The organism is Enterobacter sp. CP102 (assembly GCF_025152625.1).
Classification (GTDB): Bacteria; Pseudomonadota; Gammaproteobacteria; order Enterobacterales; family Enterobacteriaceae; genus Enterobacter; species Enterobacter soli.
Genome location: NZ_CP104014.1, coordinates 343,915 through 400,930 on the forward strand (window position 1 = coordinate 343,915; position 57,016 = coordinate 400,930).

The following is a 57,016-nucleotide window of genomic DNA, read 5'->3' on the forward strand; positions in this document are numbered from 1 at the left end:
CATCACCCGGTCCACGGCCAGATTCAGCTGTTGTTCTATCTGGGCAACGCTCAGCTCAGGAAGCTGCTCATCACCCCGTCGTCTGTGCTCCTGCAACGCATGGGCGGCGGCTATCGCCTTTTCGCCCCCTTTAACGGCGACGTACATCAGCACACCTCCACATGGGTGGTTCGCGGTATCGCCAGCAGGCGTTCACCGCAGGTCAGGATCAGGTCGATACCCAGCGGGAACGGGTGTGGGCGTTCCGTCAGCTCATGGATGATGCACTCCGGCAGCTGAGGCGCGACCATGCGCTCGTCGGCGATCCCCGCCCCGGTCAGGCGTAACATGCGCCCGCCGCTCAGGCTGGATACCTGCAAAATCAGTGTGGCGCTGGTTTCCGGTGCTACGGCGCTGCCTTCGCTCAGGGCGTTGAGCTGCTCGTGGCTTATCTGCTCATCCGCCACCGCAAATACCGCCTGATGCGGCTGCTCTACCAGCGTGGCATTGGTGTGAAAACGCAGGTTCTGGCAGGCGATGTCGTTCGACATCCGGCCAGAAAGCCACACCGGGGTGTCGTTATCGGCAAGGGTCAGTAGCACGCTGGTGGTGGCCAGGTTTAGCGGCAGCCAGCCCTGTGAAAGCTGATGCAGCGACACGATAACGCCCGGCTCGCTCATGGCTTTCAGCAGGCGACGAAAACTGTGTTGGGCATCCTGGACGGCCAGGGTAAAAGCGGGTTGAAGCGTCATGCGTTGTCTCCGCGAACGAGCGTAAAGAAGTCGACCCGGCTGGTATTCACTTCGGCCTGACGCGCGGCAAGGCGTGCGGCGCGGTCAGCTTCCAGCGGGGCAATGAGGGTTTCCATTAATGACTGGAAATGAGGTTGTTCCTGTAACAGGGCGTCGATAATCGCGCAGCGTTCGGCGTGCGCTTTATCGCGCCCGAGCACGTAGCTGTAACCCAGCGTGCCGCTGCTCAGGCGAATGACGGCGCGGGTGAGCGTGGCGTCTCCGGCAAAAAAGCGCTCGCCGGTGCCACCCATACGCGCCTGGATCTGCACCAGGCCAATCTCCGGCGCGCGGATGGCTTCGTAATCTGGCGTCAGGCTGAGCGCTTTCATGCGGCCGCACAGCGCGGCAGGCTGGCTATGAGCGAGCACGCGCATCCAGCGCTGGCGGGTGGAGGTATCAAAGTGCATTCAATGCTCCATTGTGAATTCAATCATGTCGGCGCGGGTCAGGCTGACGGAGTATTCCGTTGCGTTGATCTCACCGTCACGGTGGTTAAGGGTGCGCACGCAGAGCAGCGGGGCCATGTTGGGGATCTCCAGCACGTTGCTCTCTTTGGCCTGTGCGCGGCGGGCGCTGATACGCGTCTGGGTGCGCTTAAGCGCAATACCGGTGGCATCGCGCAGGAAGTCATGCAGCGAGCCACTGGAAAAGTGTTGCAGTACCGGCCAGAGGCTCAGGTCGGCGAAGTAGTGGTCTATCTGGCAGACCGCCACGCCGTTGACCCGACGCAGCGTGCGCAGGTGCACTACGTTGTCGCCTTCCTGAATGCCCAGCGCGTCCGCCACGTGGCTGGAGGCCGGGCGCAGCACCGACAGCAGTTTTTCGCTGGTGGGGTGACTGCCCTGATCGAGCAGATTCTGGCTAAAGCGGGCCTGGGCGTTGAGCGGGTAGTCGAACGGGCGCATCAGCACCAGCACGCCCACCCCCTGACGGCGCTGTACCCAGCCGCGCTCGACCAGCTGATCGATGGCGCGGCGCAAGGTATGACGATTCACTTCATAACGGTCGGCAAGCTGTTGTTCGGCAGGCAGGTAATCCCCGCAGCGGTAGTGCGCGCGCAGTTCCACTTCGAGCTTTGCCGCAATCTCTTGCCAGCGGGTAGGGTAACTGGTCGGATGTCTGGATAAGTGCATAGAAATCAAAGCCTCGCTTCTCAGATGAAGTGCTTACGCAAACGTTGAGAGAGGAAATCCAGCAGGCTGACGGTGATGATAATGAGCACCATCAGGGCGCAGGTTTGCTGGAACTGGAAACCGCGAATGGCTTCCCATAGCGTCACGCCAATCCCGCCTGCGCCCACCATACCCACCACGGTGGCGGAGCGGACGTTGGATTCGAATCGGTACAGGGAGTAGGAGATCAGCAGCGGCATCACCTGCGGCAGCACGCCGTACAGAATCTCTTCGATTTTGTTGGCGCCGGTCGCGCGGATGCCTTCAACCGGACCGGGCTCGATGGCTTCAACCGCTTCTGAAAGTAGCTTGGAGAGCACGCCGGTGGTGTGAATGAACAGCGCCATTACCCCGGCAAACGGGCCAAGTCCCACGGCGACCACGAACAGCATCGCGAAGACCATTTCGTTGATGGCGCGGCAGGCATCCATCAGGCGACGCATCGGCTGGTACACCCACCACGGCACGATGTTTTCGGCACTCATCAGGCCAAAGGGAATGGAGAGAATGACGGCAAGGGCGGTACCCCAGACGGCGATTTGCAGGGTAATGGCCATCTCGCCGAGGTAGTCCTGCCACTGGCTGAAGTCCGGCGGGAAGAAGTCGGCGGCGAAGGTTGCCATGTTGCCGGAATCTTTGAAGAGCAGCAGCGGATCCATTTCCGCGCCCTTCCAGGAGATAACGAGCACCGCCAGCAGAATGGCCCAGCTAAAGAGCGAGAACCAGCTGCGCTTTGGTGGCGGGACGGTGATGGTTTGCATGTGTTACTCCTTTATCTGTTCTCCCTCTCCCTGTGGGAGAGGGCCGGGGTGAGGGCATCAGCGTGCGCATTTCCCCCTCACCCTAACCCTCTCCCTCAAGGGAGAGGGGACTTGAGTTACTGAACTGCTTTATTCACGCTGGTCATCGCGCTCAGCGCCGCAGTCAGGCGGTCCAGGTCTTCCAGCCTGGCCTGAATTTCAGACACTTTGCTGCTCTTCTCTTCGTCCTTCAGACCTTTGTTGTCCTTCACGCCCTGCATCTCTTTAAACAGTGCCAGCTGGCGAATCGGTACCAGTTGCAGGTCGCTTGAGGCACGGAACGGCGCCCAACCCAGACGTTCCAGTACGGTTTTCTCTTCCGGCGTTTTGCCGTAGTTCATGAAGAAGTCGTACACCTTGTCCTTGGTACTTTCGGAGAGGTTTTTACGCCACACGATAGGGTCGCCCGGGATCAGCGGGGATTTCCAGATAACCTTCAGCTCTTTCAGCTTGTCCGGCGCGGAGGTCTTCAGCTTGTCGAGGTTTTCGGTGTTGTTGGTGGCAACATCCACCTGCTTGTTTGCCACAGCCAGCGCGTTGGTTTCGTGGCTGGCGTTGACAGTGCGCTTAAAGTCGCTGGCAGACGCATTGTTCTTGGCGAAGACGTAATAGCCAGGGACCAGGAAGCCAGAGGTAGAGTTCGGGTCGCCGTTACCAAAGGTCAGATCTTTGCGTTTGGCGAGCATGTCGTTGAGGTTATTGATTGGGCTGTCTTTATTGACGATCAGCACGCTCCAGTAACCCGGGGAGCCATCTGCCGCAACGGTCTGGGCAAAGACCTGACCGTTCGCGCGATCGACGGCTTCCATCGCAGAGAGGTTGCCATACCAGGCGATGTCCACTTTGTTAAAGCGCATCCCCTGGATGATGCCCGCGTAGTCCGGGGCGAAGAAGGCGTTCACTTTGATCCCCAGTTTGGTTTCCATATCTTTCAGGAACGGTTCCCACTGAGGTTTGAGATTCTGCTGTGATTCCGTCGAAATAATGCCGAAGTTCAGTGCTTTTTCCTGTTCTTCCGCGTACGCAGGGCTTAACAGGGTGCTGATGCTGAACATGCTGGTGAAGGCCAGCGCGGCAACGGCTTTGTAGCTCATGTACTTTCCTCGGATCGGGTTGGGTTATGCAGCCTGCGCGTTCTCATCGACGCGATTAATGCTGCGGTAGAGATGGTCGAAACGGTCGTTATCAAACTGCTGGCTTGCGCCATCAAAGAACACATGCCCCTGACGCAGCGCGACGATGCGTTCGCAGTAGCGCAGGGCGTAATCCACCTGATGCAGCGTCACCACAACGGTGATGCCGTCGTTCTGGTTAATGTCGCGCAGGGTTTCCATCACGATGCGGGCGGATTCCGGGTCGAGCGAGGCAATCGGCTCATCGGCCAGGATCACTTTGGCTTTTTGCATCAGCGCACGGGCAATCGCCACGCGCTGCTGCTGACCACCGGACAGGGTGGACACGCGCTGGTGGGCGAAGTGGGCCATACCGACGCGGGTCAGCGCCTGCAACGCCTGTTGTTTCTGTGAAGGGGAGAACCAGCGCAGACAGGTACGCCAGTACGGGGTGCTGCCGAGTGCGCCAATCAGGACGTTTTCCAGCACCGTCAGGCGATTCACCAGGTTGAACTGCTGGAAGATGTAGCCTGTTTGCGCCCGGCTTTTGCGAATATCACGCGCCAGACGGCCTGCGCGCTGCACGGTGTTACCCAGCAGTTCGACATGGCTTTCAGGGGTTTTATCGCCGGTAATAAGACCGCTCAGGTGACGCAGAAGGGTGGATTTACCTGAACCGGATGGGCCCAGCAGTGCCACCATTTCGCCCTGCTGGACGGTCAGATCAACGGCATGAAGAGCCTTATTGTGATGAAAGGTCTTGCTCAGTTTCTCGACGCGGATGACAGTTTGCATGTGCACAGGCCTCAGAATAAATGTGGCCTCATGCTGGCGTATCAATGTGACATTTGGGTTAAGTGCAGGTTGCGGGAAGTTGAATAGTTGACGTGAAAGCGATGACAGTCAGTCCAGGCCCGGTCAGCGCAGCGCCTCCGGGTGCTGTGCCGGATGCGCTGCGCTTATACGGCTTACGACGGCTGTTGCTGCTTAACGACGTTAATCATCCACGGCACGCCGTATTTGTCGGTGACTTTACCAAAACCGTGCGCCCAGAAGGTCTCCTGCCAGGCCATTTCAACATTACCGCCGGCGGCCAGATTATCGAACCAGCGTTTGCCTTCCGCCACGTCCTGGGTGTCGAGCACCAGGGTAAACCCGGCGTACTGCGCTTTACTGCCTGGCGGTAACCCGTCGCTCATCATGATATCGCTGCCTGCGATGCGGACATTCGAGTGAGCAATCGCGGAATCCGGGAATTTCATCCCTGAAGGACAGCCTTCTTCACTGTTGTCGTCTTTTGGCATTTCGCCGAAGGTGATTTTATAGAGAACGTCTGCGCCGACGGCCTGCTGGTAGAAGGCGCTTGCCTCTGCACAGTTGCCGGCGAAAGAGATGTAGGGACTTAATGGCATAATCTTTACCTCAGGTAAAAGAAGCCAGTTAAGTTTAGTTGTTGTAGGCCCGGTAAGCGAAGCGCCACCGGGCGCTTTTGCCGGATGCGCTGCGCTTATCCGGCCTACAAAAAAACAGAAATCAGTTCTTTTTCACGAATTCAGATTTCAGCTTCATTGGGCCAAAACCATCAATTTTGCAGTCAATATTATGGTCGCCTTCAACCAGACGGATATTCTTCACTTTGGTGCCAATCTTCAGCATTGAAGAGCTGCCTTTCACTTTCAGATCTTTAACGACGGTAACACTGTCGCCATCGGCCAGCAGATTACCGTTAGCATCTTTAACGATCAGCGTATCGCTATCCTGTGAAGGTTCTGCATTGTTCCATTCATGGGCGCATTCCGGGCAGATGAACATGCCATTATCTTCGTAAGTGTATTCAGAATTGCATTTCGGGCAGTGTGGGAGTTGCATGTCGGGATCCTCAAAAAAGTGCTTAACGGGCTGGAAAGTGCCAGCTAAATGACGGCATGGTGCCGAAAAAGGCGGCAAGTATAGCGCAAATCCACAATCTTGTCGGTGATATTCCATAATAAAAAAAATACAAAATTTCTGTCGGGAATGACACTTTCTGTCAGTCAGATAAGCGATTCTTACGGCATTAAGACCGTGGAAAACGTTGATGTTAAATATATCGATTATTTGATTACATCAAATTGCTACGCTCCTTCATTTCGGATAAGGTTGAGCAGTAACTTGTTATTTATCCACAGTCTCTAGCGCCATGCAGCAAATGGCGGCGGTGAATTACCTCTCTTTTTAGGTGGGTAAATAATGATGATATATCCTGAAATTTCCTAAAAATGCGCTACGCTTTTTATCTTTTGGTTATCCGACCAGGAGGGGAGTTTTACACGTAATACAATGATAAGAATATAATTCTGATTATCATCAATCAGTTATATTTAAGTGAACATGTTTTCCACACGTGATCATATAAGCCGAAACAGCATAATTAAAACGAAGTGGCTTAATAAAAGTAATAAATTTGCGTTAAGGAAAGGCTTTTATCATGCACACACAGACCATTTTTGAATTAAGCCAGGAAGCGGAACGCTTGCTCCAGCTTGCTTTGCAGAATCTTGATACGTTGAAATCAATGCCAGTAGCGATGCTGGATAGTACGACTGCTGCTATATCTGGTGAAAATAACAACGTTTTACCTTTGCATTTCAGCGCGCGTGGCGTAGAAGCTCAGCAGGCGATGCTGAATAATGAATTACGGAAAATAACCCGTCTTGAAATGGTATTGGCAATTGTTGGAACCATGAAAGCGGGTAAATCGACAACCATTAATGCGATTGTGGGCACGGAGGTCTTACCGAACCGCAATCGCCCCATGACGGCACTGCCCACGCTGATTCGCCATACCCCTGGCCAGAAAGAGCCTGTGCTGCATTTCTTACATGTTGCGCCTATTGATGCCTTGATCCAGCAGCTTCAGCAAAAGCTGTGTAACTCCGATCGCGGCAAACTGACGCGTCGTCTTGAAATTGATAAAGATATGAATGCGCTCCTGGAGCGTATCGAAAAAGGCGAAGCATTTGAAAAACACCACCTTGGTGCGCAACCTATATTTCATTGTCTGAAAAACCTTAACGATCTGGTGAGGTTATCTCAGGCGTTGGGTGTTGATTTCCCGTTTACAGAATATGCCTCCATTGAACATATCCCGGTAATTGAAGTGGAGTTTGTGCATCTTGCCGGTATGGATCCCCACCTGGGGCAATTGACCCTGCTGGATACCCCGGGGCCGAATGAGGCCGGGCAGCCTCATCTGCAAAAAATGCTCAGTGAGCAACTGGCGCGCGCGTCAGCGGTGCTGGCGGTGATGGATTACACCCAGCTTAAATCGATTTCCGATCACGAGGTGCGTCAGGCAATTTCCGCGGTTGGAAAATCGGTGCCACTGTACGCCCTGGTCAATAAGTTCGATCAGAAAGACCGCAACAGCGACGATGAAGAACAAGTCAGGGCGATGATTTCCGGCACGCTGATGAAAGGGAATATCTCACCGGGGCAGATTTACCCGGTTTCTTCGATGTGGGCCTACCTTGCAAACCGTGCCCGTTTTGAGATGGCAGCAAATGGCTGCCTGCCGAATCATCAGGAGCAGCGCTGGGTGCAGGATTTTGCCGAAGCGGCGCTGGGGCGGCGCTGGCGTACGGCTGATTTGGACAATGCCGAGCATATTCGCCATGCGGCGGACCTGCTGTGGGAAGACTCGCTGTTTGAGCAGCCTATCCGTAAGCTGATTTATGCCGCCTATGCTAATGCGTCACTCTTTGCCCTGCGTTCGGCCTCCCACAAGCTGCTGAACTATGCGCAAAACGCCAGGGAGTACCTCGAGTTTCGCTATCAGGGTTTGACGGTTGCTTTTGAGGCGCTCGAGCTGAACATTGCGCGCCTGGAAGAGGATATGGCACTGCTACAGACCCGGCAGAATGTGGTCAGCGATGAAGTACAACATGAGGTCGGCCAGGCGCTGTGCGCTACTGATTACGCTATCGCTCAGCAAAAACTCTGGCTGCAAACGTCGATTGAGCATGTCTTCAGCAACGGCAATATTCTTGATTTGGCGGGGATTGATTCGCGCGATTTACGCCACAAGGCCGAGGAAGGGCTGCAACAGCTGGTGCTGGAAGATGAAGGCCAGGCCCAGATTGTCCTGAGTAAGATCCGCTCGTCCTGCGAACTGATTATGCTGGATGCGCAGAGTAAAATTAGCCGGGAACTGGCGCTGCGCTTTGATCAGCTCGAGTCCACGCTGGCGCGTTCGCTCAATGAGGCGATGCGTCCCATCGAAACGCGTATTAAAGAACAGCTGAGCCACGCCGGGTTCCGCGCGCGGATCAGCTTCCCGGCGTTTCAGGCTAACCAGCTGAATTTCAATACCCGCGCGCTGTTTAATGACGCGATCGCGATGGATGACCGCCCTGCCGGGCCGCCGTCAGGGGCGGGGAGCGTGCGTGAAACGGTTTCCCGCTGGCTGAACAATCCGGGTTGGGGCTGGGAAGATTACGTCGAGACGCGCACCCGATATGTTATCGATGTTGGACTGCTTCATGACAAATTTAAGCAACATATTGATCAGTTTTGTGAACAAATCCGTAAAGCTTTGGCCGCGCAGGTCGATGTCTCTGTTACGGCGGGTATGGCAACGTTCTTTGCAGAATTTTCGTTATGCCTGACCGGGTTACAGGAAAGCTTGCGTGATAGCCTCGCAGTACGGCAGCAAAATGAGCATTCGACCCGAGCGCTCAGTCAGCTGTTGAAGCAAAGTATCACTACTGCGACGTGGATTCAGGAAGATACCCGACTGTTACGCGATGATATTCAAACTCTATTCGCGGCAGAGCAACCATGACAACACAACTACTGGACGGTCCCGGGCGGACGCTGGAGTGTATTCATCCTAAATTTATGGTCGATCTGGTTCAGGGGGTGGACGCGGTGCGTCATGCCCCTTTGGGGCCGCAACAGCTGCAATTTCGTGAGCGTTTGACTCAGGAGATCATGACGCACACCCGGCTGCGGCCCTGGGCGATGGCGGGAATGCTCAACGAAAATGCGGCATTGCGTCTGGGCCTGGCCGAGAAGCTGGCGGGGATGCTCGACCCGGGACACCTGGCGTTGACGCGAATGACGGATAAACTGACCGCGCTACGCCAACAGACTAACCCACGCGCGCCGCAGTCGCCGGCGCTGATGCAGCAATACGACGAACTCTCATCTCATTTTCAGCAGCGCGCAAACTATAAAGAAAAAGCGTTAACACAGCGTGGCCTGACGGTGCAGGCCGGCGAGCACAGCGAACAGATTTTTACCCGCTGGCGCGCCGGGCATTATGACGGCTGGTCACTTGCCGGGCGGTGCTACATCGTGCTGGAGGAGCTACGCTGGGGGCCGTTTGGCGATGCATGTCGCCTGGCAAATGAAGATGTGGCGGAGATGCTCAAAGATAACCTGCGCAGCATGGCGGCAAACTATCTTGCGCAGGGCATTAATGCTTCCCCCGCGACCCGGCATTTTTATCATCAATGGCTGACGACGCCTGCTTCTCCGGGGCTGGTTGATCACAAAGATATGCTGGGATGGCTTGGTGACTGGTGTCAGGCAGATAAACACCCTGTGAGCTGGTCGGTGACGCAGAACTGGCAAACTGTCGCCTTAGGGATGCCGAGACTCTGTTCAGCGAAACGGCTGGTGGATGCCATGGTAGAAGAGATTTTTGGCTGAGGTTCTTGTTACGTACCCTCTCCACACAAGGAGAGGGTATCGTTCGCCACGGCGTATTAGTGATGCAACTCTACCGCTTTTTGTTCCACTTTCTGAGCCTCTACACTCCCGAAGCGTTTAGCGTACAGCGCGGTAATGATCGGCACCAGAATGGCCGTCACAATCACGCTGGCTGCAACCAGCGCCGTCGCTGAGGCGGCAACAGGTTCGAAGGCCGGGTTAATCTGGGCAATAATGACCGGGTTTGCCACGGCAGCCCCCGCGGCTGAAGAGGCGGCAACACCTGCGGTTCCGTTTCCTCCGCCAATCACTCGGTCGGCAATAATCAGTGGGATCCCGGTGATGACGATAACCGCCACGCCCAGCACAATACCCAGCAGGCCAGTATCAAGGATAACGTTCAGGTTGATGGTATTGCCGAGCGCAAAACCAAAGAACGGGATCAGCACTGGCGTCGCTTTGCTGAAGAAATCACGCAGATCGTGGTCAAGGTTACCCAGCGCAAAACCGATCAGGAATGGCAGGATGGCGCCGACAAAGTGATGCGGTTCAAACGTTGCCAGACCCGCAGAGCCGAGGATCAGCATGGTCATGAGTGGGCCGGATTCCAGAGACATCAGGACGAAAGCGCCGGATTCTTCTTTTGTGCCGTACTGGTTCATCAGGCTGGCATATAACCCGCCGTTGGTCATATCCATCGCCGAGACAATAGCCAGAACGGATAATCCGGCAAAGAAACCGGTCTGCACGCCATTCTCAGGAATAAACAGGGCGCAGACCATTGCGACTATCCAGGCTACCGCAATTTTGGTGAGAACCAGCGTCCCTGATTTACGCAAAACGGTCCCTGTTGCGCGTAAATTAATAGAGGCCCCAATACAAAAGAACCATACCGCCAGAATTGGGACCGTACCGGTGATCATCCCTTTCGTGAAACCACCAAAATAAGCCCCGGTATTCGGTGCCAGAGTATTCAGGATCGCACCAAGCACAAGCGGGACCAGCATCATACCGCCAGGAATGCGTTCAATCGTGGCTTTAATTTTCATGTTTAACCCTCACATCTCACCCCGCGTGATTGGCGAAAAAGGCGAAAAAATAATTCAATTAATTCAACGAATTGATGGTTTATGACAGCCGTTAATTCGTTATCCATGCAATAAATTTAAATAAGTGACTTCCGCTTAACGTTCGAAGGAAGCACTCAAAGTGTGGTGTTCGGATTTATGATGCGATCATCGGAATGATGATTCAATGAAAATAAAACAGTGTTTTAGTTATCTAAATCACATATTTTGTGTAAACATTCGCATTGCCGGTTGATAATTAAAAATTCTGTAAATTTGGTGTGAAGAAATGTGGATTGTTTTTTGTTAGGGGAAAAATAATAACCCCCGTAAGGATATTTTTCGGGCGTCATCTGAAAGGGTACAAAGGAGGGATAATTGACAATTCCTGAAGGCAGTTGACGAACAGGGGAAATATGTGTGAAGTTGATCACAAATATAAACGCTGGTAGGGTAAAGGAAGTCATTAACTGCCCAGACAGGCGTCAACAGGTTCGGTTGTATAGGCGTAAAACGTCAATGTAAGTAAACCTGCTACGCTTGAAGAGGACATGCGCAAGAGGCGCTCACCTGGTCCACAGACTGCAGGAGTTTCTGTGGGGTGGACAGGGCCAACTCTATGAGGATAGCAATGCTTAAAAGGAAAAAAGTAAAACCCATCACCCTTCGCGATGTCACCATTATTGATGATGCGAAACTGCGTAAAGCGATCACTGCCGCCTCGCTCGGTAATGCGATGGAATGGTTCGATTTCGGTGTCTACGGCTTTGTCGCCTATGCGTTAGGTAAGGTGTTCTTCCCGGGCGCCGACCCCAGCTTGCAGATGATTGCCGCGCTGGGTACGTTCTCCGTACCCTTCCTGATCCGCCCGCTTGGCGGTTTGTTCTTCGGGATGCTCGGCGATAAATACGGTCGCCAGAAAATACTCGCCATTACCATTGTGATTATGTCGATCAGTACGTTCTGTATCGGCCTGATACCGTCTTATGCCTCCATCGGCATCTGGGCACCCATTCTGCTGCTGCTCTGTAAGATGGCGCAGGGCTTCTCTGTGGGCGGTGAATACACCGGTGCGTCGATCTTCGTCGCGGAGTACTCCCCGGACAGAAAACGCGGCTTTATGGGAAGCTGGCTGGATTTCGGCTCGATTGCCGGGTTTGTGATGGGGGCGGGGGTCGTCGTTCTGATTTCGACCGTCGTGGGCGAAGATAACTTCCTGGACTGGGGCTGGCGTATTCCGTTCTTCCTGGCGCTGCCGCTGGGGATTATCGGTCTGTATCTGCGTCATGCTCTTGAAGAGACCCCAGCGTTCCAGCAGCACGTTGAAAAACTGGAGCAGGGCGATCGTGAAAGCCTTCAGGAAGGTCCGAAAGTCTCGTTCAAAGAGATTGCGACCAAACACTGGCGCAGCCTGCTGGTCTGTATCGGGATGGTGATTTCCACCAACGTGACTTACTACATGCTGCTGACCTACATGCCGAGCTACCTGTCGCATAACCTGCACTACTCGGAAGATCACGGTGTGTTGATCATCATCGCCATCATGGTGGGGATGCTGTTTGTTCAGCCGATTATGGGTCTGATGAGCGACCGTTTTGGCCGTCGACCATTTATCATTCTGGGTAGTGTTGCGCTGTTCCTGCTGGCTATCCCAGCCTTTATCCTGATTAACAGTGATGTGCTGGGGCTGATTTTTGCCGGGCTGCTGATGCTGGCAGTGATCCTCAACTGCTTCATCGGGGTGATGGCGTCTACGTTGCCTGCCATGTTCCCGACGCATATTCGCTACAGTGCGCTGGCCGCCGCGTTTAACATTTCGGTGCTGATTGCCGGTCTGACGCCAACGCTTGCCGCGTCGCTGGTGGAAAGCACGCAGAACCTGATGATGCCGGCCTATTACCTGATGGTTATCGCGGTGATTGGTCTGATTACCGGTTTAACGATGAAGGAAACGGCGAACCTGCCGCTGAAAGGGGCTACGCCTGCGGCATCTGACCTCCAGGAAGCGAAGGAGATCCTGCGCGAGCATCACGATAATATCGAGCAGAAGATTGAAGATATCGATGCCGAGATTGAGGCATTGCAGTTGAAGCGTTCGCGCCTGGTGGATCAGCATCCACGCATCAACGAGTAAGACAGAAAACCCGCCGATGGCGGGTTTTTCTTTATGGGGTTAGCATCCCGCAGCGATGTAATCGCCGTTGGCGCTGATGGGGATAACCGTCAGGAACAGAACCGTTGCAAACAGGATCAACACAATCCCGCCGGCAATTTTGACCACCGGCACCAGCCAGCTCAGGGACGAATTCCCGCCAAAGTACGCGACCGTGCGCTCACGGGCATAACGCACCGCCAGTGACAGACCCATGATCGACAGCGCAGTACCCAGCGCCATGGTCATTACCGCTGCAATTCCCCAGGTCACAATCCCCAGCGCATTAGAGAACATCAAAATCATGATCGCCCCGCTGCACGGACGTGCGCCAATCGCCAGAATCACCCCCAGGCGCGTTTTCCAGTCGCCCTGAGTCAGGTCTGCGCCTACGCCGTGGTGGCCGCAGCCACAATGTTCATCGTGCTGGTGCATAGGCCTGATGGCATTGATGGTCAGTTTTCGCGGGCGCAGGCTTTTCAGCGCCTGGTAAATGACAAAGGCACCGAATGCGCCAATCAGCACCGCACTGATTTTCTCCACATACCAGCGGCTGGTACTGAGATCCCCGGACGCGAGGTTAAACCCGACGGCCAGAATAAAGACAAACAGGATCGCGCTAACGCCCTGCATCAGGCTGCCGAGGAAGGGCACTATCCGGGCAGCCAGTTGACTCTCTTTGTTGGTGCTGAGATAGGTGGTAACAATAAATTTGCCGTGCCCCGGGCCAATCGCGTGCAGCACGCCGTAAAAAAACGCGCCCGTCAGTAGCCATAACCCACCGCTGTACTGATGGTTATTGAGTTGCAGCAGATACATGACAAGGTAGCGATGCAGTGTGATTTGTGTGGCGAGACACCACTGAATAAAGGCATTCCAGTGGGAATGCAGGGTAAAACCTGCTACCAGGAGAGCCAGCAACATCAACCCTGCGGTCGGGATGCGCCAGTCGTAGCTAAGGCGTTGAGTGGTCATGAGTTGGCCTGCAACGGGAGTGGACTCTGCGGGAAGTATAGCAAGTCAGGCGTGGGCGATCTCTGATGGAAGTTACCTGGGGAGTAACGGATTTCCAAAAGCAAAAACCCGCCTTTTGGGCGGGTTCTTTAAATAGTGGTGCCCGGACTCGGAATCGAACCAAGGACACGGGGATTTTCAATCCCCTGCTCTACCGACTGAGCTATCCGGGCAACGGGGCGCATTAAACCGCAATCACGCACGGTCGTCAACATTATTTCGGGAAAAGCTGTTCAACTGCTTAACTTTGCGGCAATCTGTCGGTTTGCGCGGCGAAATTGCACAAATCTTCCAGACAGGTTTGCCGCAGTGTGACAATGCTGATGAGAAGAGGAGGGCAGTATGGCGAACGACTGGCTTGAGCTGCGTCAGCATTCAGACACGGGCATTGAAACGATTAAAGCGCACTTTGAAGGCCATGCGTTTGATCCACACTGGCACGATAGCTACCTGGTCGGCATTACCCTTGCCGGTACTCAGCAGTTTCACTGTCGGCGCGAGCGCCATCGTAGCCATCCCGGGGATGCATTTTTACTGGAGCCAGGTGAGATCCACGACGGGGATGCGCCGGTAGAAGGCGGTTTTACCTATCTGACGTTTTATCTGGATGAACAGTGGCTGACGAAAACGCTTCATGGGCTGTATGACACCGTACCTGGCAGCTATTCGCTGCACTTTGCTCAAACGCTGACGCGAGAGCCGCAGCTGGTGCGTTCGATTGGCGAGACGTTTACCGCGCTTCACAGCGATGAGATGAAAATCGTCCAGCAGAGCACGATGGACGGCCTGCTGGCGCAAATTACCTCCCACTGCCACTGGCGTAAAAGATTACCCTCGCAACTACAGAGCGCGGCGGTGGCCCATCGCGCACGCGATTATCTGTATGCCCATATTGGCGATAACATCGGGTTGTCCGATCTTGCGCGGGAAACCGGGACGGACAGGTTTACCCTGACGCGCTGTTTTAAACGCGAGTTTCACCTTGCTCCGCACGCCTGGCTTATCCAGCTGCGGCTGGCAAAAGCACGCCAGTGCCTGGCGCGCGGAGAACAGCCAGTCGACGTTGCCGCGGCTCTGGGCTTTGCCGACCAAAGCCACCTGGGGCGCTGGTTCCAGCGGGCATACCGTATTTCGCCAGCCCATTACCGTCGGTTGTGCACAAACCTTCCAGACGTTTCCAGAAAATAGCGTCACATTCATGGCTCTTATAAAAAGGAGCCACCTGTGAGTCTGATCCCCTTCCTGCTGTTTGCATTTGTTGCCTCGATAACGCCGGGGCCAACCAATATTCTGGTGCTGACCAACAGCCAACATTTTGGTGTGAAAAATACCGTGCCTGCCATTCTGGGCGGCTGTATTGCCGCGAGTGCCATCGTGTTGATTTCAGGTGCGGGAGCAGGTGAAGTGTTGCGTCAGTATCCGTTGATCCGTCAGGTAATGAGCTGGGCAGGCGTGCTGTGGCTAAGCTGGATGAGTTGGCAGCTGTTTAGCGCGCCCGCGGCGAATCTGTCGTCGAAAAGCCCTAACCGCTTTACCGCCCAGGCAGCGGCGCTATTGCAGGTTGTTAACCCGAAAACCTGGATGATGGCGCTGGCGGTTGTCAGCCTGTTTGCCCCGACAAGCGATAACGCACTGCGCGATATTGCCCTGATGGCGCTGTGGTTTTTGATGATCTCGATTGCGTGTCTGTTGTGCTGGGCGTGGCTTGGCAAAGCGGTGAACAGAATTTTTCGCACCACCGTGGCGATGGTGCGTTTTCAGCGGCTGATGGCGGTGTGCCTGTTGGTTTCAGCCTGGGCCGGGATGCTGGCTTAGGTTAACGCGCCACCTGAACGGCACTGTGCAAAACGCAGAATATCTTCTGCCAGACGGTGCGCCGTATCCACGTCGGCCTGGCTACGGTTCACCAGCATCCGGCTCAGACAGCCTTCCAGCACCAGCTCCATTTGCCTGGCGACCATGGCAGGGTCGTCCACTTCAAGCGTGGTGAGCAGCTCGTGGGTGAAGTCATGCGCCGCCCGTTTCTGCTGATTGGCCAGCTGGTGGATCGGATGCTCAGGGTCGGGGTAGAAGGTACAGGCGGCGATAAACAGGCAGCCAGGGTAACGGTTGTTACTCACGCATTCAGTCAGTGCGGTATAGCGCGCCAGCAATTTTTGCTCAGCTGTCAGCTCTTCATTTAACATGAGCTGCCTGCGCCAGATGTCGACCTGCTGGCTCAGATAGCGCAGGGCGTCATAATGCAGCGCCTCTTTATCGGGCCAGAAACGCTTCAGTTCATCCAGAGGGTAATCGATACGGTCGGCTACCATCTCAAGCGTGGTGCTGGCTATCCCTTGAATCTCAAGCAATTGCAGGGCTTGTCCCAGTACGTCTTCGCGTTGCACGGTGTTCTCCTCCGTTTTTCCCAACGGTTTGTTCCGTCTAAAGTGTCGTTTACGGTTGGCGATCATGCAAATGCGCGCTAAATGCCGCGGCATCCATAAACCCGGTCACGCGTGCCGCGGGCTGCTCCTCGCCCTGTTTATTGAAAAACAGGATGGTGGGCAGGCCGAGCACGTTGAGCTGTTTCAGTAACGCCTTATCCTGCGCGTTGTTCGCCGTGACATTTGCCTGAAGCAACACGGTCTCTTTCAGTGCGCTTTGCACCTGCGGATCGCTAAAGGTGTATTTCTCGAACTCTTTGCAGGCTACACACCAGTCGGCATAGAGATCAAGCATAACGGGCCGGCCATTCGCCTGAGCCAGGGCCGTGTTCAGTTCATCAACGTTCTTAATCTGCGTGAAGTTCAGGTGCGCCTGCGTTTGCGCGGTGGGCGCGCCAAACGCCCAGTCCTGCAATGGACGTACGCTTATCAGTGCGGCGGCCAGCAACAGGATTTGCACCAGGCGCATCCAGGGGTTTTTCGCGCCCAGGCTGGTAATAAATGCCCAGCCAAAGAACGCCACGCCCAGTATTGCCCACAGGCGCAGGCCCCAGATATCGCCGATGATGCGTTCCAGCAGGAACACCGGCAGCGCAAGGATCACAAACCCAAACGCTGTTTTCACGGTTTCCATCCACGGGCCGCTCTTCGGCAGCAGACGGTTGCCGAACACCGTCACCAGGATCAACGGTAAGCCCATGCCGAGTGCGTACAGGTAGAGCGTGCCACCGCCCAGCCACATATTGCCACTCTGTGCGATGTACAGCAGGATGGCGCTCAGCGGTGCCGTGGTGCAAGGCGAACAAATCAGCCCGGCAATGGCACCCATCGCAAACACGCCGCCAGCGGAGCCGCCCTGCTGACGGTTGCTCATCAGCGTTAAGCGGGTTTGCAGCGATGACGGCAGCTGCAGCGTAAACAGGCCAAACATCGACAGCGCCAGCAGGGTAAAGACACCCGCCAGGCCGATAAGCACATACGGATGTTGCAGCGCTGCCTGGAACTGAAGCCCGGCGGCGGCGACCACAAGGCCGAGCGCGGTATAGGTGAGCGCCATTCCCTGCACGTAGATAAAGGCCAGCAGCAGCGCCCGGGCGGTGGACAGCCGTTGTTTACCGCCAAGCACAATGCCGGAAATCAGCGGATACATCGGCAGAACGCAAGGCGTAAAGGCAATGCCGATACCAATCAGTAAAGCCCAGAGTGCGGAGAAGGGAAGCGTAGACCCCGGTTCACTCCCGACGCTCTTCCCGGAAGATTGAGGGGATATGTCGGCGGCCATTTTGACTTCGCTCAGCGGCACGACTTTTGTTTCCGGCGGATAGCAGAAACCGGCGTCCGCACAGCCCTGATAAGTGACCGTCAGCGTGGCGCCTTTATCGGCCTGATTCACCGTCACCGGCACGCTCAGGCGCTGGCGATAGATTTCACTTTTGCCGTAAAACTCGTCTTCGTGCCACTCGCCTTTGGGTAACTGAAGCTGGCCAACGTTCGCCTGGGCAGGGGTAATGCTGACCTGCTTGCGATAGAGGTAATAACCGTCTTTAACCTGCCATGTCAGATTCAGGTCATGCTGGTTTTGCTGGAAATCAAAGACGAACGCCTGGTCGGCGGGAATAAAGTTAGAGCGGCCGGGTGCATCGAATAACCCGGCAAAAGCTGATGTGCTGCACAGCAGCAGGATCAGCGTAAGGACGCGTTGAGCCATGAGAGATAATCGTTATCGCCGTGGACCACCGGGAGTACCAGCAGTTCCGGGGTTTGGTAAGGATGATGAGACTTGAGACAATCGAGGAGCGCCTGCTGATTCACCGTGTTAGTTTTCAGCAGCATTTGTACTTCGTACTCCTGTTCCAGTTTGCCTTCCCAGTAATACAGGGAGGTGGCGCCGGGAAGGAGGGTGACGCAGGCAGCCAGTTTTTCTGCCAGCACTTTAGCGGCAAGATCCTGGGCAGAAGCTTCATCGGGAGCGGTACAAAGCACAACAACAGCGTCTGGTGTATTCACAGGTCGACCTCGTTATCGCGAAAAAAAACACTATACCATGCGAGGGCGCTGCTCATTAATGAATCGGGCCGCAGAGCGACCCGATTTTAACTATTTTTACAACCGTAAAGGATTTACAGCACGACGCCGCCGATGATAAAGCCGAGGATGACGCAAAGCGAAATCGCGACCACACCCGGGATCAGGAACGCGTGGTTAAACACATACTTACCGATACGGGTAGAGCCGGTGTCGTCCATTTCAACCGCCGCCAGCAGGGTTGGGTAAGTCGGCAGTACGAACAGCGCAGACACCGCCGCAAAAGAGGCAATTGCCGTCAGCGGGGTTACGCCCAGCATCAGTGCCGCAGGCATCAGCGCTTTGGTGGTTGCCGCCTGGGAGTACAGCAGCGTGGCAGCGAAGAACAGCACCACAGCCAGCAGCCACGGGTAGTTGTGCAGCAGGTCACCGGCAACGGTCTGGATATCCGCGATATGCGCTTTCACGAAAGTATCACCAAGCCAGGCCACACCCAGTACGCACACGCAGGCGCTCATACCAGACTTAAAGGTGCTCGCATTCAGTACTTCGCCGGTGTCGATTTTACAGGTGATGCTAATCAGCGTGGCGATGGTCAGCATGAACACCACAATCGCTTCGTTACGCGGCAGAACCGGGTTCTGAATCAGCCCCACGGTATCGCTGATGGCGGTGGCGTAGAACATTACAGCCACAATGCCGATCAGGAACAGCAGTACGGAGCGTTTTGCGTGCGGTTTCAGCTCGAAGACCTGGCTGCCGCGCAGTTTCACTTCACCTTTTGCCAGACGCTCCTGATAAACCGGATCGTCTTTCAGTTCGGCACCGAGGAAGTTACACAACACGGCGGTGATCATCACCGCAATCAGCGTGACCGGAATACAGATCCCCAGCAGCGTCAGGTAGCTCACGCCCATTGGCTCCAGGATGCCCGCAAAGAAAACCACGGCAGCGGAAATCGGTGAAGCGGTGATGGCAATCTGGGATGCCACCACGGCGATGGAAAGCGGACGAGACGGGCGAATGCCTTGCTCTTTCGCCACTTCGGTGATCACCGGCAGCGTGGAGAACGCCGTGTGGCCCGTCCCGGCGAGAATGGTCATAAACCACGTCACCAGCGGGGCAAGGAAGGTAATGTATTTTGGATGGCGGCGCAGCATACGTTCCGCCAGGCTCACCAGGTAATCCATACCGCCCGCCACCTGCATGGCAGCGATAGCGGCAATAACGGCCATGATGATTTCGATAACGTCAAAAGGGATTGCGCCGGGTTTGATCTGAAAGATAAGGGTAAGAACGAGCACCCCAAGACCACCGGCAAAACCGATGCCGATACCCCCGAGTCGTGCGCCCAAATAAATCGCCAACAAGACGATAACGAGTTCTGCTCCAAACATAAGTGCCTTCCTTGTTTATTAACAAGTTGATATTAAATTGTTGTGTAATTGGTAACGCTTAAAAAGAAAAAAGGCACGTCACAAGTGACGTGCCTTTCGCAAGCTTAGCCTGAACTGCTACTGTTCGCTTTCATCGGTATAACGTTTCGCTTTATAGGCCGGGTGCATCAGGTTTTGCGCCGAGAAAATGTCGTCCAGCTCCGCTTCGGTCAACAGACCGCGCTCCAGCACCACTTCACGCACGCTCTTACCGGTTTCAGCACAAATCTTACCGACGATGTCGCCGTTATGGTGGCCGATGAACGGGTTGAGGTAGGTGACGATACCGATGGAGTTATACACGTAGCCTTCACACACTTCTTTATTCGCGGTGATACCGTTAATGCATTTTTCCAGCAGGTTGTAGCACGCGTTGGTCAGGATGTGGATGGATTCAAACATCGCCTGGCCAATCACTGGCTCCATCACGTTCAGCTGCAACTGACCGGCTTCAGAGGCCATGGTCACGGTGGTGTCGTTACCAATGATTTTGAAGCAGACCTGGTTCACCACTTCTGGCACCACCGGGTTGACTTTGGCTGGCATGATAGAGGAGCCCGCCTGGAGTTCTGGCAGGTTGATTTCATTCAGGCCAGCGCGCGGGCCGGAAGAGAGCAGGCGCAGGTCGTTACAGATTTTAGACAGTTTCACCGCCAGACGTTTCAGCGCGCTGTGTACCATCACGTATGCGCCGCAGTCGGAGGTGGCTTCAATCAGGTCTTCAGCCGGGACAACCGGCAGGTTAGAGACTTCCGCCAGTTTCTGCACCGCCAACTGCTGATAGCCGTCCGGGGTGTTCAGACGTGTACCGATGGCGGTTGCGCCCAGGTTCACTTCCAGCAGCAGTTCAGAGGTGCGCAGCAGGTTTTTGGTTTCTTCATTCAGCAGAACGTTAAACGCGTGGAACTCCTGACCGAGGGTCATCGGAACCGCGTCCTGCAGCTGGGTGCGCCCCATTTTCAGGATGTCCTGGAACTCAACAGCTTTACGCTGGAAGCCATCGCCCAGCTGGTTGATAGCGTCGACCAGTTTCACCACGGAGGCGTACACCGCGATGCGGAAACCGGTAGGGTAGGCATCGTTGGTGGACTGGCATTTGTTCACGTGGTCGTTCGGGTTGAGGTACTGGTATTCACCTTTCTGATGACCCATCAGCTCCAGGCCGATGTTTGCCAGCACTTCGTTGGTATTCATATTGACGGAGGTACCCGCGCCGCCCTGATAGACGTCAACCGGGAACTGATCCATGCATTTGCCGTTGTTCAGCACTTCATCGCACGCGGCGATAATCGCATTTGCAGCGCTTTTCGGAATGGTTTGCAGCTCTTTGTTTGCCAGTGCTGCGGCTTTCTTCACCATCACCATGCCACGCACAAACTCAGGGATGTCGCTGATTTTGCTGTTGCTGATGTAGAAGTTTTCAATCGCTCTCAGAGTGTGAACACCGTAGTAGGCATCCGCTGGAACTTCCCTGGTACCCAACAAATCTTCTTCGATACGAATGTTGTTTAACATGTGAACCTTCTTTTCAAGCTGCCGATGGATTGTACTAAACACACAGTATATATGTGGTTTTGAATATTTTATGACCGACGATTATTCCCTCAATCGGCCAGATGCTCGAGATCATATGCTGATAATAGCGAATTGCCGTAATCTGGATCACTTATTATCGACCCGATTCCATGATAATTATTAATCTGTGAAATGAGTCACCGCTTTAATATTTCCAAAAAAAATATCCGTGCAAACTGATTGAATTTTGGCTAACCGCCTCCATCTCTTCTACACGCGAGTTGCGAACACATTCAGACAGAGGCCAGACGCCTCTGCCACACAGGAGATGCCAGTGCGCTGGATACCGTTTATTGCTTTTTTTCTCTATGTTTACATTGAGATTTCGATTTTTATCCAGGTCGCCCATGTGCTTGGCGTCCTGCTGACGTTGATCCTGGTTATCTTCACGTCGGTGATTGGGATGTCTCTGGTGCGTAATCAGGGTTTCAAAAATTTCCTGTTAATGCAGCAGAAGATGGCGGCAGGTGAAAGCCCGGCCGCGGAGATGATTAAAAGCGTGTCGCTGATTATTGCCGGCTTGCTGCTGATCCTGCCGGGGTTCTTTACCGACTTCCTGGGGCTGTTGCTGCTGTTACCGCCGGTGCAAAAGCACCTGACCATGAAGTTAATGCCTCACCTGAGCTTCAGCCGGATGCCGGGCGGTGGTTTCAGTACCGGACCGGGCAATACGTTTGATGGCGAATACCAGCGTAAAGACGAACAGCACGACCGGTTAGACAATAAAGACGATCGTTGATTTCATGCCCGGTGGTTTAGCGCCACCGGGCGTTATTCAGATTGAACTTCGCTTCGGCAAAAACAGCCAAAGCCCCGCCAGCATCACAATGGCGTACAAACTCTTCCAGCCCACCATCGCCAGCAGCAGCAAACAGAGCACCCCGCCGATAATGGCCAGTGCTTTAAAGCGGCCTTTCAGCAGCCGACAACCCGCCAGCATACACAGCAGATAAATCATGATGAAAATGCCGTTGGCATAGACGATCAACGCATCAAGATTGATATTCAGCCAGTAAATACCCAGGGTACTCAGTACGCAGCAGCCCAGCACCGTGTTCAGCGCATTCAGCGGAAGCTGGCGTTTTGACAGCTGGGCGAGGCGGCTTTCCGGCTTGTACAACGCCTGTGACCACACCAGACGGGCAAAGCTCTGAATGTAAATATTGAGGCTGGCGAAGCAGGCGAGATAACCAATCACGCAGGCCACCCACAGGGCTTTGACGCCGAACAGTGTTACCACGATGCCCGGCAGCGATGCCGCTGCGGCTTTATCTTCACCAAAGGCATTAAAGTGCAGTACCAGCACGGTGCAGGCCCAGTAGACAGTGCCTGCCAGCAGCAGGCCAATCATCAGCGCGCGCGGGAAATCGCGCTCGGGTTGTTTAAATTCCGAAGCCAGATGCGCGAACGCCTCAAGACCCACAAAACACCAAAACATCACAGAAAGCGCTGCGAAAAGCTGTGAATGGTCGACATCGCTCACTGCCGGGAAGGGGATTTCCGCCACGGTGATGTTGCCTGCCCACCAGATAGCGGCAATCAGGGCGACGATAAGCACCGCGACCAGCGTTTGCAGATTGGCGCTGGAGCTGGCCCCACGCGAGCCGACCCACCAGACAATCGCCAGCGTACCCAGTTCGGCAAACAGCAATTGTTTGTCATGCCAGCCAAACAGCGCCTGCCCGAAGCCCGTTGCGATATGCAGTGCGGCAGGTAGCCCAACAGGGATAACCGAAAGGAAAAGCCAGCCGGTCACGCGCTCCAGGCGCGGGCCAAAGGCCATGCCGACAAAGTGGGCGACACCGCCTGCGCTGGGAAAGTGCCGCCCGAGCACGGCAAAGACAATCGCCACCGGAAAAACCAGCACAATCAACACTGGCCACGCCCACAGGCTGTTATTCCCGGCGACCAGCGCCGCGAGCGCGGGTACAGCGAAAACACCCGTGCCTAACAAGGAAGTCGAGAGTAAGCCCACGCCTTGCGCCAGCCCCAACTCCTGCTTGAGTCCACTCATTTACATCGTCCTGCCACCATCCAAAGAGAGGCGATGGTAACACTTTCGCAAATTTTTTTTCGACTACCCCTTGAAGGGGTAAAAAGCTATCCCCATCTCTCAGGGCACTAGCCGGAAAACCGTGTACGGACCGGCGTCATCCATAACTGATAATGACTTTCTCAAAGGAGAGCTATCAATGAGTATTCGTCCGTTACATGATCGTGTGATCGTCAAACGTAAAGAAGTTGAAACCAAATCTGCTGGCGGCATCGTTCTGACCGGTTCCGCAGCGGCAAAATCAACGCGTGGCGAAATCATCGCTGTCGGTAAGGGCCGCATCCTGGAAAACGGAACTGTGCAGCCACTGGACGTTAAAGTTGGTGACATCGTAATTTTCAACGATGGCTACGGCGTGAAATCCGAGAAGATCGACAATGAAGAAGTGTTGATCATGTCCGAAAGCGACATTCTGGCAATTGTTGAAGCGTAATTACGCACGAGAATTTGAGGAACTAAGAACATGGCAGCTAAAGACGTAAAATTCGGTAACGACGCTCGTGTAAAAATGCTGCGCGGCGTGAACGTACTGGCAGATGCAGTTAAAGTGACCCTGGGCCCGAAAGGCCGTAACGTAGTGCTGGACAAATCCTTCGGCGCACCAACCATCACTAAAGATGGTGTTTCTGTAGCACGTGAAATCGAGCTGGAAGACAAGTTCGAAAACATGGGCGCACAGATGGTGAAAGAAGTTGCCTCTAAAGCGAACGACGCAGCAGGCGACGGTACTACCACTGCAACCGTACTGGCACAGGCAATCATCGCAGAAGGCCTGAAAGCCGTTGCTGCGGGCATGAACCCAATGGATCTGAAACGTGGTATCGACAAAGCTGTCGCTGCTGCCGTTGAAGAGCTGAAAGCGCTGTCCGTACCGTGCTCTGACTCTAAAGCTATTGCTCAGGTTGGTACTATCTCCGCTAACTCCGACGAAACCGTAGGTAAGCTGATCGCTGAAGCGATGGATAAAGTCGGTAAAGAAGGCGTGATCACCGTTGAAGACGGTACCGGTCTGGAAGACGAACTGGACGTGGTTGAAGGTATGCAGTTTGACCGCGGTTACCTGTCCCCATACTTCATCAACAAACCAGAAACTGGCGCTGTTGAGCTGGAAAGCCCGTTCATCCTGCTGGCTGACAAAAAAATCTCCAACATCCGCGAAATGCTGCCAGTTCTGGAAGCCGTTGCGAAAGCAGGCAAACCACTGGTTATCATCGCTGAAGACGTTGAAGGCGAAGCACTGGCGACCCTGGTGGTTAACACCATGCGTGGCATCGTGAAAGTGGCTGCGGTTAAAGCACCTGGCTTCGGCGATCGTCGTAAAGCTATGTTGCAGGACATCGCAACCCTGACTGGCGGTACTGTTATCTCTGAAGAGATCGGTATGGAGCTGGAAAAAGCGACCCTGGAAGACCTGGGCCAGGCTAAACGCGTTGTGATCAACAAAGACACCACCACCATCATCGATGGCGTGGGCGACGAAGCTGCTATTCAGGGCCGCGTTGGTCAGATCCGTAAGCAAATTGAAGAAGCAACTTCCGATTACGACCGTGAAAAACTGCAAGAGCGCGTAGCGAAACTGGCAGGCGGCGTAGCAGTTATCAAAGTTGGTGCTGCAACTGAAGTTGAAATGAAAGAGAAAAAAGCACGCGTTGACGACGCCCTGCACGCGACCCGTGCTGCGGTAGAAGAAGGCGTAGTTGCTGGTGGTGGTGTTGCGCTGGTTCGCGTTGCAGCGAAAATCGCTGGACTGACCGCTCAGAACGAAGATCAGAACGTGGGTATCAAAGTTGCGCTGCGCGCAATGGAAGCACCACTGCGTCAGATCGTGTCCAACGCAGGTGAAGAGCCATCTGTTGTGGCAAACAACGTGAAAGCGGGCGAAGGTAACTACGGTTACAACGCAGCAACTGAAGAATACGGCAACATGATCGACTTCGGTATCCTGGACCCAACTAAAGTGACCCGTTCTGCACTGCAGTACGCGGCATCTGTTGCTGGCCTGATGATCACCACCGAGTGCATGGTGACCGATATGCCTAAAGGCGACGCACCTGACTTAGGTGCTGCTGGTATGGGCGGCATGGGCGGTATGGGCGGCATGATGTAATCGTGCGCTATACGGCTTAGATTGTGAAAAACCCCCGGGCAGAAATGCTCGGGGGTTTTTCTTTTGGTCATCTTTTTAGTATAAGGTTTAGACACGGACAACTACTGTCCAGCTTATTGAAAACGAGGAATAACATGCGCGTAAAAGTCTGTGCAGGGATCGTGGGAGCAGCATTGCTGCTGGCAGGTTGTAGTTCCAGCAATGAGCTGTCAGCAGCGGGCCAGGGTGTTCGCTTTGTGGAAGATAAGCCGGGTAGCGAATGCCAGTTATTAGGTACGGCAAGCGGTGAGCAAAGCAACTGGATGTCGGGCCAGCACGGTGAAGAAGGCGGCTCTATGCGCGGTGCGGCAAATGCCCTGCGTAACCAGGCTGCGGCTATGGGCGGTAATGTGATTTATGGCGTGAGCAGCCCGTCACAGGGGATGTTGTCGAGCTTTGTGCCGACAGCCAGCCAGATGAATGGCCAGGTTTATAAGTGCCCGAACTGAGTTAGCTTGCGGATAGCGCTACGCCCGGCCCCCGTAGGGCTGGTAAGCGTAGCGCCACCTGCCTTTTTACTTCTGCCGCAGCTGCAAATCCAGCGGCGTTTTGCTTGGCTCCCCACCAATCTCACGTGCCAGCTTCGGCACCATATAGCCTGAAACCAGCGTTAACAGTTCGCGCACGATCTGCCGGGCTTCTTCATCCGTCACCATGAAATGGGCCGCGCCCTGAACGCGATCCAGCACGTGCAGGTAATAGGGCATCACGCCCGCATCAAACAGCGCATTGCTCAGGTCAGCCAGCACGCGGGCGCTATCGTTTACGCCACGCAGCAGCACGCTCTGGTTCAGCAGCGTCACCCCCGCTTTACGCAAACGCGCCATCGCCGCGCGAAAATCATCGCCAATTTCGTTCGCGTGGTTAATGTGGTTCACCAGCAGCACCTGCAGTCGAGACTGCTCCAGGCGCAATACCAGGCCGTCAGTGATACGCGCCGGAATGACAATCGGTAAACGGCTGTGAATGCGCAGACGCTTAATGTGCGGGATGGCTTCGAGCTGAGTCAGCAGCCAGTCCAGCTCGTGATCTTTCGCCATCAGCGGGTCGCCGCCGGAAAAAATAATCTCATCCAGCTCCGGATGGGCGACGATATAGTCCAGCGCGACCTGCCAGTTGCGTTTATTCCCCTGGTTTTCGGCATACGGGAAGTGCCGACGGAAGCAATAACGACAATTTACCGCACAGCCGCCTTTTACCAGCAGCAGGGCTCGGTTGAGATACTTGTGCAGTAAACCCGGCACCACACTGTTCTGCTCTTCAAGAGGATCGGTGCTATATCCCGGCGAAGTAATGAACTCATCCTGCGAAGTAAGCGTTTGTTTTAATAAAGGATCGTCAGGATTTCCTTTCTCCATTCTGGCAACAAACGCGCGGGGAACACGCAGGGCAAAGAGGCGCTTCGCCTCCCGGCCTGCAAGCAACTCTGGGTGCTGATCGAGGTCTAAAAGACGCAGTAATTCATCAGGACTGGTGATTACATCGGCAAGTTGCGATAACCAATCTTCTCTGGACGGGGTGTTTAGGGTTACAATATGCGCCATTTTGTGGCTTAGCTACCAGTTAACAAATTTAGAGGGCCTTATGGCAACGTACTATAGCAACGATTTTCGTGCTGGTCTTAAAATCATGATGGACGGCGAACCGTATGCGGTTGAAGCCAGCGAATTCGTTAAACCAGGTAAAGGCCAGGCATTCGCGCGTGTTAAGCTGCGCCGCCTGCTGACCGGTACCCGTGTAGAAAAAACCTTCAAGTCTACTGACTCCGCTGAAGGCGCTGATGTTGTTGATATGAACCTGACTTACCTCTACAACGACGGTGAGTTCTATCACTTCATGAACAACTCTACTTTCGAACAGCTGTCTGCTGACGAGAAAGCAGTCGGTGACAGCGCGAAATGGCTGCTGGATCAGGCTGAGTGCATCGTGACCCTGTGGAACGGCCAGCCTATCGCTGTGACCCCACCAAACTTCGTAGAGCTGGAAATCGTTGAAACCGATCCAGGCCTGAAAGGTGACACCGCAGGTACCGGCGGCAAGCCAGCTAAACTGTCTACCGGTGCAGTGGTTAAAGTTCCACTGTTCGTACAGACTGGCGAAGTGATCAAAGTGGATACCCGCTCCGGCGAATACGTATCCCGCGTGAAGTAATTCATGTAAATGATTGATGGCGCAGCGTCCGCTGCGCCTGTTTTTGCAGGCAGGGATGATGAAACGTACCGTTAAAATTCTGCTTCTGTTGGCGCTGTCCGGCGCGTTCCTTTCCGGGTGTAATACCGCACGCGGTGTCGGCGAAGATATCAAAGATCTTGGCCATGTGATTTCTCACGCAGCCAGCTAATTTCGTCTAATTCTCCTAAAATCGCTTCCTGAGCCGTCAAATGACGGGATCTTGTCTATCCTTAAGTTGCTATTCAACAAAATAACTTTGGCTATAAAAGGAAGATATTATGGTTAAGAAGACAATTGCAGCGATCTTTTCTGTCCTGGTACTTTCTTCAGTTTTAACCGCCTGTAATACCACGCGTGGCGTCGGTCAGGATATTTCTGAAGGTGGTAGCGCAATTTCTGGTGCAGCAACAAAAGCGCAGAACTAATGAAGTTCAGACGGTACGTTGTGTCGATCTCCTCGTACCGTCAATTCTCCACTTCTTGCAGGGATAAAAACGGCGAAAAACGTGTGTCCATATGCAGTTTCATGCGGATGTTGCGTTTGTAGGTATAAACCGTTTTCCCGTTAATGCTCAAATGGCTGGCAATCTTCTGATTGCTTGCGCCATCCATCCACAGCGTGAGCACTTTCTCTTCCTGGCGGGTTAACAACGGTGCTGCGATTTGCGGTATTTCAATGCTGGCGCAGGATGTCAGCGCATCATTAATCACCGTGGCCAGCTGTTCGAGCTCGGCATTTTTCAACAGACAAGACCAGACCGGGAACTGCTCCAGGTAATTTACCATCTCCGGCTCTTCGCCTGACTGCAACAAAATAAAGGGCAGCGTTTCGCAGGCTTTCAGCAAAGAAGAGAGCTGCTGGAAATGGTGAATATCCTGTTTGAAGCCGTGCAAGTCAGCAATCACCAGCGTTGGCTTCCACTGTAGGATGTGCTCCCGGGCCAGGAAAAGATTATTCAAACCGGTCACAACATAGCTACCCGGGAACAGGCCTGAATGATTGAGCCATGCTTCAAACCCGGTGCGGGTGAAGTGACAACGGTCAATCAAAAGAATTTTGAACATATTTTTTTCGCAGTCGGCTAGTGGTTTGGCTTCCTGCCATCAGAAAGCACATCATCATAGAGAAGTCGGATGAGTGATAAATGCCTGAACTACGCGCCATACTGCGGCTATTTCTTGCCTTAACAAGTTCAGCATAAATGGATTGAAAAAAAATCGGCCGTTAACCAAAATATGCCACCTAATCTCTGCCTTGCGGGACGACCCGTAAGCGCATCTGTTCATCGGGGACGGCCCCAACTTGTATTTAAGTTAAGGAGCCAGATATGTCCTGGATTATTCTTGTTATTGCCGGTTTGCTTGAGGTTGTCTGGGCAATCGGTCTGAAGTACACCCACGGTTTTACCCGCCTGATGCCCAGCCTGATTACCGTTACCGCGATGGTTGTCAGTATTGCGCTGCTGTCGTGGGCGATGCGCACGCTGCCGGTAGGCACGGCTTATGCCGTCTGGACGGGAATTGGCGCTGTCGGGGCGGCAATTACGGGGATTTTGCTGCTGGGTGAATCGGCGAGTCTGGCACGTATCGCCAGCCTCGCCCTGATTGTTGCCGGTATTATCGGTTTAAAACTCAGCGCACATTAATGGGGTTGTTCCACCCAGATTAGTTTCGTCACATCAAACCCTTGCCGGGTCGCGACGTCCAGCATCTGCTGTTTCATTTCACTGGAGATGGTTGGCGTGCGGGAGAGTATCCAGAGATAGTCGCGATCCGGCCCGCAGACCAGCGCATGACGGTATTCTCTGTCCAGAGCTATCACGTTATACCCACCATAGAAGGGACCAAAGAACGAGACTTTAAGCGCCGCCCGATTAGGGCTGCCGGTAAAGTAGGCTTGCCCAATTGCCTGTTGCCACATGCTGCGGTCAGGGTTATAGCCGCGATTAATCACCTGGATCCCGCCATCATCCATCGAGCTATAGTTCGCGGTAACTTTCTGCAAACCCCGCTCAAAACGGTGATCGAAACGGGCAATTTCATACCACGTTCCCAGGAATCGCTGAGCATCGAAATTGTTGACGACGGTGACACCCGCAGGTGGGGTCGGAGAGCTACAGGCAACCACTAAAAACGCGGCTGTCACTGCGGCGATAACAGGCAGAATGCGCATAGGAGTTTCCTTACTGTTTTTTGTTAAGTGTAGATGACGGCAAGGAAAATGTGGGGGACGTGTGGTGTGTTTCGCCGGGTGGCGGCTTCGCCTTACCCGGCCTACAACACCGATGCGTTATGTAGGCCGGGTAAGCGTTAGCGCCACCCGGCAATGTTTTACTGCAGCGCGTCGAGGATACGGTATGCCGCCTCAACTCGCGCCGGGTTCGGATAGCTTTTATTCGCGAGCATCACAATACCGATCTGCTTTTCAGGAATAAATGCCACGTAGCTGCCAAACCCGCCAGTAGAGCCTGTTTTGTGTACCCAGGACGCTTTGACCGGGGGAGCGGGTGGATTGACCTCTGCCGCGGGCAACGGAGCCAGCGCCACCTTATTGTCGCTGCCCCCGACCACGGTTTTGGCATCGACCGGCCAGTTCAGCATTTCCCAGCCTAACCCTTGATACATGGCACCCACGCGCCAGTAGCGCGACTGCGCAAGGGCGATGCCTTGCTTAAGAGACGCATCCGTGACGGTATCTGGCGCCATGTTGGTCATCACCCAGTTCGCCATATCCTTCACGTTAGTTTTGACGCCATAGGCTTCAGCGTCCAGCATCCCCGGCGACACGCGTACCGCTTTACCGTCACGGTATCCCCAGGCGTAATGTGCCTCTTCTGCTTTCGGAACATTAATCCACGTATGGTCCAGTTTGAGCGGCTTAAAGACCCGCTTCATCATGGCCTCCTCAAAGCTCATGCCGGAAGGTTTAACCGCCAGCGCGCCGAAAAGACCGATACTGGCATTCGCATACAGGCGCGTTGTCCCGGGTTTCCACTGTGGCTGCCAGTGCTGATAGAAATTCAGCAGCGAAGCGTTGTCAGTGACCTCATCCGGGACCTGTAACGGCAGGCCGCCAGCGGTGTAGGTGGCCAGATCCAGCAGACGGATCCCCTGCCACTGTTTGCCCGTCAGTTCAGGCCAGTATTGTGTTGCAGGGTCGCTCAGTGAAATTTCATGGCGGGCAACGGCATCGCCTCCCAGCACGCCGGTGAAGGTTTTACTGATGGAGCCCAGCTCGAATAAGGTCTGCTGCGTGACGGGCAGGCGAGCGGCAACATCGGCTTCCCCGAAGGTGAAATAGTGCGGTTTGCCCTGATAAATGACCGCCACCGCCATACCGGGGATGGTCTGCGCTTTCATCAGGGGAATCACGGCGCGTTCCACCACATCAGCCAACTGTTTTTCTGACATCGTCCCGGCAAGGGCAGAACAGGAGGCGGTGAGCAGCAGAGCGCAGCAAAGTGATTTTTTCATGAGATATCTTCCGTAATAGCGAGTCAAGGGAATGTCCGGGCCCATCAGACGAGCGTAGTCTGTTGGATTTGACTGTGCATGACAAACGGTTAAATTTAGCAGGAGCTGTTAATTTTTCTAACGGACAAGACCATGACGCGCAGCTATATTCCCCTTAATTCGCTTCGTGCATTCGAAGCCGCCGCCAGGCACCTCAGTTTTACTCATGCGGCGATCGAGCTGAATGTCACCCATTCCGCCATTAGCCAGCAGGTGAAAGCACTGGAACAGCACCTAAACTGCCAGCTGTTCGTGCGCGTCTCTCGTGGCCTGATGCTGACCACGGAAGGTGAGAATTTATTGCCGGTGCTGAACGACTCTTTTGATCGCATTGCCGGAATGCTGGACCGCTTTAGCCGTCACCGGGCGCAGGAAAAACTCAAAATCGGCGTTGTCGGGACTTTCGCCACCGGCTGTTTATTCCCGCTGCTGGAGGATTTTCGCCGCAGTTACCCGCATATTGACCTCCAGCTTTCCACGCATAACAACCGGGTCGATCCGGCTGCCGAAGGGCTGGATTACACCATCCGCTACGGTGGCGGTGCATGGCACGGCACTGAGGCCATTTTTCTTTGCGCGGCGCCGCTGGCTCCTCTTTGCTCACCGGAGTTTGCCGACAGGCTACACACGCCCGCCGATATTCTGAAATTTACCCTGCTGCGCTCCTATCGACGGGATGAATGGTCGGCATGGATGCAGGCCGCGGGTGAGCCGCCGCCCTCACCGACACATCGGGTGATGGTATTTGATTCATCCGTGACCATGCTGGAAGCCGCACAGGCGGGCGTGGGGATCGCCATCGCACCGGTCGACATGTTTGCCCATCTGCTGAACAGCGAGCGTATCGTGCAGCCGTTTGCCACCCGGATCGATCTGGGCAGTTACTGGCTAACGCGATTGCAGTCCCGGACGGAAACTCCTGCCATGCACGAGTTTGCGCAGTGGCTGGTGGGGAAGATGCAGAAATAAAAAGGCCCGCCGGACGGCGGGCCTGGTCAGTCAGATGGTGACCACGGCAATCAGCGTCACCACGGTCAGAATGGTTGCCAGACCGTAGAAGACCCATTTACCGCTCGGGACATGGATTTTCAGGTCATGCATCGCATGGTGAATACGGTGCAGGCCACACCACAGCGGCAGGACAATCATCAGGAAGATGAATACGCGGCCAATAAAGCTGCTCGCGAACGCCAGCACGCGATCGTAGCCAAGCGCATCACCCGGGAACAGCCCCAGCGGCAGCAGAATGCCAACCAGCAGGATGATCACTGGCGCGATGATGGCGCTCCACATGCCGCCTGCGCCAAACAGACCCCAGAAGACCGGCTCGTCTGAACGTTTTGGATTTGGATTGATCACAGTAGTCTCCTTACCAGAACAGTGCGACAAACAGAATGACCACGGTGACTATCGCCGTCACCGCCCACAGCCCTTTAATCACCGGCTCTGGCCCCATTTTCTCGCCTTTTACGATGATGTTCGCCGCTTTTGGTGCCAGTTCAAACCAGGTTTTAGTGTGAAGCAGCGCCGCTGCAAGCACGATGAGGTTCAGGATCACCACAATCGGGTTTTGCAGGAAGCCCACAAAATTCGCCCAGGTTTCCGGGCCATGTTTGAGGGCGAACACCCCGTACATCAGTTCAATGCTGAACCAGACCGCCGGTACAGCTGTGCCTTCACGCAGCATATAGAAGCGATAAAACGGCAGATTTTTCCACCAGGTGGACGGTATTGGCCGCACGTAGGCTTTGCGTTTAGTCGTCATCATGCACTCCTTAGCGTGGTTTCAGGGTAGCGATAAGAAAGTCTTTCGAGCTTTCAACTTTACCCTGCTGAATGGCGGCGGCCGGATCGACATGCTTCGGACAGACTTCAGAGCAGTAGCCGACAAAAGTACAACTCCAGACACCGTTCTGGCTGTTAAGCTGCGCCATACGTTCTTTTTTACCATGGTCGCGGCTGTCTTCGTTATAGCGATGCGCCAGGGTAATGGCCGCCGGGCCGATGAACTCTTTATTCAGTCCGAACTGCGGGCAGGCGGCGTAGCACAGGCCACAGTTGATGCAGCCGGAGAACTGATGGTATTTCGCCATCTGCGCCGGGGTCTGGGTGTTTGGTCCCTGATCCGGCGTGCGCGGGTTGCCGATGATGTACGGCTTAATCGCTTCCAGGCTCTCGATAAAGTGAGTCATATCGACCACCAGATCGCGCTCGATCGGGAAGTTGCCCAGCGCTTCAACCTTGATCCCTTTGGTGTAATCCCGCAGGAAGGTCTTACAGGCCAGCTTCGGCACTTTGTTAACCATCATGCCGCAGGAGCCACAAATCGCCATGCGACAGGACCAGCGGTAGCTCAGGTCAGGCGCCAGGTTGTCTTTAATGTAGCCGAGCGCATCCAGCAGGGAGGTTTGCTCGTCGTAAGGTACTTCGTAGAAAGCGCTGTGCGGGGCGGCGTCCACTTCCGGGTTGTAGCGCACCACTTCAACTTTCAGTTTTTGCATCTCAGCCATTCGCCTTCTCCTTCTTCTCGGCGGCTTCTGCTTCTGCACCGTAAACGCGTTTTGCCGGCGGCAGCGTGGTGATCTTCACGTCGCTGTAGTCCAGACGCGTGGTCCCGTCCGCATCGCGCCAGGCGAGGGTGTGTTTCAGGAAGTTGACATCGTCACGTTCGGTGCAGCCTTCATCCAGACGCTGGTGCGCGCCGCGTGACTCTTTACGGGCCAGCGCAGAGTGCGCCATACATTCGGCCACGTTCAGGCCGTGTCCCAGCTCAATGGTGTAGAGCAGGTCGGTATTGAACACGCTGGAGGTATCGGTGATACGCACGCGCTTGAAGCGCTCCTGCAACTCAGCCAGCTTGTCGACGGTTTTTTGCATCAGCTCTGGCGTACGGTAGATACCGCAGCCTTCTTCCATCGACAGGCCCATCTCATCGCGGATTTTCGACCAGTTTTCGTTACCTTCCTGGTTAACGAGGTCTTTCAGGCGTTTTTCAACGTCTGCAACCTGGGCATCCAGCGCGGCGCTGTTGGCTTCGCCCGCGGTAGCGGCACGCTCCATCGCGCGCTCACCCGCCATGCGGCCAAAGACGACCAGTTCTGCCAGTGAGTTCGATCCCAGACGGTTGGCACCATGCAGGCCCACTGAGGAGCACTCGCCCACGGCGAACAGGCCTTTGATACGGGTTTCACACTGCTGATCGGTTTCGATGCCGCCCATGGTGTAGTGCGCGGTTGGACGCACCGGAATTGGCTCTTTCACAGGGTCGACGCCCACATAGGCTTTTGCCAGTTCGCAGATGAACGGCAGACGTTCCAGTAATTTCTTCTCGCCCAGGTGACGCAGGTCGAGATAGACCACATCGCCGCGCGGGGTAGGGATGGTGTTGCCTTTGCGCCACTCGTGCCAGAAAGCCTGGGATACTTTGTCGCGTGGGCCAAGCTCCATATATTTGTTCTTCGGCTCGCCGAGCGGGGTTTCCGGGCCCATGCCGTAATCCTGCAAATAGCGATAGCCGTTTTTGTTGACCAGAATACCGCCTTCACCACGGCAACCTTCCGTCATCAGGATGCCAGAGCCCGGCAAGCCGGTTGGGTGATACTGGACAAACTCCATATCACGCAGCGGTACGCCGTGGCTGAGCGCCATGCCCATCCCGTCGCCGGTGACGATCCCGCCGTTAGTGTTGTAGCGGTAAACACGGCCAGCGCCGCCGGTTGCCATCACCACGGCTTTTGCGCGGATTTGTACCAGCGTGCCTTCCATCATGTTCATCGCCACCAGGCCGCGCGCTTCGCCGTTATCCACGAGGATGTCGAGAACGAAATGCTCGTCAAAGCGCTGAATTTGCGGGAACTGAAGGGAGGTCTGGAACAGGGTATGCAGCATGTGGAAGCCGGTTTTATCGGCGGCGAACCAGGTACGTTCAATTTTCATCCCGCCGAAGCGGCGAACGTTGACGCTGCCATCCGGGCGGCGGCTCCACGGACATCCCCACTGTTCGAGCTGGGTCATTTCCGTTGGACAATGGTGCACGAAATAATCAACGACATCCTGTTCGCAAAGCCAGTCGCCCCCTGCAACCGTGTCGTGGAAATGGTATTCGAAGCTATCATGATCCTGCGCGACGGCGGCGGACCCTCCTTCAGCGGCAACCGTGTGGCTGCGCATAGGGTAGACTTTTGAAATCAGTGCGATTTTAGCGTTTGGATTAGCCTGAGCGGCTGCAATTGCAGCACGTAATCCAGCACCGCCAGCGCCTATAACGGCAAGATCGGCTTGAAAAGTTTGCACGACATTCCTCCAGGTTTTTGTTATTTCGCAATGCGATGAACTAAAGGTAGCTCACCTGCCCGGACGGGCTATCGCGAAAGCGTTTCCACTGCTCCTTTATGGGTAAAACAGTATAACCGTGTGGATGTGAGGGAAATTTGACGTGTTCGATTTTTTTGCTGTTATGTGCGGTGATTTATCATTGTGATTGATGAATTGCGTCACGGAATTATCGCCCTCAATGAAATCCGCTAATTTACTGCGCAAAATTTGTCTCTGTCCCTGCTAACGAGTAGACTTCGTGCCCTTGTTTGAAATCGGAGAAGAACTCATGAGCGAAACGGCCACCTGGCAGCCGAGCGCGTCCATCCCTAATTTGTTAAAACGCGCAGCAATTATGGCGGAGATCCGCCGCTTCTTTGCCGATCGCGGTGTACTTGAGGTGGAAACGCCGTGCATGAGTCAGGCAACGGTTACCGATATTCATCTGGTCCCGTTCGAAACCCGTTTTGTTGGTCCTGGCCACTCTCAGGGTATGAATCTGTATCTGATGACCAGCCCGGAATACCACATGAAGCGCCTGCTGGCTGCGGGCTGTGGCCCGGTGTATCAGCTGTGTCGCAGCTTCCGTAATGAAGAGATGGGTCGTCACCATAACCCGGAATTCACCATGCTGGAGTGGTATCGTCCGCATTATGATATGTACCGCCTGATGAATGAGGTGGACGATCTGCTGCAACAGGTACTGGATTGCGCAGAAGCCGAAACGCTCTCCTATCAACAGGCGTTCCAGCGCTATCTGGAAATTGATCCACTGTCTGCCGACAAAACGCAGCTGCGTGAAGTGGCGGCGAAGCTTGATTTGAGCAACGTGGCGGATACTGAAGAAGACCGCGATACGCTGCTGCAACTACTGTTCACCTTTGGTGTTGAGCCGCAGATTGGCAAAGACCGGCCTGCTTTTGTTTACCATTTCCCGGCAAGCCAGGCTTCTCTGGCGCAGATCAGCACTGAAGATCACCGCGTGGCGGAACGCTTTGAGGTTTACTACAAAGGCATTGAGCTGGCGAACGGATTCCACGAACTGACCGACGCGCGCGAACAACAGCAGCGCTTCGAGCAGGACAACCGCAAGCGTAATGCGCGTAGCCTGCCGCAGCAGCCGATTGATACTCATCTGCTGGAAGCCCTGAAAGCTGGTCTGCCAGATTGCTCTGGTGTGGCGCTGGGTGTTGACCGTCTGGTGATGCTGGCGCTGGGTGCCGGGCAGCTGGGGGATGTGATTGCCTTTACGGTAGATCGCGCCTGATTGCACTTCACGGGGTGCGGCCAACAGTCCGCACCCCGCTGACACTACAAACTTCCCGCCGGGCGCTTACGCGCCGCTGATGTCACCGTTCTTGCTGTCTTACGACCATCCAGACTTTCCAGACGCATCTGGAATGGAGGGAATGGCATATCGATACCGTGCTCGCGGAAGCCAGCCAGAATCAGCTGGTGGATCTCGTGGCGCAGCGGCATTCGATGCCCCATTTCAGCCGCATAAATACGCAGCTCGAAAATCTGGATCCCCTGCTGCAAATCGACCAGGAAGACTTCCGGTGCCGGGTTGTCTATCACCAGCGAGCAGCGCTCTGCGGCGGTGTAGAGGATCTGCGTCACCTCTTCGCTGTTCGCATCCGATGGCGCAGGTACGGTCAGCACCACACGCGTAACGGAGTCTGACAACGACCAGTTGATAAACTGCTCGGTGATAAATGCCTTATTTGGCACAATGATCTCTTTACGATCCCAGTCGCTGATCGTCGTTGCACGGGTGTTGATCCTGGTGACACTGCCGGTCAAATCGCGGATCGTCACCGTATCGCCGATACGGATCGGTTTTTCAAACAGGATGATCAGGCCGGAAACAAAGTTGGCGAAAATCTCCTGCAAGCCAAAGCCCAGGCCAACGGTAAGTGCGGCAACCAGCCACTGTAGCTTCGACCACTCAATACCAATCATCGAGAATCCAACCAGACCACCAAACAGCATGATCAGATATTTGGTGATGGTGGTAATGGCATAGCCCGTACCTGGCGCTAAATCCAGGTGTTGCAGCAGCGCCAGCTCCAGCAGGGCAGGGAAGTTACGAATAAGCTGCGTGGTGATGATTAACACCAGAATCGCAATCAGCACCGCGCCCAGGGTGATTGGCTCAAGGCTTTCTACGCCCTGAACCGTCGAGGTGACATCCCACAGCGAGATGTTTTCGAGGAAGCCAAATGCAGAGTGGATCTCGGACCACAGGAAAATCACCGAGAGCAGGGCAATCAGCATCAGGATCGAGCGTACCAGCCGCAGGGACTGGGTACTGATAGCATCAAGATCCAGTTCAACATCATCCGCATCGGTGTTCCCTTCCGTGCTGTTGGTATGGTGCGATTCCTCTTCACCTCGGGCACGCTGCGCGAGGATCTCCGCGCGGCGGTGCTTGGCACGGTCGAACGCCAGCCTGCGGCGCTGAATAAGCATCCATCGGCGGATAACGTGGTAAACCACCAGGAGCAGGAACCAGATGGCGACCGATGTTTCCAGTCGTGCCAGCAGCGCCTGCGCCGTAGCCAGATAACCTACGGCTGCCGCCAGGATCGCGAGCAGTGGAGCAGAGAGCATCAGGTTCCACAGCAGGCGGTTGAACATGTTATCCCCGCTTCCGGTTTTATCGAGATACAGCGGAATACCGGCACGTTTGAGGCTGAGCTTCACCATCGCCAGCGCGCCGCAAATCAGCATGAAGCACAGACGGCCCAACGAGCCGGAGAATTCACGGTCATTGAGGTTATCAAACATGATAAGCGCCATGATCAGCGGCACGATAAGCCCGATGCTCATCAGGTAATAACGCATGGCGCGCGCCACGCGATTACGCGGCCAGCCAAAGTGGGCTATGAACAGGCCGTTCGGACGGGCAAACGTGGCGCAAATCATCACCACCCACAGCAGCGGAACGGTGGCGGTCACCCCATCGCCAATGGCCACCGCCAGCGGATAAGGCCAGGCCTCCCGCAGGCCGTAGCCGAGCGTCATCCACAGCACCGGCAGCGGCGAGGCAACGAGAATCGACCAGAATACCGTGCGTAGCGTTAGCCAGAAGTGATCCTGCGTTACCTTACCGACGCGCGCGCTGGAGCGCTCCAGGAAGCGGGTAAAGTGCCTGCGCGAATAAATGCTGCAACCCACCAGAATCAATGCTCCCAGTAGCGGGAAGATCGTCTCTTTGCTGGTGAGCATCATCACGCTGGCCTGCCCCAACTGGCTGAAGGTATCCAGTGAGATGAGACGACGCAGATCCTGCACGATTTCAATAGGCCAGGAGAAGGTCATCGGGCGGACGTCAGAAGTCCAGAACAGGTAGCGGTGCGTCGCCTCGTTCACCTCTTTCAGCGCATCTTCAAGCTGGCTGTTAGAGACTTTCAGCTTGGTGAGCTCGAGGATAAGCGTATCGCCACCCTGAAGCAGTGAATTCAGCAGTTCGCGCTGGGTGCGCATCTGCGCGTCCAGAATGCGGTTTTGCTCACTGGTCAACGGCTGCCCGTCGGCCTGGCGGATCTGGCGGATTTGCGGCTGTTTGTTGAGAAGATCTTCAAAATGCAGGCGCTGGACGCGCAGTTGCGCCATTTCAGTATCAAGCTGTTGTGGCTTTGGCATTTCCGGCAGGCGTGCAACCTGCGCGCGTAATGCTTCGCCAAGCAGGTTTGAGGAGCCGAGCCACTGGGATTGCTCGCGCAGGGTATTCAGCGCCTGACGTACCTGCAAGGTTTGGTTAGTGGCCTGACGCTGTTGCGATGCCACCAGATCCATACGCTGTGCTTGCTGGTTCAGGGCGGCCGAAAGCTCGCGGTTGACCTTAAACTGATCGACAATCCCGACGGGCAGGTTATCGCTGTTTTCGGCAAGTAATTCCGTACTTTCCAGCGCCCGTTCGGCTTCACGCTGGCGCTGGCTGTTTAACTGGTTACGCAAGGCCTGTAGCCAGGCATCCAGCTGCTGGCTCTGCTTTTGCGCCAGCTCAGAACGCATCCGCGACAGTTCCTGGCGGTTGTTGGCCGACAGCTGTGCCAGCTCCAGCTCATCCACCAGGGCTTTTAGTCTGGCGGATTCAGCCTGAATTCCCAGATTCTGCGCCTGGTTCAGCGGGGTATTACCGGTCTGTGTCCCGACACGTCGCTCAACTTCACTGAGCTGGCGGCGGGCATCGGTTTGCTGTTGTGGAAGCTGGTTGAGCGAATCAGCAATTTCACGCGCGCGCTCCTGCTCCTGCTGAGCCATGCGGCTCTTTTCCAGAAGCTGGCTGCTGACTTGCAGGATCTCCTGATTAAGCGCGTCGGAGGTCATGCCCGCAGGCACCTCGCGCGGTTCATCGCGCAGGTTATTCAGCTGCGAGCGCAGCGTTTGCGAAAGTTTGGGGAAGTTATCGATAACCTGCTGATATTGCTGAGCACGCTCAAGGGAACCTTTGCGTTCCTCGAGCGCGTTCAGCGCGGCCTGGAGCGATTCGACGGTTTCAGGTTGTGCGGGTTTTGCCGCTTTTGCCTGCTCCAGCTCCTGGGTTATCTGTTTGGCGTCGGGGGCTGTCGCTGCGTACGCCCCCATGCTGAGGCACCAGGCCATCAGTAGTACGATAATCGGGCGCACGTCAGCGGTCCTTCTGTTGTTAGCCTTCGTCTTTTTTGTCGTCAACCAGCGGGCTGGCGTCGTGCTCTGCTGCGATCTCTTCTTCTGCCAGCGGTGCTGGCTCTGCGTCCGGCGTGGCGAAGGTTTCGGTCGAAACGGCCAGCGGCTGACCCAGTTTGGTCACTGACAGGCTTTCCAGCTGCTCCACCAGGTTTACTTTACCCGGCGCAAACAGGTTGATAACCGTAGAGCCCAGCTTGAAGCGACCCATTTCCTGGCCTTTCAGCAGCGCCACGGAGCCTTCTGCTTCGCCCGCAGGCCATGTCCAGCGCTTGATAACACCTTCGCGTGGCGGGGTGATGGTGCCCGCCCAGACGGTTTCGATGCTGCCTACAATGGTAGCACCCACCAGAATCTGCGCCATTGGGCCAAATTCAGTATCAAACAGACAGATGACGCGTTCGTTACGGGCGAACAGGTTCGGGACGTTCTGCGCGGTCAGGTGGTTCACAGAGAACAGGTCACCTGGCACATAGATCATTTCACGCAGGATGCCGTTGCATGGCATATGCACGCGGTGATAGTCGCGCGGCGAAAGATAGGTGGTGGCGAATAACCCGTTGCGGAACAGGTCAGCCATCAGGTAATTACCCGCCAGCAGCGCTTCCAGGCTGTAGTTGTGGCCTTTCGCCTGCAAAATTTTGTCGTCTTCGATTTTACCGAGCTGGCTGATGACGCCATCAGCAGGCATGACCAGCACGTTAGGGTCGGTGTTTACCGGGCGAACGTCGTCGCGCAGGGGACGGACGAAGAACTCGTTGAAAGTGCGGTAGCTTGCAGTGTCCGGCTTCTGCGCCTCTTTCATGTCGACCTTGTAGTATTTCACGAACAGATCGATGACCAGTTTGGTCAGCCAGCCTGCTCGTTTGCTCGCGCCCCAGCCCGCCAGGCGAGTGAGCCACAGTTTTGGCAGAATGTATTGAAGCGAAAGTTTAAATGAGTTTAACAAGGTAGCCTCCAGGCCATTGTTTTTGTCGTTCCTGATCCGGCATTACGCTGCCGGAACCTGAAAAAAGGGGACGATTTTAGCGATGCTTAGCTTAGTTGTCAGTTATCCGAATCAGAAAAGTTTTTACGCGTTTTTACGTCTTCCATGCTCTCAAGAATGCGGTGATAGTTTTCAAAGCGGGTTTCCGCAATTTCACCGTTTTCTACCGCTTCACGGATTGCACAACCTGGGTCGTTATCGTGTTTGCAGTCGCGATATTTGCAAGTGCCTAAATAGTCATGGAATTCGACAAAACCGTTGAAGATTTGTTCCGGCTCGAGGTGCCACAGGCCGAATTCACGCACGCCCGGGGAGTCGATCACGTCGCCGCCGTGCGGGAAGTGATACAGACGCGAGGCGGTGGTGGTGTGCTGGCCCAGACCCGAAACGTTGGACACATCGTTGGTCAGGATCTCTTGCTGGAGGCCAAGCAGGTTATTCAGCAGGCTGGATTTACCCACGCCGGATTGGCCCGCAAAGATGCTGATCCGGTCGGTCAGCGCTTCTTCTAACGGTTTCAGGCCATCTTTGGTGTGGCTGGAGACCATCAGCACGCGATAACCAATCTTACGGTAGATATCCATCTGCTCGTTAACAAAGGCCATGCCGTCGTCATCCAGCAGATCGATTTTGTTCAACACGATGATCGGTTCAACCTGAAGCGTTTCGCAAGCAACAAGATAGCGGTCGATGATATTGAGCGAAAGCTCCGGTAAAATCGCCGAAACGATGACGATCTGGTCAATGTTGGCAGCAATCGGTTTTACGCCATCGTAGAAATCCGGGCGGGTTAACACCGATGTGCGTTCATGTACGGCCTCAACGATACCTTTTACCGTCACACCTTCCGCGGCTTCTTTGCCTGGGCGCCAGACCACGCGATCACCGGTAACCAGTGAACGGATGGTGCGACGGATATTACAACGGTGGATATCTCCGTCGGCGGATTCGACATCGGCATGCATACCAAAACGGCTAATCACGACACCTTCTGTCGCTTCGCCAAACAGGTTGTCGTCGTAATCCGGCTTCTCCGAAGTGGTTTTAAGACGGCGCTGGTGATTGGCGTTGACGCGGCGCTGCTGCCCTTTGGAGAGTTTATTTTTACTCAATCGCACTGGCTCCTGGTCGCCCGTGATGGGCAAAACCTCTATGATACACTCTAATTAATACTAGTTAACCTGCTACCGCCGGTTATGCGAGAAGGGTGGAAAATAACATGAGCGCAGACGAAAACAACCTGATTTGGATTGATCTTGAAATGACCGGGCTGGATCCCGAGCGCGATCGCATTATTGAGATTGCCACGCTGGTCACCGATGCAAACCTCAATATTCTGGCCGAAGGGCCAACCATTGCCGTTCATCAGTCTGATGAACAACTTGCGCTGATGGATGACTGGAACGTGCGTACCCACACCGGCAGCGGGCTGGTGGATCGCGTGAAGGCCAGCACGCAGGGCGATCGCGAGGCGGAACTGGCGACCATTGAGTTTCTGAAACAGTGGGTTCCGGAAGGGAAATCACCTATCTGCGGTAACAGCATTGGCCAGGATCGCCGTTTCCTGTTTAAGTACATGCCGGAACTGGAAGCTTACTTCCACTACCGTTACCTGGATGTGAGCACCCTGAAAGAGCTGGCGCGTCGCTGGAAACCTGAAATTCTGGATGGTTTTAAAAAACAGGGTACCCATCAGGCGATGGATGATATCCGTGAATCTGTAGCGGAACTGGCGTACTACCGCGAGAATTTTATTAAGCTGTGATTTTTGAGGCCCGGCACCCTTGCGCTGCCGGGTTTTTGTCGTTAAATTGTGCAGCTTGCCGATTAATTAATCACTTGAACAAGATTTCGAAAAAATCGCTTTCAGGGGGGTTGCAGCTAAAAGGATTTCTCGTATAATGCGCCTCCCGTAACGACAGAGAATTACACGTTACGACAGCAACAAAAGCAGTACAGATTTGCGGGAATAGCTCAGTTGGTAGAGCACGACCTTGCCAAGGTCGGGGTCGCGAGTTCGAGTCTCGTTTCCCGCTCCAAAATTTGAAAGTATCGCAAGATACGCCAGCACCAGAACACCCAAGCGGGAATAGCTCAGTTGGTAGAGCACGACCTTGCCAAGGTCGGGGTCGCGAGTTCGAGTCTCGTTTCCCGCTCCAAAATTTGAAAGTATCGCAAGATACGCACAGCACCAGAACACCCAAGCGGGAATAGCTCAGTTGGTAGAGCACGACCTTGCCAAGGTCGGGGTCGCGAGTTCGAGTCTCGTTTCCCGCTCCAAATTCTTCTTCATATTTAAATTATCCACAGCGAAATGCTTCGTTGGGGACGTTTTCTATTGCATCTGAAATACTACTATAAACAGAGTTATCCACAGATTCTGTCGTTTACCTGAATAGAGTAAAAACTTCGCAGGGTGAATAGTATTCTCTTAATTCATTGAATTTTATTAAGAAAATTTGATTTCGAAATGTTAAAGAGATCACTTGACCTGTTTGCTAAGCCCGATGGTGCCTGAGTTCTTATTTTTATACACAGGCTGTGAATATATCAGGCGTCCCGCGTAAGCCCTTTTTCAATCACCCTCACCAGACGTTGTTTTTGCGGTAACTGCACTTCGACCACGCAGGCATTTCGCTTCTCGATTTGCTGCGCAATCGCCCACTCTATGTGTTCGTCGAGAAGTGGGTGCTCACCTCTACGACTTTCCAGTGCCTGAATGTTGGCTTCATCCCAGGGGGCGTTACCCAGAGCAACAGCCACATTTCGTAGCCAGCGTAAATGGCCGATACGGCGGATAGCTGAACCTTCAGTGACTTTCAGGAACCAGGCCTCGGTCCAGGCGAACAGCTCGATAAGCGGCGGGGAATGCAGTGCCTTGCGCGGACTAAAGTCCTCTTCATCGGTCAGCTGTGAATACCGGTTCCACGGACAAATTAGCTGACAGTCGTCACAGCCGTATATCCGGTTGCCAATGAGCGGACGGAACTCTTCCGGGATAGCGCCTTCCAGCTCGATAGTGAGATAAGAGATGCAGCGGCGAGCGTCAACGGTGTAGGGCTCAACAATCGCGCCCGTCGGGCAGATGGTCATACAGGCCACACACCGCCCGCAACCTTCCTCCACCGGGCCATCTACCGGCAGCGGCAAATCGATGAGTAGCTCGCCCAGAAAGAAGAATGACCCGGCATCGCGGCTAAGGATAAGTGAGTGCTTACCTGTCCAGCCAAGCCCGGCTTTTTCTGCGATTGGGCGCTCAAGAATAGGCGCAGAATCGACAAAGGGTCTAAAATTCAGCGAAACACAGTGCTGCTGAATAGTTTCCCCAAGTTTTTTTAAGCGGTTACGCAGAAGTTTATGATAATCACGCCCCAGGGCGTAACGGCTGACGTAACCCAAAGAGGGATTTTTTAGCGTGCGGGCAAACGCCGCGTTGGCCGGCAGATAGTTCATGCGCACGCTAATGACACGTAATGTGCCCGGCAAAAGCTCGTGTGGACGCGCACGCATCATGCCATGACGCGCCATCCACTCCATTTCGCCGTGGTATTGTTTGTCCAGCCAGGCCTGAAGTTTAGGCTCGCTGGCGGAAAGGTCTGTGTCTGTAATACCGACCTTCTGGAAGCCAAGCTCAGCGCCCCACTGTTTAATTTTTTGCGCTAACTGATTGAGATCGAGGGGCTGTGACATGACGGACCATACTGTGAAGAAAAACCCCGCAAGTATACCACATTCCATCTGGGATGCGGATGACCTCCGCCGCGCTGAAAAAGAGGCAGCAGACAGTCTCGGCCTCACCCTTTATGAACTGATGCAGCGCGCAGGTGAGGCGGCATTTACCGTTTCCCACGCCCTTTATCCCCAGTCGACACACTGGCTCATTTTATGCGGCCACGGCAATAACGGCGGGGATGGCTATGTGGTCGCCCGGCTGGCTGTGGCAGCGGGTATTCGAGTGACATTACTGGCACTGGAGAGCAATAAACCGCTGCCGGAAGAAGCCGGCGCGGCGCGTGAAGCCTGGCTGAACGCGGGAGGTGTTATTCATGCGTCTGATATCGCCTGGCCCGATGACATCGATGTGATTATTGATGGTCTGCTGGGCACCGGGTTGCGCAGTGCGCCGCGCGAAGGTGTTGCGGCGTTGATAGAACAAGCCAATGCCCACTCTGCGCCGGTGGTGGCGCTGGACATTCCATCCGGGCTTATCGCGCAAACCGGGGCCACACCCGGCGCGGTTATCAAGGCCTGCCACACGGTGACGTTTATCGCCCTCAAACCCGGTCTGCTGACCGGTAAAGCGCGTGACGTGGTGGGTGTGCTGCACCATAACGCTTTGGGGCTGGAAAACTGGCTTGCCGGGCAGGAAACACATCTCGCTCGCTTTGAGGCCTCAATGCTGGCGCAGTGGTTGCCACCGCGACGCCCGACATCCCATAAAGGCGATCATGGCAGGCTGGTGATTATTGGCGGAGATTACGGAACCGCCGGTGCCATTCGCATGGCAGGTGAGGCCGCAGTGCGCAGTGGTGCCGGATTAGTGCGAGTGCTTACTCGCATCGAAAATATCGCCCCGATTATCACCGCGCGCCCGGAATTGATGGTGCATGAGTTAACCCCTCAGACGCTGGAAGAGAGCCTGGAATGGGCGGATGTCGTGGTCATTGGCCCCGGGCTTGGACAGCAGGCCTGGGGTAAGCAGGCGCTACAAAAAACCGAGAATTTTCGTAAACCGATGCTGTGGGATGCCGATGCGCTGAACCTTCTGGCAATCAATCCTGATAAGCGTCACAATCGCATCCTGACGCCACACCCCGGCGAAGCCGCGCGATTACTCAATTGCAGCGTTGCAGAAATTGAAAACGATCGCTTACTTTCTGCACAGCGTCTGGTAAAACGTTACGGGGGTGTTGCCGTTTTAAAAGGGGCGGGAACCGTCGTGGCCTGTGACGATGCGCTGGGCATTATCGATGCCGGTAACGCGGGAATGGCGAGCGGCGGTATGGGCGATGTGCTCTCTGGCATCATAGGTGCATTGCTCGGACAGAAACTTCCCCTATATGATGCAGCCTGTGCGGGCTGCGTGGCGCACGGTGCGGCCGCAGACAAGCTTGCGGCGCAATACGGTACACGCGGAATGCTGGCCACCGATCTTTTTTGCACGCTAAGGCGTGTTGTTAACCCGGATGTGATTGACGTAGAAAATGACTAATCGAGCGATTCCTTTACCTGACGAACAGGCAACTTTAGATCTCGGCAAGCGTGTGGCGCAGGCCTGTCAGGGTGCAACCGTCATTTATCTGTATGGTGATTTAGGCGCGGGTAAAACAACCTTCAGCCGTGGCTTCTTGCAGGCGTTAGGCCATAACGGCAATGTAAAAAGCCCAACGTATACGCTGGTCGAGCCTTATACGCTTGAAAACCTGATGGTGTATCACTTCGACTTATACCGTCTTGCGGACCCGGAGGAGCTGGAGTTTATGGGGATCCGCGATTACTTTGCCAACGATGCCATCTGCCTGGTGGAGTGGCCGCAACAAGGTGCGGGTGTGTTACCTGACCCGGATGTCGAAATTCACTTAGATTACCAGGCACAAGGGCGTGAGGCACGCATCAGTGCTGTTTCCTCATCAGGTAATTCCTTACTGGCTCGTTTAGCCGGTTGAGCTTAGGGATAACGGGATGATTAATCGCGTTAAAGGTTGGTTATTAGCTGCAACGGTGCTGCTGTGCGCGCACGCCGGGGCGGCCAGTCTCTCGGATATTCAGGTATCGAACGGTGAAAACCAGGCGCGGATTACGTTCAGCTTTATGGGCGATCCTGAGTATGCGTTTTCACAAATCGATAGCCACAGCGTGGCGCTGGATATCAAGCAAACGGGTGTGGTCCAGGGGCTGCCGCTGCAATTTAGCGGGAATAACCTGGTAAAACGTATTCGCTCTGGCACGGCAAAAGACGATCAGTCGCTACGACTGGTGGTCGATTTGACCGAAAAGGGCAAAACGCAGGCGGTGAAGCAGCAAAATGGCGCGAACTACACGGTGATCTTTACCATCAATGCTGATGCGCCACCGCCGCCGCCACCACCGCCAGTGGTGGTAAAACGCGTGGAAGAGCCGGTATATACGCCGCGGCCATCCACACCGGCACGTAATCCGTTTAAATCTGACAATGACCGTATTACTAGCGTCACCAGCAGCAATACGGCAACACGCCCTGCGGCCAGTACGCGCGTGGTCAGCGGCGATAAAGTGATTATCGCGATCGACGCCGGGCATGGCGGGCAGGACCCAGGTGCTATCGGGCCGGGCGGCACGCAGGAAAAAAATGTCACTATCGCGATTGCCCGTAAGTTACGTGCGTTGCTCAACGATGACCCGATGTTCAAAGGCGTGCTGACCCGTGATGGCGATTATTTTATCTCCGTGATGGGGCGCTCGGATGTGGCGCGTAAACAGAATGCGAACTTCCTGGTGTCAATTCATGCGGATGCCGCGCCAAACCGTGATGCCACAGGGGCGTCTGTCTGGGTGCTTTCCAACCGTCGCGCTAACAGCGAAATGGCCGGCTGGCTGGAACAACATGAGAAACAGTCCGAACTGTTAGGCGGCGCGGGTGATGTGCTGGCAAACAGCCAGTCAGATCCGTACCTCAGCCAGGCGGTGCTGGATTTACAATTCGGCCATTCGCAACGCGTCGGGTATGATGTGGCAACTAACGTATTGAGCCAGTTGCAAAGTGTGGGTGTGTTGCATAAGCGTCGCCCGGAACATGCAAGCCTGGGCGTGTTACGTTCGCCAGATATTCCATCCATCCTCGTCGAGACGGGCTTCATCAGTAATAACGGTGAAGAGCGCTTGCTGGGGAGCGATAGCTATCAGCAGCAGATTGCTGATGCGATTTATAATGGTCTGCGCAAATACTTTGATGCGCATCCGTTGCAGTCCGCGCCACAGGGCGGTGCAGGGCAGACGGCCAGTGCGGTGCTGCCGGGTGAGATGACCGCAACCAATTAAGGAGCATTCATGCCGATTCAGGTTCTACCGCCGCAGCTTGCGAACCAAATCGCCGCCGGTGAGGTGGTGGAACGACCTGCGTCGGTGGTGAAAGAGCTGGTGGAAAACAGCCTCGATGCGGGCGCAACCCGCATTGATATTGATATCGAACGCGGCGGCGCAAAGCTTATTCGTATTCGTGACAACGGCTGTGGCATCAAAAAAGACGAGCTGGCGCTGGCGCTGGCGCGTCATGCCACCAGTAAAATTGCCTCGCTTGACGATCTGGAAGCCATCATTAGCCTCGGCTTTCGCGGCGAGGCGTTGGCCAGTATCAGCTCCGTTTCCCGTCTGACGCTGACCTCCCGCACGGCTGAACAGCAAGAAGCCTGGCAAGCCTACGCCGAAGGGCGCGACATGGACGTGACGGTCAAGCCCGCGGCCCATCCTGTCGGCACCACGCTGGAAGTGTTAGATCTGTTCTACAACACGCCTGCCCGGCGCAAATTCATGCGCACCGAAAAGACCGAGTTTGGCCATATCGATGAAATTATCCGCCGCATCGCGCTGGCGCGATTTGACGTCACCATTAACCTCAGCCATAACGGCAAGGTGATGCGTCAGTACCGTGCCGTGGCAGAAGGTGGGCAGAAAGAGCGCCGCCTGGGCGCCATTTGTGGGACGCCGTTTCTGGAGCAGGCGCTGGCGATCGAATGGCAGCATGGCGATCTGGCTCTGCACGGCTGGGTGGCCGATCCCAAAGCATCCAGCGCAGCATTCACGGAGATCCAGTATTGCTATGTAAATGGCCGTATGATGCGCGACCGCCTGATTAACCACGCCATACGCCAGGCATGTGAAGACAAACTCGGGGCCGACCAGCAGCCCGCGTTCGTGCTGTATCTGGAGATTGACCCGCATCAGGTTGACGTGAACGTGCATCCTGCCAAGCATGAAGTGCGTTTCCATCAGTCGCGTCTGGTGCATGATTTTATCTATCAGGGCGTGCTGAGCGTATTGCAGCAGCAGGCCGAACCCGCGCTGCCGCTGCAAAATGAAGAATCTGTACCGCGCCCGCTGCCGGAAAACCGTGTGGCCGCGGGGCGTAACCATTTTGCTGAACCTGCGGTTGCGCGTGAACCGGCAGCGCCGCGTTTCTCGTCGGCGGGGAACACTCCGCGCCCGACAGGGGCTAACTATCCAAACGCTCAGCCTGGCTATCAAAAACAGCAGGGGGCGTTGTACCGTAAATTGCTCGACACCCCAGCTGTGGAACGTAAAGAGCATATTGAGGTTCCGACACCTTCACTGGAAGGGCATAGCCAGAGCTTTGGCCGGGTACTGACGATTGTCGCTCCGGATATGGCGCTGCTTGAACGTGAGGGCAAGCTGGCACTACTGGCGCTGCCGGTTGCTGAGCGTTGGCTTAAGCAAGCGCAACTGACGCCTGGGGCAAATGCGGCGTGTGCACAACCGCTGTTGATCCCGGTGCGCTTAAAGATATCCCCACAAGAACTGGCGGTATTGCAGCGTGCGACAGAGCAACTCGCAGAGATGGGCATTGAATTTGTGTTAGAAGCACAGCATGTGACAATTCGTGCAGTGCCTTTACCCTTACGCCAACAAAATTTACAAAACTTGATTCCTGAACTGATAGGCTACCTGGCGCAGCAAACAACGTTTGTTGCCGCCAATACCGCACAGTGGATAGCGCGCCATCTGGCGAGTGAACACAATCCGTGGAGTATGGCGCAGGCGATTACCGTGCTGGCAGAGGTCGAGCGCCTTTGTCCGCAACTGGTGAAAACGCCGCCGGGTGGATTATTGCAACCTGTTGATTTACAAACGGCGATGACCGCCCTGAAACATGATTGATGTAAGCAAGGCGAGCCTGCCTAAGGCACTATTTTTGATGGGGCCAACGGCCTCCGGCAAAACGGCATTAGCCATTGAGTTACGTAAAGTTTTGCCCGTAGAGTTGATTAGCGTCGATTCTGCCCTCATCTATCGAGGGATGGATATCGGCACGGCAAAGCCGAACGCAGAAGAACTGCGCGCGGCACCGCACCGGTTGCTGGATATTCTCGACCCGTCGCAAGCGTATTCCGCAGCTGATTTTCGCCGCGATGCGCTGGCGCAGATGGCCGAGATAACCGCTGCGGGACGAATTCCGCTGCTGGTTGGCGGGACAATGCTCTACTTTAAGGCGCTGCTGGAGGGGTTATCTCCTTTGCCATCAGCGGATCCTGAGGTAAGAGCGAAGATTGAGCAGCAGGCGGCAGAGCAAGGATGGGACGTTTTGCACAAGCAACTGGAGGAGATTGACCCGGTTGCCGCAGCACGGATTCATCCAAATGATCCGCAAAGGCTTTCCCGGGCACTGGAAGTTTTTTTCATTTCGGGTAAAACTTTAACGGAACTGACGCAAACGTCAGGAGAAGCTCTGCCGTATCAGGTGCATCAGTTCGCCATCGCCCCGGCGAGCCGTGAACTGCTCCATCAGCGAATTGAGCAGCGTTTTCATCAGATGTTAGCTTCAGATTTTGAAGCAGAAGTGCGGGCGCTCTTTGCCCGTGGAGATTTGCATACGGATATGCCTTCCATTCGTTGTGTGGGATACCGCCAGATGTGGTCGTATCTTGAAGGTGAGATTTCATACGATGAAATGGTTTATCGAGGTGTTTGCGCCACGAGACAGTTAGCGAAGCGCCAGATCACCTGGTTACGCGGTTGGGAGGGGGTTCACTGGTTAGACAGTGAAAAACCGCAACAAGCGCTAAACGAAGTGATTGAGGTTGTTGGTGATATCGCTCACTGAATGTGTACAATTAAACCGTATCGTGCGCAATTTTTCAGAATCGCAAGGTTCTAAGTACAAAACAAGCATATAAGGAAAAGATAGAATGGCTAAGGGGCAATCTTTACAAGATCCGTTCCTGAACGCATTGCGTCGGGAACGTGTTCCAGTTTCTATTTATTTGGTGAATGGTATTAAGCTGCAAGGTCAGATTGAGTCTTTCGATCAGTTCGTGATCCTGTTGAAAAACACGGTCAGTCAGATGGTCTACAAGCACGCTATCTCTACTGTTGTTCCGTCCCGTCCGGTCTCCCATCACAGCAATAACGCTGGCGGCGGCACAGGCAGTAACTACCATCATGGCAGCAACGCGCAGGGTTCTTCAACGCCGGCGCAGGACAGCGAAGAGAACGAATAAGTTCTCCGGCTGTTATCCACACGGGGAGCCAGCGATCCTGCGTTCCCCGCTGATCTTTTTAGAGGGTTATACGCTTGTTTGACCGTTATGATGCCGGTGAGCAGGCGGTGCTGGTACACATCTATTTTTCGCAAGACAAAGATATGGAAGACCTCCAGGAGTTTGAATCTCTGGTCTCTTCCGCCGGTGTCGAAGCAATGCAGGTGATTACCGGTAGCCGTAAAGCGCCGCACCCGAAGTATTTTGTTGGTGAAGGTAAAGCAGTCGAAATTGCGGATGCCGTAAAAGCAACCGGCGCGTCAGTCGTGTTGTTTGATCATGCGCTGTCTCCAGCCCAGGAGCGCAACCTGGAAGCCCTTTGCGAATGCCGTGTTATCGATCGCACGGGATTGATTTTAGATATTTTTGCTCAGCGTGCGCGTACCCACGAAGGTAAGTTGCAGGTTGAGCTGGCGCAGCTGCGTCATCTGGCGACGCGCCTTGTGCGTGGCTGGACCCACCTTGAAAGACAAAAAGGCGGGATTGGTTTGCGCGGTCCGGGTGAAACCCAGCTCGAAACCGACCGCCGTCTGTTGCGTGGCCGTATTACCCAGATCCTCTCGCGGCTGGAAAGAGTAGAGAAGCAGCGTGAGCAGGGGCGTCGGGCGCGAACAAAAGCCGACATCCCGACGGTGTCGCTGGTGGGGTATACCAACGCCGGTAAATCCACCCTGTTTAACCAGATTACTGAGGCCCAGGTTTATGCCGCAGACCAACTGTTTGCGACCCTGGACCCTACGCTGCGTCGTATTGATGTTGCAGACGTAGGTGAAACCGTTCTGGCGGATACGGTTGGTTTTATCCGTCACCTGCCGCATGACCTGGTGGCGGCGTTTAAGGCCACATTGCAGGAAACACGGCAGGCGACTCTGTTGCTGCACGTCATTGACGCAGCAGACGTGCGTGTGCAGGAAAATATTGATGCAGTAAACGTGGTGCTGGAAGAAATTGACGCCCACGAAATCCCAACGCTGTTGGTGATGAACAAGATCGATATGCTGGAGGATTTTGAGCCGCGTATTGACCGAGATGAAGAGAACAAACCGATTCGGGTCTGGCTTTCCGCTCAGACCGGTATTGGTGTGCCACTGCTTTTCCAGGCTTTGACAGAACGTCTTTCCGGTGAGGTAGCCCAGCACACGCTGCGATTGCCGCCACAGGAAGGCAGGCTGCGCAGCCGGTTTTATCAGCTTCAGGCGATAGAAAAAGAGTGGATGGAGGATGACGGCAGCGTGGGGATGCAGGTGCGTATGCCGATCGTTGACTGGCGTCGCCTCTGTAAACAAGAACCTGCGCTGGTGGACTATATCGTCTGACCAGAAAGGGGATGCCTGAATAATTCGCCCTTGCATAACAAATATGGAGCATATACATGGCGTGGAATCAGCCCGGTAATAACGGACAAGACCGCGACCCGTGGGGAAGCAGCAATAATCAAGGCGGCAACTCTGGGGGAAATGGCAACAAAGGTGGTCGCGAGCAGGGGCCGCCGGATCTGGATGATATCTTCCGCAAACTAAGCAAGAAGCTTGGTGGCCTTGGCGGAGGTAAAGGTTCTGGCTCGGGTGGAAATGCTCCACAGGGGCCGCGCCCGCAAATGGGTGGCCGCATAGTGGGCATTGCTGCCGCTGCTGTGGTGATCATCTGGGCTGCCAGTGGATTCTACACCATTAAAGAAGCCGAACGCGGCGTAGTCACCCGTTTCGGCAAGTTCAGCCATCTGGTTGAGCCGGGCCTGAACTGGAAGCCAACGTTCATTGACGACGTGACCGCGGTAAACGTGGAGTCCGTGCGTGAACTGGCCGCGTCTGGCGTGATGCTGACGTCTGACGAAAACGTGGTGCGCGTTGAGATGAACGTGCAGTACCGCGTGACCGATCCTGAACGTTATCTGTTTAGCGTGACCAGTGCGGATGACAGCCTGCGTCAGGCAACCGACAGCGCCCTGCGTGGTGTTATCGGTAAATACACCATGGACCGCATCCTGACCGAAGGTCGTACCGTTATTCGTAGCGATACCCAGCGTGAGCTGGAAGAGACCATTCGCCCGTACAACATGGGTATCACCCTGCTGGACGTTAACTTCCAGGCTGCTCGTCCGCCGGAAGAGGTGAAAGCGGCGTTTGACGATGCGATTGCTGCACGTGAAAACGAACAGCAGTACATCCGTGAAGCGGAAGCCTACACCAACGAAGTGCAGCCGCGTGCTAACGGTCAGGCGCAACGTATTCTTGAAGAAGCGCGTGCGTACAAGACTCAGACCATCCTGGAAGCTCAGGGTGAAGTGGCTCGTTTCGCGAAGATCTTGCCTGAATATAAAGCGGCTCCGGAAATTACCCGTGAACGTCTGTATATCGAGACCATGGAAAAAGTGCTGAGCCATACGCGTAAAGTACTGGTTAACGACAGCAAAGGTGGAAACCTGATGGTGCTGCCGTTGGATCAGATGCTGAAAGGCGGTTCTGCGCCTGCGGCGAAGTCGTCAGACACCAGCGGTGCTAATAACCTGCTGCGTCTGCCGCCAGCCTCATCAGGCAGCTCCAGTGCGACCACAACGCCTTCTTCGAACGATGGTGACATCATGGACCAACGCCGTGCTAACGCGCAGCGTAACGACTACCAGCGTCAGGGGGAATAAGGATGCGTAAGTCAGTTATTGCGATCATCATCATCGTACTGGTCGTGCTTTATACCTCTATTTTCGTTGTGAAAGAGGGTGAACGTGGGATTAAGTTCCAGTTCAGCAGCGTCGTCCGTGATGGTGACAAGCGTCCGGTGATTTATGAGCCGGGTCTGCACTTCAAGGTGCCTTTCATTCAGTCGGTGAAAACGCTCGATGCGCGTATCCAGACCATGGATAACCAGGCCGATCGTTTCGTGACCAAAGAGAAGAAAGACCTGATCGTTGATTCTTATATCAAATGGCGTATCAGTGATTTCAGCCGTTACTTCCTGGCGACAGGCGGTGGCGATGTTTCTCAGGCAGAAGTGCTGTTGAAACGTAAGTTCTCTGACCGTCTGCGTTCTGAGATTGGTCGCCTGGATGTGAAAGACATCGTGACCGACTCCCGTGGTCGTCTGACGCTGGAAGTGCGTGATGCGCTGAACTCCGGTACTGCGGGCACGGAAGACGAAGTTTCTACCCCGGCCGCGGATGACGCGATTGCCAAAGCAGCAGAACGTGTTCAGGCTGAAACCAACGGCAAAGTGCCGGTGATCAACCCGAACAGTATGGCTGCACTGGGTATCGAAGTGGTTGACGTGCGTATCAAGCAAATCAACCTGCCTGCTGAAGTGTCTGAGGCGATTTACAACCGTATGCGCGCTGAGCGTGAAGCGGTAGCCCGTCGTCACCGTTCACAGGGGCAGGAAGAGGCTGAGAAGCTGCGCGCTGCCGCGGACTACGAAGTGACCAAGACGCTTGCTGAGTCTGAACGTCAGGGTCGTATCCTGCGCGGTGAAGGTGATGCCGAAGCGGCGAAACTGTTCGCTGATGCCTTCAGCCAGGATCCAGACTTCTATGCCTTTATCCGTAGCCTGCGTGCTTATGAGAATAGCTTCCAGAGCAACCAGGATGTGATGGTGCTCAGCCCGGACAGCGATTTCTTCCGTTATATGAAGACGCCAGCTAACGCAACGCGATAAACTCAGGCTCGTTTGAGTATTCAAACCACCGCTCTCAACGGAGCGGTGGTTTTCTTTTATAAGGAATCAAAATGAATTCAACGATCTGGCTGGCGTTGGCGCTTGTTTTAGTCCTGGAAGGGTTGGGCCCAATGCTTTATCCGCGTGCCTGGCGTCGAATGATCGCCACAATGAGCCAGCTTCCGGATAATATTTTGCGCCGATTTGGCGGCGGTCTTGTGGTTGCCGGCATTGTTATCTACTACATGTTGAGGAAAACGATTGGCTGATCAAAAAGTGGTCGGATTTGGCATGTTTTGGGGTCAAAAAGTGCTGTATATCTGAAAAAGCGATGGTAGAATCCATTTTTAAGCAAACGGTGATTTTGAAAAAATGGGTAACAACGTCGTCGTACTGGGCACCCAATGGGGTGACGAAGGTAAAGGGAAGATTGTTGATCTTCTGACTGAACGGGCTAAATATGTTGTACGCTACCAGGGCGGTCACAACGCAGGCCATACTCTCGTAATCAACGGTGAAAAAACCGTCCTCCATCTTATTCCATCAGGTATTCTTCGCGAAAACGTCACCAGCATCATCGGTAACGGCGTTGTGCTGTCTCCAGCTGCGCTGATGAAAGAGATGAAAGGTCTGGAAGACCGTGGTATCCCTGTTCGTGAGCGTCTGCTGCTCTCTGAAGCGTGCCCGCTGATCCTGGATTATCATGTGGCGCTGGACGTAGCGCGTGAAAAAGCGCGTGGCGCGAAAGCTATCGGCACCACTGGCCGTGGTATTGGGCCAGCTTACGAAGATAAAGTTGCACGTCGCGGTCTGCGCGTAGGCGACCTCTTCGACAAAGCAACCTTCGCTGACAAACTGAAAGAAGTGATGGAATATCACAACTTCCAGCTGGTGAACTTCTACAAAGCTGACGCTGTTGACTACCAGAAAGTGCTGGATGACGTCATGGCGATTGCTGACATCCTGACCGGTATGGTTGTTGATGTGTCCGATCTGCTGGACCAGGCGCGCAAGCGTGGCGATTTCGTCATGTTCGAAGGTGCGCAGGGTACGCTGCTGGATATCGACCACGGTACCTATCCGTACGTAACCTCCTCTAACACCACCGCAGGTGGCGTGGCGACCGGCTCTGGTCTGGGTCCACGTTATGTGGATTACGTTCTGGGTATCATCAAAGCTTACTCCACTCGCGTGGGTGCGGGTCCATTCCCGACTGAACTGTTTGATGATATCGGCGAGTTCCTGTGCAAGCAGGGTAACGAGTTTGGCGCGACCACCGGTCGTCGTCGTCGTACCGGCTGGCTGGATGCGGTTGCAGTGCGTCGTGCAGTGCAGATCAACTCCCTGTCTGGCTTCTGCCTGACTAAGCTGGACGTGCTGGACGGCCTGAAAGAAGTGAAAATCTGTGTGGGCTACCGGATGCCAGATGGCCGCGAAGTGACTACCACTCCGCTGGCAGCTGACGACTGGGAAGGCATCGAGCCAATCTACGAAACCATGCCGGGCTGGTCTGAAACCACCTTCGGTGTGAAAGAGCGTAGCGGCCTGCCACAGGCAGCACTGGATTACATCAAGCGTATTGAAGAACTGACCGAAGTGCCGATTGATATTATTTCTACCGGCCCGGATCGTACTGAAACGATGATCCTGCGCGACCCGTTCGACGCATAATCTTCGTGAATGCTGGCCTGCGGGGTGACCCGTAGGCCGGATAAGCGTAGCGCCATCCGGCGACCGCTCCTGGATCTCCGCTTTTTCGCCCCGTCTGTCAAATAAATTAGCCCCTAACTATCTGGCTGGTTTATCATCATTAATGAATATCTCTGCGGTTTGACCGCGTTTTCCCTTTTTCCTGAGGTTGATGTGCAGTTAACAAGTTTCACCGATTACGGCTTACGCGCGCTGATCTACATGGCGTCGTTACCCGATGGGAAAATGACCAGTATCTCTGAAGTAACAGAGGTCTACGGTGTGTCCCGTAATCATATGGTCAAAATAATCAATCAACTTAGTCG

Annotated in this window: 57 protein-coding genes and 4 tRNA genes (2 of these 61 running past the window's edge); 31 read left to right on the forward strand and 30 right to left on the reverse strand. The window is 54.7% G+C overall.

What is annotated here, in order from left to right; genetic code table 11:
* The 9 genes from N1249_RS01605 to N1249_RS01645 all read right to left on the reverse strand — a co-directional run.
* Positions 1-147: the 5' portion of a carbon-phosphorus lyase complex subunit PhnI gene (locus tag N1249_RS01605; protein WP_259834003.1), read on the reverse strand. 918 nt of this gene lie to the left of the window's left edge; only the first 147 of its 1,065 coding nucleotides appear in the window; its start codon is at positions 145-147; its stop codon lies off the left edge, out of view.
* Positions 147-731, reverse strand: a complete 585-nt coding sequence (gene phnH / locus N1249_RS01610; protein WP_134708629.1) for a phosphonate C-P lyase system protein PhnH — start codon at positions 729-731, stop codon at positions 147-149. Before phnH ends, N1249_RS01605 begins: the two co-directional genes overlap by 1 nt.
* Complete coding sequence (phnG, locus tag N1249_RS01615; protein WP_259834006.1) at positions 728-1,180, reverse strand: phosphonate C-P lyase system protein PhnG; 453 nt, start codon at positions 1,178-1,180, stop codon at positions 728-730. The genes phnH and phnG overlap by 4 nt, the downstream gene beginning before the upstream one ends.
* Positions 1,181-1,906, reverse strand: coding sequence for a phosphonate metabolism transcriptional regulator PhnF (gene phnF, locus N1249_RS01620; RefSeq protein WP_259834007.1), 726 nt, complete (start codon positions 1,904-1,906; stop codon positions 1,181-1,183).
* 20 nt (positions 1,907-1,926) lie between these two features.
* Positions 1,927-2,706: a phosphonate ABC transporter, permease protein PhnE gene (gene phnE, locus N1249_RS01625; protein ID WP_014068571.1), complete on the reverse strand. Its 780-nt coding sequence runs from the start codon at positions 2,704-2,706 to the stop codon at positions 1,927-1,929.
* Between the two features lie 116 nt (positions 2,707-2,822).
* Positions 2,823-3,839 carry a phosphonate ABC transporter substrate-binding protein gene (gene phnD, locus N1249_RS01630; RefSeq protein WP_259834008.1) on the reverse strand — a complete coding sequence of 339 codons (1,017 nt, stop codon included), beginning with the start codon at positions 3,837-3,839 and terminating at the stop codon, positions 2,823-2,825.
* 24 nt (positions 3,840-3,863) lie between these two features.
* Entirely contained in the window at positions 3,864-4,652 is a 789-nt protein-coding gene (gene phnC / locus N1249_RS01635; protein ID WP_259834011.1) for a phosphonate ABC transporter ATP-binding protein, read from the reverse strand.
* A gap of 173 nt (positions 4,653-4,825) precedes the next feature.
* Entirely contained in the window at positions 4,826-5,269 is a 444-nt protein-coding gene (gene yjdN, locus N1249_RS01640) for a VOC family metalloprotein YjdN (RefSeq protein WP_259834013.1), read from the reverse strand.
* A gap of 121 nt (positions 5,270-5,390) precedes the next feature.
* Entirely contained in the window at positions 5,391-5,726 is a 336-nt protein-coding gene (locus N1249_RS01645; RefSeq protein ID WP_166718297.1) for a zinc ribbon domain-containing protein YjdM, read from the reverse strand.
* 598 nt (positions 5,727-6,324) lie between these two features.
* Between N1249_RS01645 and crfC the strand changes: the two genes are divergently transcribed.
* Positions 6,325-8,679 carry a clamp-binding protein CrfC gene (crfC, locus tag N1249_RS01650; protein WP_259834016.1) on the forward strand — a complete coding sequence of 785 codons (2,355 nt, stop codon included), beginning with the start codon at positions 6,325-6,327 and terminating at the stop codon, positions 8,677-8,679.
* The gene (locus N1249_RS01655) at positions 8,676-9,551 is read left to right on the forward strand and encodes a diguanylate cyclase regulator RdcB family protein (protein ID WP_014068577.1); all 876 of its coding nucleotides are present in this window, start codon (positions 8,676-8,678) and stop codon (positions 9,549-9,551) included. The genes crfC and N1249_RS01655 overlap by 4 nt, the downstream gene beginning before the upstream one ends.
* 56 nt (positions 9,552-9,607) lie before the next feature.
* Here the strand turns inward: N1249_RS01655 and kdgT are convergent, their stop codons facing one another.
* Positions 9,608-10,600, reverse strand: a complete 993-nt coding sequence (gene kdgT, locus N1249_RS01660; RefSeq protein WP_259834018.1) for a 2-keto-3-deoxygluconate transporter — start codon at positions 10,598-10,600, stop codon at positions 9,608-9,610.
* A 649-nt stretch (positions 10,601-11,249) separates the two neighbouring features.
* Here kdgT and proP point away from each other — a divergent pair.
* Positions 11,250-12,752, forward strand: a complete 1,503-nt coding sequence (proP, locus tag N1249_RS01665) for a glycine betaine/L-proline transporter ProP (protein WP_259834019.1) — start codon at positions 11,250-11,252, stop codon at positions 12,750-12,752.
* Between the two features lie 39 nt (positions 12,753-12,791).
* Here proP and N1249_RS01670 read toward each other — a convergent pair whose 3' ends face one another.
* Complete coding sequence (locus tag N1249_RS01670) at positions 12,792-13,745, reverse strand: nickel/cobalt transporter (protein WP_259834021.1); 954 nt, start codon at positions 13,743-13,745, stop codon at positions 12,792-12,794.
* A 136-nt stretch (positions 13,746-13,881) separates the two neighbouring features.
* Positions 13,882-13,957: transfer RNA gene (locus N1249_RS01675), tRNA-Phe, on the reverse strand.
* 169 nt (positions 13,958-14,126) lie between these two features.
* Here N1249_RS01675 and N1249_RS01680 point away from each other — a divergent pair.
* Positions 14,127-14,972 (forward strand): AraC family transcriptional regulator, encoded by an 846-nt coding sequence (locus tag N1249_RS01680; protein WP_166718301.1) that lies wholly within the window; start codon positions 14,127-14,129, stop codon positions 14,970-14,972.
* 36 nt (positions 14,973-15,008) lie between these two features.
* Entirely contained in the window at positions 15,009-15,599 is a 591-nt protein-coding gene (locus tag N1249_RS01685; RefSeq protein ID WP_259834024.1) for a LysE family translocator, read from the forward strand.
* Here the strand turns inward: N1249_RS01685 and N1249_RS01690 are convergent.
* From N1249_RS01690 to aspA, 5 genes are all read right to left on the reverse strand, one after another.
* The gene (locus N1249_RS01690) at positions 15,596-16,171 is read right to left on the reverse strand and encodes a transcriptional regulator (RefSeq protein WP_014068583.1); all 576 of its coding nucleotides are present in this window, start codon (positions 16,169-16,171) and stop codon (positions 15,596-15,598) included. The genes N1249_RS01685 and N1249_RS01690 overlap by 4 nt on opposite strands.
* A 49-nt stretch (positions 16,172-16,220) precedes the next feature.
* Complete coding sequence (locus N1249_RS01695; RefSeq protein WP_259834026.1) at positions 16,221-17,918, reverse strand: protein-disulfide reductase DsbD; 1,698 nt, start codon at positions 17,916-17,918, stop codon at positions 16,221-16,223.
* A complete protein-coding gene (gene cutA, locus N1249_RS01700; protein WP_014068585.1) occupies positions 17,894-18,217 on the reverse strand; it encodes a divalent cation tolerance protein CutA in 324 nt (107 codons plus the stop codon). The genes N1249_RS01695 and cutA overlap by 25 nt, the downstream gene beginning before the upstream one ends.
* Before the next feature lie 113 nt (positions 18,218-18,330).
* Complete coding sequence (locus N1249_RS01705) at positions 18,331-19,632, reverse strand: anaerobic C4-dicarboxylate transporter (protein ID WP_259834029.1); 1,302 nt, start codon at positions 19,630-19,632, stop codon at positions 18,331-18,333.
* Between the two features lie 117 nt (positions 19,633-19,749).
* Entirely contained in the window at positions 19,750-21,186 is a 1,437-nt protein-coding gene (gene aspA, locus N1249_RS01710; RefSeq protein WP_259834031.1) for an aspartate ammonia-lyase, read from the reverse strand.
* Between the two features lie 334 nt (positions 21,187-21,520).
* Here aspA and N1249_RS01715 point away from each other — a divergent pair, with 334 nt between their 5' ends.
* Complete coding sequence (locus N1249_RS01715; protein WP_014068587.1) at positions 21,521-21,985, forward strand: FxsA family protein; 465 nt, start codon at positions 21,521-21,523, stop codon at positions 21,983-21,985.
* 36 nt (positions 21,986-22,021) lie between these two features.
* Here the strand turns inward: N1249_RS01715 and yjeH are convergent, their stop codons facing one another.
* The gene (gene yjeH / locus N1249_RS01720) at positions 22,022-23,260 is read right to left on the reverse strand and encodes an L-methionine/branched-chain amino acid transporter (protein WP_259834034.1); all 1,239 of its coding nucleotides are present in this window, start codon (positions 23,258-23,260) and stop codon (positions 22,022-22,024) included.
* Positions 23,261-23,438: 178 nt separating this feature from the next.
* On the opposite strand from yjeH, the gene N1249_RS01725 reads away from it, so the two are divergent.
* From N1249_RS01725 to N1249_RS01735, 3 genes are all read left to right on the forward strand, one after another.
* On the forward strand, positions 23,439-23,732 hold the full coding sequence (locus tag N1249_RS01725; RefSeq protein WP_003855929.1) for a co-chaperone GroES: 294 nt from the start codon (positions 23,439-23,441) through the stop codon (positions 23,730-23,732).
* Positions 23,733-23,762: 30 nt separating this feature from the next.
* Positions 23,763-25,406: a chaperonin GroEL gene (groL, locus tag N1249_RS01730; RefSeq protein WP_259834037.1), complete on the forward strand. Its 1,644-nt coding sequence runs from the start codon at positions 23,763-23,765 to the stop codon at positions 25,404-25,406.
* 134 nt (positions 25,407-25,540) lie between these two features.
* Positions 25,541-25,894: a DUF4156 domain-containing protein gene (locus N1249_RS01735; protein ID WP_182063355.1), complete on the forward strand. Its 354-nt coding sequence runs from the start codon at positions 25,541-25,543 to the stop codon at positions 25,892-25,894.
* Positions 25,895-25,960: 66 nt separating this feature from the next.
* Here the strand turns inward: N1249_RS01735 and epmB are convergent, their stop codons facing one another.
* Entirely contained in the window at positions 25,961-26,989 is a 1,029-nt protein-coding gene (gene epmB, locus N1249_RS01740) for an EF-P beta-lysylation protein EpmB (RefSeq protein ID WP_259834042.1), read from the reverse strand.
* Positions 26,990-27,029: 40 nt separating this feature from the next.
* Between epmB and efp the strand changes: the two genes are divergently transcribed.
* From efp to ecnB, 3 genes are all read left to right on the forward strand, one after another.
* Complete coding sequence (gene efp, locus N1249_RS01745; protein ID WP_010427766.1) at positions 27,030-27,596, forward strand: elongation factor P; 567 nt, start codon at positions 27,030-27,032, stop codon at positions 27,594-27,596.
* A gap of 58 nt (positions 27,597-27,654) precedes the next feature.
* On the forward strand, positions 27,655-27,786 hold the full coding sequence (locus tag N1249_RS01750) for an entericidin A/B family lipoprotein (protein ID WP_041161986.1): 132 nt from the start codon (positions 27,655-27,657) through the stop codon (positions 27,784-27,786).
* 109 nt (positions 27,787-27,895) lie between these two features.
* Entirely contained in the window at positions 27,896-28,042 is a 147-nt protein-coding gene (gene ecnB, locus N1249_RS01755; protein ID WP_014068593.1) for a lipoprotein toxin entericidin B, read from the forward strand.
* A 40-nt stretch (positions 28,043-28,082) separates the two neighbouring features.
* Here the strand turns inward: ecnB and N1249_RS01760 are convergent, their stop codons facing one another.
* The gene (locus N1249_RS01760; RefSeq protein WP_259834048.1) at positions 28,083-28,682 is read right to left on the reverse strand and encodes a LuxR C-terminal-related transcriptional regulator; all 600 of its coding nucleotides are present in this window, start codon (positions 28,680-28,682) and stop codon (positions 28,083-28,085) included.
* A gap of 263 nt (positions 28,683-28,945) precedes the next feature.
* On the opposite strand from N1249_RS01760, the gene sugE reads away from it, so the two are divergent.
* Positions 28,946-29,263 (forward strand): quaternary ammonium compound efflux SMR transporter SugE, encoded by a 318-nt coding sequence (gene sugE / locus N1249_RS01765; RefSeq protein ID WP_014068595.1) that lies wholly within the window; start codon positions 28,946-28,948, stop codon positions 29,261-29,263.
* On the opposite strand, the gene N1249_RS01770 is transcribed toward sugE, so the two are convergent.
* On the reverse strand, positions 29,260-29,790 hold the full coding sequence (locus tag N1249_RS01770; protein ID WP_259834051.1) for a lipocalin family protein: 531 nt from the start codon (positions 29,788-29,790) through the stop codon (positions 29,260-29,262). The genes sugE and N1249_RS01770 overlap by 4 nt on opposite strands.
* Before the next feature lie 158 nt (positions 29,791-29,948).
* Entirely contained in the window at positions 29,949-31,091 is a 1,143-nt protein-coding gene (gene blaACT, locus N1249_RS01775; RefSeq protein WP_409193159.1) for an ACT family cephalosporin-hydrolyzing class C beta-lactamase, read from the reverse strand.
* 132 nt (positions 31,092-31,223) lie between these two features.
* On the opposite strand from blaACT, the gene ampR reads away from it, so the two are divergent.
* Positions 31,224-32,099 (forward strand): LysR family transcriptional regulator AmpR, encoded by an 876-nt coding sequence (gene ampR / locus N1249_RS01780; protein ID WP_259834055.1) that lies wholly within the window; start codon positions 31,224-31,226, stop codon positions 32,097-32,099.
* Between the two features lie 30 nt (positions 32,100-32,129).
* Here ampR and frdD read toward each other — a convergent pair whose 3' ends face one another.
* From frdD to frdA, 4 genes are read right to left on the reverse strand one after another with little or no spacing between them, the layout of a single operon-like run.
* Positions 32,130-32,489 carry a fumarate reductase subunit FrdD gene (gene frdD, locus N1249_RS01785; protein WP_259834057.1) on the reverse strand — a complete coding sequence of 120 codons (360 nt, stop codon included), beginning with the start codon at positions 32,487-32,489 and terminating at the stop codon, positions 32,130-32,132.
* 10 nt (positions 32,490-32,499) lie between these two features.
* The gene (gene frdC, locus N1249_RS01790; protein ID WP_259837957.1) at positions 32,500-32,895 is read right to left on the reverse strand and encodes a fumarate reductase subunit FrdC; all 396 of its coding nucleotides are present in this window, start codon (positions 32,893-32,895) and stop codon (positions 32,500-32,502) included.
* Between the two features lie 10 nt (positions 32,896-32,905).
* Positions 32,906-33,640, reverse strand: a complete 735-nt coding sequence (locus N1249_RS01795; RefSeq protein ID WP_042715379.1) for a succinate dehydrogenase/fumarate reductase iron-sulfur subunit — start codon at positions 33,638-33,640, stop codon at positions 32,906-32,908.
* Positions 33,633-35,423: a fumarate reductase (quinol) flavoprotein subunit gene (gene frdA, locus N1249_RS01800; RefSeq protein WP_259834061.1), complete on the reverse strand. Its 1,791-nt coding sequence runs from the start codon at positions 35,421-35,423 to the stop codon at positions 33,633-33,635. The genes N1249_RS01795 and frdA overlap by 8 nt, the downstream gene beginning before the upstream one ends.
* A gap of 310 nt (positions 35,424-35,733) precedes the next feature.
* On the opposite strand from frdA, the gene epmA reads away from it, so the two are divergent.
* Positions 35,734-36,711 (forward strand): elongation factor P--(R)-beta-lysine ligase, encoded by a 978-nt coding sequence (gene epmA, locus N1249_RS01805; RefSeq protein WP_259834062.1) that lies wholly within the window; start codon positions 35,734-35,736, stop codon positions 36,709-36,711.
* Between the two features lie 44 nt (positions 36,712-36,755).
* On the opposite strand, the gene mscM is transcribed toward epmA, so the two are convergent.
* The 3 genes from mscM to rsgA all read right to left on the reverse strand — a co-directional run bounded on the left by mscM (position 36,756) and on the right by rsgA (position 42,218).
* A complete protein-coding gene (gene mscM / locus N1249_RS01810) occupies positions 36,756-40,079 on the reverse strand; it encodes a miniconductance mechanosensitive channel MscM (protein ID WP_259834064.1) in 3,324 nt (1,107 codons plus the stop codon).
* A gap of 19 nt (positions 40,080-40,098) precedes the next feature.
* Complete coding sequence (gene asd / locus N1249_RS01815) at positions 40,099-41,067, reverse strand: archaetidylserine decarboxylase (RefSeq protein WP_259834066.1); 969 nt, start codon at positions 41,065-41,067, stop codon at positions 40,099-40,101.
* A gap of 98 nt (positions 41,068-41,165) precedes the next feature.
* Complete coding sequence (gene rsgA, locus N1249_RS01820) at positions 41,166-42,218, reverse strand: small ribosomal subunit biogenesis GTPase RsgA (RefSeq protein WP_259834068.1); 1,053 nt, start codon at positions 42,216-42,218, stop codon at positions 41,166-41,168.
* Positions 42,219-42,325: 107 nt separating this feature from the next.
* Between rsgA and orn the strand changes: the two genes are divergently transcribed.
* The 4 genes from orn to N1249_RS01840 all read left to right on the forward strand — a co-directional run bounded on the left by orn (position 42,326) and on the right by N1249_RS01840 (position 43,386).
* A complete protein-coding gene (orn, locus tag N1249_RS01825; protein ID WP_217188152.1) occupies positions 42,326-42,871 on the forward strand; it encodes an oligoribonuclease in 546 nt (181 codons plus the stop codon).
* 198 nt (positions 42,872-43,069) lie between these two features.
* Positions 43,070-43,145: transfer RNA gene (locus N1249_RS01830), tRNA-Gly, on the forward strand.
* A gap of 44 nt (positions 43,146-43,189) precedes the next feature.
* Positions 43,190-43,265, forward strand: a tRNA-Gly gene (locus N1249_RS01835).
* A 45-nt stretch (positions 43,266-43,310) separates the two neighbouring features.
* Positions 43,311-43,386 (forward strand) — tRNA-Gly (locus N1249_RS01840).
* Between the two features lie 270 nt (positions 43,387-43,656).
* Here the strand turns inward: N1249_RS01840 and queG are convergent.
* The gene (gene queG / locus N1249_RS01845) at positions 43,657-44,796 is read right to left on the reverse strand and encodes a tRNA epoxyqueuosine(34) reductase QueG (RefSeq protein WP_259834070.1); all 1,140 of its coding nucleotides are present in this window, start codon (positions 44,794-44,796) and stop codon (positions 43,657-43,659) included.
* Between queG and nnr the strand changes: the two genes are divergently transcribed.
* The 12 genes from nnr to nsrR all read left to right on the forward strand — a co-directional run.
* A complete protein-coding gene (gene nnr / locus N1249_RS01850) occupies positions 44,795-46,318 on the forward strand; it encodes a bifunctional ADP-dependent NAD(P)H-hydrate dehydratase/NAD(P)H-hydrate epimerase (RefSeq protein WP_259834071.1) in 1,524 nt (507 codons plus the stop codon). The genes queG and nnr overlap by 2 nt on opposite strands.
* Positions 46,311-46,772 carry a tRNA (adenosine(37)-N6)-threonylcarbamoyltransferase complex ATPase subunit type 1 TsaE gene (tsaE, locus tag N1249_RS01855; protein ID WP_014068611.1) on the forward strand — a complete coding sequence of 154 codons (462 nt, stop codon included), beginning with the start codon at positions 46,311-46,313 and terminating at the stop codon, positions 46,770-46,772. The genes nnr and tsaE overlap by 8 nt, the downstream gene beginning before the upstream one ends.
* Positions 46,773-46,788: 16 nt before the next feature.
* Positions 46,789-48,123, forward strand: coding sequence for an N-acetylmuramoyl-L-alanine amidase AmiB (gene amiB / locus N1249_RS01860; protein ID WP_259834072.1), 1,335 nt, complete (start codon positions 46,789-46,791; stop codon positions 48,121-48,123).
* A gap of 9 nt (positions 48,124-48,132) precedes the next feature.
* Positions 48,133-49,977, forward strand: coding sequence for a DNA mismatch repair endonuclease MutL (gene mutL, locus N1249_RS01865; protein ID WP_259834073.1), 1,845 nt, complete (start codon positions 48,133-48,135; stop codon positions 49,975-49,977).
* Complete coding sequence (miaA, locus tag N1249_RS01870) at positions 49,970-50,920, forward strand: tRNA (adenosine(37)-N6)-dimethylallyltransferase MiaA (protein WP_259834075.1); 951 nt, start codon at positions 49,970-49,972, stop codon at positions 50,918-50,920. The genes mutL and miaA overlap by 8 nt, the downstream gene beginning before the upstream one ends.
* 85 nt (positions 50,921-51,005) lie before the next feature.
* The gene (gene hfq, locus N1249_RS01875) at positions 51,006-51,317 is read left to right on the forward strand and encodes an RNA chaperone Hfq (RefSeq protein ID WP_014068615.1); all 312 of its coding nucleotides are present in this window, start codon (positions 51,006-51,008) and stop codon (positions 51,315-51,317) included.
* A gap of 74 nt (positions 51,318-51,391) precedes the next feature.
* Positions 51,392-52,672 carry a ribosome rescue GTPase HflX gene (gene hflX, locus N1249_RS01880; protein WP_014068616.1) on the forward strand — a complete coding sequence of 427 codons (1,281 nt, stop codon included), beginning with the start codon at positions 51,392-51,394 and terminating at the stop codon, positions 52,670-52,672.
* Between the two features lie 56 nt (positions 52,673-52,728).
* Positions 52,729-53,994 carry an FtsH protease activity modulator HflK gene (hflK, locus tag N1249_RS01885; RefSeq protein ID WP_259834078.1) on the forward strand — a complete coding sequence of 422 codons (1,266 nt, stop codon included), beginning with the start codon at positions 52,729-52,731 and terminating at the stop codon, positions 53,992-53,994.
* 2 nt (positions 53,995-53,996) lie between these two features.
* Positions 53,997-55,001 (forward strand): protease modulator HflC, encoded by a 1,005-nt coding sequence (hflC, locus tag N1249_RS01890; protein WP_014068618.1) that lies wholly within the window; start codon positions 53,997-53,999, stop codon positions 54,999-55,001.
* 71 nt (positions 55,002-55,072) lie between these two features.
* Positions 55,073-55,270, forward strand: coding sequence for a DUF2065 domain-containing protein (locus N1249_RS01895; RefSeq protein WP_003855996.1), 198 nt, complete (start codon positions 55,073-55,075; stop codon positions 55,268-55,270).
* A 103-nt stretch (positions 55,271-55,373) separates the two neighbouring features.
* A complete protein-coding gene (locus N1249_RS01900; protein ID WP_014068619.1) occupies positions 55,374-56,672 on the forward strand; it encodes an adenylosuccinate synthase in 1,299 nt (432 codons plus the stop codon).
* A gap of 192 nt (positions 56,673-56,864) precedes the next feature.
* A protein-coding gene (nsrR, locus tag N1249_RS01905; protein WP_014068620.1) for a nitric oxide-sensing transcriptional repressor NsrR crosses the window boundary here: on the forward strand, positions 56,865-57,016 show its beginning. Its footprint extends 274 nt past the window's final position; 152 of the gene's 426 nt are visible here — the first part of the coding sequence; it begins with the start codon at positions 56,865-56,867; the stop codon falls past the right edge of the window.

Excerpts from the sequence above, each read along its gene's own strand:
- N1249_RS01680 (WP_166718301.1), top strand. The coding sequence starts at position 14,127 with ATGGCGAACGACTGGCTTGAGCTGCGTCAGCATTCAGACACGGGCATT.
- groL (WP_259834037.1), top strand. The coding sequence starts at position 23,763 with ATGGCAGCTAAAGACGTAAAATTCGGTAACGACGCTCGTGTAAAAATG.
- N1249_RS01760 (WP_259834048.1), bottom strand. The coding sequence starts at position 28,682 with ATGTTCAAAATTCTTTTGATTGACCGTTGTCACTTCACCCGCACCGGG.
- aspA (WP_259834031.1), bottom strand. The coding sequence starts at position 21,186 with ATGTTAAACAACATTCGTATCGAAGAAGATTTGTTGGGTACCAGGGAA.
- amiB (WP_259834072.1), top strand. The coding sequence starts at position 46,789 with ATGATTAATCGCGTTAAAGGTTGGTTATTAGCTGCAACGGTGCTGCTG.
- N1249_RS01655 (WP_014068577.1), top strand. The coding sequence starts at position 8,676 with ATGACAACACAACTACTGGACGGTCCCGGGCGGACGCTGGAGTGTATT.
- nnr (WP_259834071.1), top strand. The coding sequence starts at position 44,795 with ATGACGGACCATACTGTGAAGAAAAACCCCGCAAGTATACCACATTCC.
- orn (WP_217188152.1), top strand. The coding sequence starts at position 42,326 with ATGAGCGCAGACGAAAACAACCTGATTTGGATTGATCTTGAAATGACC.
- N1249_RS01770 (WP_259834051.1), bottom strand. The coding sequence starts at position 29,790 with ATGCGCATTCTGCCTGTTATCGCCGCAGTGACAGCCGCGTTTTTAGTG.
- N1249_RS01670 (WP_259834021.1), bottom strand. The coding sequence starts at position 13,745 with ATGACCACTCAACGCCTTAGCTACGACTGGCGCATCCCGACCGCAGGG.
- blaACT (WP_409193159.1), bottom strand. The coding sequence starts at position 31,091 with ATGAAAAAATCACTTTGCTGCGCTCTGCTGCTCACCGCCTCCTGTTCT.
- phnG (WP_259834006.1), bottom strand. The coding sequence starts at position 1,180 with ATGCACTTTGATACCTCCACCCGCCAGCGCTGGATGCGCGTGCTCGCT.
- N1249_RS01735 (WP_182063355.1), top strand. The coding sequence starts at position 25,541 with ATGCGCGTAAAAGTCTGTGCAGGGATCGTGGGAGCAGCATTGCTGCTG.
- N1249_RS01725 (WP_003855929.1), top strand. The coding sequence starts at position 23,439 with ATGAGTATTCGTCCGTTACATGATCGTGTGATCGTCAAACGTAAAGAA.
- hflC (WP_014068618.1), top strand. The coding sequence starts at position 53,997 with ATGCGTAAGTCAGTTATTGCGATCATCATCATCGTACTGGTCGTGCTT.
- sugE (WP_014068595.1), top strand. The coding sequence starts at position 28,946 with ATGTCCTGGATTATTCTTGTTATTGCCGGTTTGCTTGAGGTTGTCTGG.
- proP (WP_259834019.1), top strand. The coding sequence starts at position 11,250 with ATGCTTAAAAGGAAAAAAGTAAAACCCATCACCCTTCGCGATGTCACC.
- phnE (WP_014068571.1), bottom strand. The coding sequence starts at position 2,706 with ATGCAAACCATCACCGTCCCGCCACCAAAGCGCAGCTGGTTCTCGCTC.
- epmA (WP_259834062.1), top strand. The coding sequence starts at position 35,734 with ATGAGCGAAACGGCCACCTGGCAGCCGAGCGCGTCCATCCCTAATTTG.
- N1249_RS01900 (WP_014068619.1), top strand. The coding sequence starts at position 55,374 with ATGGGTAACAACGTCGTCGTACTGGGCACCCAATGGGGTGACGAAGGT.
- N1249_RS01695 (WP_259834026.1), bottom strand. The coding sequence starts at position 17,918 with ATGGCTCAACGCGTCCTTACGCTGATCCTGCTGCTGTGCAGCACATCA.
- N1249_RS01895 (WP_003855996.1), top strand. The coding sequence starts at position 55,073 with ATGAATTCAACGATCTGGCTGGCGTTGGCGCTTGTTTTAGTCCTGGAA.
- kdgT (WP_259834018.1), bottom strand. The coding sequence starts at position 10,600 with ATGAAAATTAAAGCCACGATTGAACGCATTCCTGGCGGTATGATGCTG.
- phnF (WP_259834007.1), bottom strand. The coding sequence starts at position 1,906 with ATGCACTTATCCAGACATCCGACCAGTTACCCTACCCGCTGGCAAGAG.
- tsaE (WP_014068611.1), top strand. The coding sequence starts at position 46,311 with ATGACTAATCGAGCGATTCCTTTACCTGACGAACAGGCAACTTTAGAT.
- frdC (WP_259837957.1), bottom strand. The coding sequence starts at position 32,895 with ATGACGACTAAACGCAAAGCCTACGTGCGGCCAATACCGTCCACCTGG.
- hfq (WP_014068615.1), top strand. The coding sequence starts at position 51,006 with ATGGCTAAGGGGCAATCTTTACAAGATCCGTTCCTGAACGCATTGCGT.
- N1249_RS01795 (WP_042715379.1), bottom strand. The coding sequence starts at position 33,640 with ATGGCTGAGATGCAAAAACTGAAAGTTGAAGTGGTGCGCTACAACCCG.
- phnD (WP_259834008.1), bottom strand. The coding sequence starts at position 3,839 with ATGAGCTACAAAGCCGTTGCCGCGCTGGCCTTCACCAGCATGTTCAGC.
- crfC (WP_259834016.1), top strand. The coding sequence starts at position 6,325 with ATGCACACACAGACCATTTTTGAATTAAGCCAGGAAGCGGAACGCTTG.
- mutL (WP_259834073.1), top strand. The coding sequence starts at position 48,133 with ATGCCGATTCAGGTTCTACCGCCGCAGCTTGCGAACCAAATCGCCGCC.
- hflK (WP_259834078.1), top strand. The coding sequence starts at position 52,729 with ATGGCGTGGAATCAGCCCGGTAATAACGGACAAGACCGCGACCCGTGG.
- N1249_RS01645 (WP_166718297.1), bottom strand. The coding sequence starts at position 5,726 with ATGCAACTCCCACACTGCCCGAAATGCAATTCTGAATACACTTACGAA.
- epmB (WP_259834042.1), bottom strand. The coding sequence starts at position 26,989 with ATGGCGCATATTGTAACCCTAAACACCCCGTCCAGAGAAGATTGGTTA.
- phnH (WP_134708629.1), bottom strand. The coding sequence starts at position 731 with ATGACGCTTCAACCCGCTTTTACCCTGGCCGTCCAGGATGCCCAACAC.
- phnC (WP_259834011.1), bottom strand. The coding sequence starts at position 4,652 with ATGCAAACTGTCATCCGCGTCGAGAAACTGAGCAAGACCTTTCATCAC.
- yjdN (WP_259834013.1), bottom strand. The coding sequence starts at position 5,269 with ATGCCATTAAGTCCCTACATCTCTTTCGCCGGCAACTGTGCAGAGGCA.
- ecnB (WP_014068593.1), top strand. The coding sequence starts at position 27,896 with ATGGTTAAGAAGACAATTGCAGCGATCTTTTCTGTCCTGGTACTTTCT.
- efp (WP_010427766.1), top strand. The coding sequence starts at position 27,030 with ATGGCAACGTACTATAGCAACGATTTTCGTGCTGGTCTTAAAATCATG.
- N1249_RS01750 (WP_041161986.1), top strand. The coding sequence starts at position 27,655 with ATGAAACGTACCGTTAAAATTCTGCTTCTGTTGGCGCTGTCCGGCGCG.
- yjeH (WP_259834034.1), bottom strand. The coding sequence starts at position 23,260 with ATGAGTGGACTCAAGCAGGAGTTGGGGCTGGCGCAAGGCGTGGGCTTA.
- miaA (WP_259834075.1), top strand. The coding sequence starts at position 49,970 with ATGATTGATGTAAGCAAGGCGAGCCTGCCTAAGGCACTATTTTTGATG.
- ampR (WP_259834055.1), top strand. The coding sequence starts at position 31,224 with ATGACGCGCAGCTATATTCCCCTTAATTCGCTTCGTGCATTCGAAGCC.
- queG (WP_259834070.1), bottom strand. The coding sequence starts at position 44,796 with ATGTCACAGCCCCTCGATCTCAATCAGTTAGCGCAAAAAATTAAACAG.
- N1249_RS01705 (WP_259834029.1), bottom strand. The coding sequence starts at position 19,632 with ATGTTTGGAGCAGAACTCGTTATCGTCTTGTTGGCGATTTATTTGGGC.